At 45.3% G+C, this 55289-nt stretch carries 63 protein-coding genes, 1 tRNA gene and 1 rRNA gene (1 of these 65 running past the window's edge); 28 read left to right on the top strand and 37 right to left on the bottom strand.

What is annotated here, in order from left to right; all coding sequences use genetic code 11:
• Window positions 1-868, bottom strand: partial view of a type I DNA topoisomerase gene (topA, locus tag AZI85_RS07005; RefSeq protein ID WP_063243419.1) — the beginning only. The gene continues 1853 nt to the left of window position 1, outside the view; 868 of the gene's 2721 nt are visible here — the first part of the coding sequence; its start codon is at window positions 866-868; its stop codon lies off the left edge, out of view.
• 179 nt (window positions 869-1047) lie between these two features.
• On the opposite strand from topA, the gene AZI85_RS07000 reads away from it, so the two are divergent.
• The 3 genes from AZI85_RS07000 (at window position 1048) to AZI85_RS06990 (ending at window position 3507) form a co-directional block, all read left to right on the top strand.
• Complete coding sequence (locus AZI85_RS07000; protein ID WP_063243418.1) at window positions 1048-1824, top strand: HAD family hydrolase; 777 nt, start codon at window positions 1048-1050, stop codon at window positions 1822-1824.
• Between the two features lie 141 nt (window positions 1825-1965).
• Window positions 1966-2463, top strand: a complete 498-nt coding sequence (locus AZI85_RS06995) for a hypothetical protein (RefSeq protein WP_063243417.1) — start codon at window positions 1966-1968, stop codon at window positions 2461-2463.
• A gap of 12 nt (window positions 2464-2475) precedes the next feature.
• Window positions 2476-3507 carry an SDR family NAD(P)-dependent oxidoreductase gene (locus AZI85_RS06990; protein ID WP_063243416.1) on the top strand — a complete coding sequence of 344 codons (1032 nt, stop codon included), beginning with the start codon at window positions 2476-2478 and terminating at the stop codon, window positions 3505-3507.
• Window positions 3508-3536: 29 nt separating this feature from the next.
• Here AZI85_RS06990 and AZI85_RS06985 read toward each other — a convergent pair whose 3' ends face one another.
• Entirely contained in the window at window positions 3537-3770 is a 234-nt protein-coding gene (locus tag AZI85_RS06985) for a hypothetical protein (protein ID WP_063208737.1), read from the bottom strand.
• A gap of 134 nt (window positions 3771-3904) precedes the next feature.
• Here AZI85_RS06985 and AZI85_RS06980 point away from each other — a divergent pair, with 134 nt between their 5' ends.
• On the top strand, window positions 3905-4348 hold the full coding sequence (locus AZI85_RS06980; protein ID WP_063243415.1) for an LEA type 2 family protein: 444 nt from the start codon (window positions 3905-3907) through the stop codon (window positions 4346-4348).
• 5 nt (window positions 4349-4353) lie between these two features.
• Here the strand turns inward: AZI85_RS06980 and AZI85_RS06975 are convergent, their stop codons facing one another.
• From AZI85_RS06975 to AZI85_RS06955, 5 genes are all read right to left on the bottom strand, one after another.
• Complete coding sequence (locus AZI85_RS06975; RefSeq protein ID WP_063243414.1) at window positions 4354-5694, bottom strand: TldD/PmbA family protein; 1341 nt, start codon at window positions 5692-5694, stop codon at window positions 4354-4356.
• Entirely contained in the window at window positions 5694-7082 is a 1389-nt protein-coding gene (locus AZI85_RS06970) for a TldD/PmbA family protein (protein ID WP_063243413.1), read from the bottom strand. Before AZI85_RS06970 ends, AZI85_RS06975 begins: the two co-directional genes overlap by 1 nt.
• Before the next feature lie 398 nt (window positions 7083-7480).
• On the bottom strand, window positions 7481-9835 hold the full coding sequence (locus AZI85_RS06965; protein WP_063243412.1) for a helix-hairpin-helix domain-containing protein: 2355 nt from the start codon (window positions 9833-9835) through the stop codon (window positions 7481-7483).
• Between the two features lie 49 nt (window positions 9836-9884).
• Window positions 9885-10103 carry a translation initiation factor IF-1 gene (infA, locus tag AZI85_RS06960; protein ID WP_061836535.1) on the bottom strand — a complete coding sequence of 73 codons (219 nt, stop codon included), beginning with the start codon at window positions 10101-10103 and terminating at the stop codon, window positions 9885-9887.
• 62 nt (window positions 10104-10165) lie between these two features.
• Window positions 10166-10705 carry a hypothetical protein gene (locus tag AZI85_RS06955; RefSeq protein ID WP_063243411.1) on the bottom strand — a complete coding sequence of 180 codons (540 nt, stop codon included), beginning with the start codon at window positions 10703-10705 and terminating at the stop codon, window positions 10166-10168.
• A 124-nt stretch (window positions 10706-10829) separates the two neighbouring features.
• On the opposite strand from AZI85_RS06955, the gene lpxD reads away from it, so the two are divergent.
• Window positions 10830-11879: a UDP-3-O-(3-hydroxymyristoyl)glucosamine N-acyltransferase gene (gene lpxD, locus AZI85_RS06950; protein ID WP_063243410.1), complete on the top strand. Its 1050-nt coding sequence runs from the start codon at window positions 10830-10832 to the stop codon at window positions 11877-11879.
• Between the two features lie 12 nt (window positions 11880-11891).
• Complete coding sequence (locus AZI85_RS06945; protein ID WP_063243409.1) at window positions 11892-12257, top strand: hypothetical protein; 366 nt, start codon at window positions 11892-11894, stop codon at window positions 12255-12257.
• 67 nt (window positions 12258-12324) lie between these two features.
• On the opposite strand, the gene AZI85_RS06940 is transcribed toward AZI85_RS06945, so the two are convergent.
• From AZI85_RS06940 to rpmB, 9 genes are all read right to left on the bottom strand, one after another.
• On the bottom strand, window positions 12325-12807 hold the full coding sequence (locus AZI85_RS06940; RefSeq protein ID WP_063243408.1) for a Mut7-C RNAse domain-containing protein: 483 nt from the start codon (window positions 12805-12807) through the stop codon (window positions 12325-12327).
• Entirely contained in the window at window positions 12804-13181 is a 378-nt protein-coding gene (locus AZI85_RS06935) for a hypothetical protein (RefSeq protein ID WP_063243407.1), read from the bottom strand. The genes AZI85_RS06940 and AZI85_RS06935 overlap by 4 nt, the downstream gene beginning before the upstream one ends.
• A 32-nt stretch (window positions 13182-13213) precedes the next feature.
• Window positions 13214-14338 (bottom strand): THUMP domain-containing class I SAM-dependent RNA methyltransferase, encoded by a 1125-nt coding sequence (locus tag AZI85_RS06930; protein ID WP_063243406.1) that lies wholly within the window; start codon window positions 14336-14338, stop codon window positions 13214-13216.
• Window positions 14339-14455: 117 nt separating this feature from the next.
• Window positions 14456-16192, bottom strand: a complete 1737-nt coding sequence (locus AZI85_RS06925) for an electron transfer flavoprotein-ubiquinone oxidoreductase (RefSeq protein ID WP_063243405.1) — start codon at window positions 16190-16192, stop codon at window positions 14456-14458.
• 139 nt (window positions 16193-16331) lie between these two features.
• Entirely contained in the window at window positions 16332-16580 is a 249-nt protein-coding gene (locus tag AZI85_RS06920; protein ID WP_063208716.1) for a hypothetical protein, read from the bottom strand.
• A 96-nt stretch (window positions 16581-16676) separates the two neighbouring features.
• Window positions 16677-17513, bottom strand: coding sequence for a carbon-nitrogen hydrolase family protein (locus AZI85_RS06915; protein WP_063243404.1), 837 nt, complete (start codon window positions 17511-17513; stop codon window positions 16677-16679).
• Window positions 17514-17516: 3 nt separating this feature from the next.
• Window positions 17517-17867, bottom strand: a complete 351-nt coding sequence (locus AZI85_RS06910) for a hypothetical protein (RefSeq protein ID WP_063208712.1) — start codon at window positions 17865-17867, stop codon at window positions 17517-17519.
• Between the two features lie 189 nt (window positions 17868-18056).
• Window positions 18057-18317 (bottom strand): KOW motif domain-containing protein, encoded by a 261-nt coding sequence (locus tag AZI85_RS06905; RefSeq protein WP_063208710.1) that lies wholly within the window; start codon window positions 18315-18317, stop codon window positions 18057-18059.
• A gap of 14 nt (window positions 18318-18331) precedes the next feature.
• On the bottom strand, window positions 18332-18619 hold the full coding sequence (gene rpmB / locus AZI85_RS06900; protein ID WP_041875865.1) for a 50S ribosomal protein L28: 288 nt from the start codon (window positions 18617-18619) through the stop codon (window positions 18332-18334).
• A 179-nt stretch (window positions 18620-18798) separates the two neighbouring features.
• Here rpmB and rpsR point away from each other — a divergent pair, with 179 nt between their 5' ends.
• A complete protein-coding gene (gene rpsR, locus AZI85_RS06895; RefSeq protein WP_063208708.1) occupies window positions 18799-19068 on the top strand; it encodes a 30S ribosomal protein S18 in 270 nt (89 codons plus the stop codon).
• Between the two features lie 191 nt (window positions 19069-19259).
• Here the strand turns inward: rpsR and AZI85_RS06890 are convergent, their stop codons facing one another.
• A complete protein-coding gene (locus tag AZI85_RS06890; protein ID WP_253720890.1) occupies window positions 19260-19649 on the bottom strand; it encodes a hypothetical protein in 390 nt (129 codons plus the stop codon).
• Between the two features lie 148 nt (window positions 19650-19797).
• On the opposite strand from AZI85_RS06890, the gene AZI85_RS06885 reads away from it, so the two are divergent.
• The gene (locus tag AZI85_RS06885) at window positions 19798-20001 is read left to right on the top strand and encodes a hypothetical protein (protein WP_063243402.1); all 204 of its coding nucleotides are present in this window, start codon (window positions 19798-19800) and stop codon (window positions 19999-20001) included.
• Here the strand turns inward: AZI85_RS06885 and AZI85_RS06880 are convergent.
• Complete coding sequence (locus tag AZI85_RS06880; RefSeq protein ID WP_253720889.1) at window positions 19998-20585, bottom strand: hypothetical protein; 588 nt, start codon at window positions 20583-20585, stop codon at window positions 19998-20000. The two genes, AZI85_RS06885 and AZI85_RS06880, sit on opposite strands and share 4 nt — an antisense overlap.
• A 157-nt stretch (window positions 20586-20742) precedes the next feature.
• Here AZI85_RS06880 and AZI85_RS06875 point away from each other — a divergent pair.
• Both AZI85_RS06875 and AZI85_RS06870 read left to right on the top strand, forming a co-directional pair.
• Window positions 20743-20819 (top strand) — tRNA-Pro (locus AZI85_RS06875).
• Window positions 20820-21096: 277 nt separating this feature from the next.
• Window positions 21097-22587 carry a MerR family transcriptional regulator gene (locus tag AZI85_RS06870; RefSeq protein WP_081110942.1) on the top strand — a complete coding sequence of 497 codons (1491 nt, stop codon included), beginning with the start codon at window positions 21097-21099 and terminating at the stop codon, window positions 22585-22587.
• A 122-nt stretch (window positions 22588-22709) separates the two neighbouring features.
• On the opposite strand, the gene AZI85_RS17795 is transcribed toward AZI85_RS06870, so the two are convergent.
• The 3 genes from AZI85_RS17795 to AZI85_RS06860 all read right to left on the bottom strand — a co-directional run bounded on the left by AZI85_RS17795 (window position 22710) and on the right by AZI85_RS06860 (window position 24894).
• The gene (locus tag AZI85_RS17795; protein ID WP_216635859.1) at window positions 22710-22913 is read right to left on the bottom strand and encodes a hypothetical protein; all 204 of its coding nucleotides are present in this window, start codon (window positions 22911-22913) and stop codon (window positions 22710-22712) included.
• 15 nt (window positions 22914-22928) lie between these two features.
• Complete coding sequence (locus AZI85_RS06865; RefSeq protein ID WP_216635858.1) at window positions 22929-23507, bottom strand: nucleotidyltransferase domain-containing protein; 579 nt, start codon at window positions 23505-23507, stop codon at window positions 22929-22931.
• A 190-nt stretch (window positions 23508-23697) separates the two neighbouring features.
• Window positions 23698-24894, bottom strand: coding sequence for a DEAD/DEAH box helicase (locus tag AZI85_RS06860; protein ID WP_081110954.1), 1197 nt, complete (start codon window positions 24892-24894; stop codon window positions 23698-23700).
• Window positions 24895-25151: 257 nt separating this feature from the next.
• Here AZI85_RS06860 and AZI85_RS06855 point away from each other — a divergent pair, with 257 nt between their 5' ends.
• Window positions 25152-25403 carry a zf-TFIIB domain-containing protein gene (locus AZI85_RS06855; protein WP_063243399.1) on the top strand — a complete coding sequence of 84 codons (252 nt, stop codon included), beginning with the start codon at window positions 25152-25154 and terminating at the stop codon, window positions 25401-25403.
• Between the two features lie 87 nt (window positions 25404-25490).
• Here AZI85_RS06855 and AZI85_RS06850 read toward each other — a convergent pair whose 3' ends face one another.
• Together AZI85_RS06850 and AZI85_RS06845 are read right to left on the bottom strand one after the other, a co-directional pair.
• Window positions 25491-26225, bottom strand: coding sequence for a transporter substrate-binding domain-containing protein (locus tag AZI85_RS06850; RefSeq protein WP_155723957.1), 735 nt, complete (start codon window positions 26223-26225; stop codon window positions 25491-25493).
• A 147-nt stretch (window positions 26226-26372) separates the two neighbouring features.
• Window positions 26373-26753 (bottom strand): hypothetical protein, encoded by a 381-nt coding sequence (locus AZI85_RS06845; protein WP_063243397.1) that lies wholly within the window; start codon window positions 26751-26753, stop codon window positions 26373-26375.
• A gap of 246 nt (window positions 26754-26999) precedes the next feature.
• Here AZI85_RS06845 and AZI85_RS06840 point away from each other — a divergent pair, with 246 nt between their 5' ends.
• Entirely contained in the window at window positions 27000-27467 is a 468-nt protein-coding gene (locus AZI85_RS06840; protein ID WP_063243396.1) for a hypothetical protein, read from the top strand.
• An 87-nt stretch (window positions 27468-27554) separates the two neighbouring features.
• On the opposite strand, the gene AZI85_RS06835 is transcribed toward AZI85_RS06840, so the two are convergent.
• Both AZI85_RS06835 and AZI85_RS06830 read right to left on the bottom strand, forming a co-directional pair.
• Window positions 27555-28430, bottom strand: coding sequence for a S8 family peptidase (locus AZI85_RS06835; protein WP_063243395.1), 876 nt, complete (start codon window positions 28428-28430; stop codon window positions 27555-27557).
• A gap of 82 nt (window positions 28431-28512) precedes the next feature.
• Window positions 28513-29412 (bottom strand): YihY/virulence factor BrkB family protein, encoded by a 900-nt coding sequence (locus AZI85_RS06830; protein WP_063243394.1) that lies wholly within the window; start codon window positions 29410-29412, stop codon window positions 28513-28515.
• 132 nt (window positions 29413-29544) lie between these two features.
• Here AZI85_RS06830 and AZI85_RS06825 point away from each other — a divergent pair, with 132 nt between their 5' ends.
• Window positions 29545-30201, top strand: a complete 657-nt coding sequence (locus tag AZI85_RS06825; RefSeq protein WP_063243393.1) for a hypothetical protein — start codon at window positions 29545-29547, stop codon at window positions 30199-30201.
• Window positions 30202-30304: 103 nt separating this feature from the next.
• Entirely contained in the window at window positions 30305-31924 is a 1620-nt protein-coding gene (locus AZI85_RS06820) for a S8 family serine peptidase (protein ID WP_063243392.1), read from the top strand.
• Between the two features lie 12 nt (window positions 31925-31936).
• On the opposite strand, the gene AZI85_RS06815 is transcribed toward AZI85_RS06820, so the two are convergent.
• A complete protein-coding gene (locus AZI85_RS06815; RefSeq protein WP_063243391.1) occupies window positions 31937-32677 on the bottom strand; it encodes a hypothetical protein in 741 nt (246 codons plus the stop codon).
• 213 nt (window positions 32678-32890) lie between these two features.
• Here AZI85_RS06815 and AZI85_RS06810 point away from each other — a divergent pair, with 213 nt between their 5' ends.
• The 9 genes from AZI85_RS06810 to AZI85_RS06770 all read left to right on the top strand — a co-directional run bounded on the left by AZI85_RS06810 (window position 32891) and on the right by AZI85_RS06770 (window position 42841).
• Entirely contained in the window at window positions 32891-33160 is a 270-nt protein-coding gene (locus tag AZI85_RS06810) for a hypothetical protein (RefSeq protein ID WP_063243390.1), read from the top strand.
• A gap of 385 nt (window positions 33161-33545) precedes the next feature.
• The gene (locus AZI85_RS06805) at window positions 33546-34136 is read left to right on the top strand and encodes a DUF4423 domain-containing protein (RefSeq protein ID WP_172795314.1); all 591 of its coding nucleotides are present in this window, start codon (window positions 33546-33548) and stop codon (window positions 34134-34136) included.
• Between the two features lie 4 nt (window positions 34137-34140).
• Window positions 34141-34449 (top strand): hypothetical protein, encoded by a 309-nt coding sequence (locus AZI85_RS06800; RefSeq protein WP_063243388.1) that lies wholly within the window; start codon window positions 34141-34143, stop codon window positions 34447-34449.
• Window positions 34450-34541: 92 nt separating this feature from the next.
• Window positions 34542-34877 (top strand): hypothetical protein, encoded by a 336-nt coding sequence (locus AZI85_RS06795; RefSeq protein ID WP_063243387.1) that lies wholly within the window; start codon window positions 34542-34544, stop codon window positions 34875-34877.
• 209 nt (window positions 34878-35086) lie between these two features.
• Window positions 35087-37096 carry a DUF3943 domain-containing protein gene (locus tag AZI85_RS06790; RefSeq protein ID WP_063243386.1) on the top strand — a complete coding sequence of 670 codons (2010 nt, stop codon included), beginning with the start codon at window positions 35087-35089 and terminating at the stop codon, window positions 37094-37096.
• Between the two features lie 55 nt (window positions 37097-37151).
• Window positions 37152-37568 carry a VOC family protein gene (locus AZI85_RS06785; RefSeq protein ID WP_063243385.1) on the top strand — a complete coding sequence of 139 codons (417 nt, stop codon included), beginning with the start codon at window positions 37152-37154 and terminating at the stop codon, window positions 37566-37568.
• Window positions 37569-37577: 9 nt separating this feature from the next.
• On the top strand, window positions 37578-38132 hold the full coding sequence (locus tag AZI85_RS06780; protein ID WP_063243384.1) for a flavin reductase family protein: 555 nt from the start codon (window positions 37578-37580) through the stop codon (window positions 38130-38132).
• Window positions 38133-38236: 104 nt separating this feature from the next.
• Window positions 38237-41713, top strand: coding sequence for a hypothetical protein (locus tag AZI85_RS06775; RefSeq protein WP_063243383.1), 3477 nt, complete (start codon window positions 38237-38239; stop codon window positions 41711-41713).
• Window positions 41714-41749: 36 nt separating this feature from the next.
• On the top strand, window positions 41750-42841 hold the full coding sequence (locus tag AZI85_RS06770) for a M24 family metallopeptidase (protein WP_172795313.1): 1092 nt from the start codon (window positions 41750-41752) through the stop codon (window positions 42839-42841).
• On the opposite strand, the gene AZI85_RS06765 is transcribed toward AZI85_RS06770, so the two are convergent.
• A complete protein-coding gene (locus AZI85_RS06765) occupies window positions 42838-43167 on the bottom strand; it encodes a DUF1904 domain-containing protein (protein WP_301335687.1) in 330 nt (109 codons plus the stop codon). The genes AZI85_RS06770 and AZI85_RS06765 overlap by 4 nt on opposite strands.
• A gap of 34 nt (window positions 43168-43201) precedes the next feature.
• Between AZI85_RS06765 and AZI85_RS06760 the strand changes: the two genes are divergently transcribed.
• Complete coding sequence (locus tag AZI85_RS06760) at window positions 43202-43984, top strand: methyltransferase domain-containing protein (RefSeq protein WP_063243381.1); 783 nt, start codon at window positions 43202-43204, stop codon at window positions 43982-43984.
• A 69-nt stretch (window positions 43985-44053) separates the two neighbouring features.
• Here the strand turns inward: AZI85_RS06760 and AZI85_RS06755 are convergent, their stop codons facing one another.
• Complete coding sequence (locus tag AZI85_RS06755; RefSeq protein ID WP_063243380.1) at window positions 44054-44623, bottom strand: hypothetical protein; 570 nt, start codon at window positions 44621-44623, stop codon at window positions 44054-44056.
• A gap of 247 nt (window positions 44624-44870) precedes the next feature.
• Between AZI85_RS06755 and AZI85_RS06750 the strand changes: the two genes are divergently transcribed.
• Window positions 44871-45971, top strand: a complete 1101-nt coding sequence (locus AZI85_RS06750; RefSeq protein WP_063243379.1) for an OmpA family protein — start codon at window positions 44871-44873, stop codon at window positions 45969-45971.
• Between the two features lie 52 nt (window positions 45972-46023).
• Here AZI85_RS06750 and AZI85_RS06745 read toward each other — a convergent pair whose 3' ends face one another.
• The 7 genes from AZI85_RS06745 to AZI85_RS06715 all read right to left on the bottom strand — a co-directional run bounded on the left by AZI85_RS06745 (window position 46024) and on the right by AZI85_RS06715 (window position 52116).
• A complete protein-coding gene (locus tag AZI85_RS06745) occupies window positions 46024-46323 on the bottom strand; it encodes a hypothetical protein (RefSeq protein ID WP_063243378.1) in 300 nt (99 codons plus the stop codon).
• Window positions 46320-46808 (bottom strand): RNA polymerase sigma factor, encoded by a 489-nt coding sequence (locus AZI85_RS06740; protein ID WP_063243377.1) that lies wholly within the window; start codon window positions 46806-46808, stop codon window positions 46320-46322. The genes AZI85_RS06745 and AZI85_RS06740 overlap by 4 nt, the downstream gene beginning before the upstream one ends.
• Before the next feature lie 6 nt (window positions 46809-46814).
• Window positions 46815-47240 carry a Spy/CpxP family protein refolding chaperone gene (locus tag AZI85_RS06735; protein WP_063243376.1) on the bottom strand — a complete coding sequence of 142 codons (426 nt, stop codon included), beginning with the start codon at window positions 47238-47240 and terminating at the stop codon, window positions 46815-46817.
• Window positions 47241-47301: 61 nt separating this feature from the next.
• Window positions 47302-47916 (bottom strand): pyroglutamyl-peptidase I, encoded by a 615-nt coding sequence (locus AZI85_RS06730; protein WP_063243375.1) that lies wholly within the window; start codon window positions 47914-47916, stop codon window positions 47302-47304.
• On the bottom strand, window positions 47913-49640 hold the full coding sequence (locus tag AZI85_RS06725) for an alpha/beta hydrolase family protein (protein ID WP_063243374.1): 1728 nt from the start codon (window positions 49638-49640) through the stop codon (window positions 47913-47915). The genes AZI85_RS06730 and AZI85_RS06725 overlap by 4 nt, the downstream gene beginning before the upstream one ends.
• Before the next feature lie 426 nt (window positions 49641-50066).
• The gene (locus AZI85_RS06720) at window positions 50067-50741 is read right to left on the bottom strand and encodes a FliG C-terminal domain-containing protein (protein ID WP_253720887.1); all 675 of its coding nucleotides are present in this window, start codon (window positions 50739-50741) and stop codon (window positions 50067-50069) included.
• 241 nt (window positions 50742-50982) lie between these two features.
• Window positions 50983-52116: a hypothetical protein gene (locus AZI85_RS06715; RefSeq protein WP_253720886.1), complete on the bottom strand. Its 1134-nt coding sequence runs from the start codon at window positions 52114-52116 to the stop codon at window positions 50983-50985.
• Between the two features lie 283 nt (window positions 52117-52399).
• On the opposite strand from AZI85_RS06715, the gene AZI85_RS06710 reads away from it, so the two are divergent.
• Window positions 52400-53065, top strand: coding sequence for a hypothetical protein (locus AZI85_RS06710; protein WP_155723955.1), 666 nt, complete (start codon window positions 52400-52402; stop codon window positions 53063-53065).
• A 9-nt stretch (window positions 53066-53074) separates the two neighbouring features.
• Window positions 53075-54088: an alpha/beta fold hydrolase gene (locus tag AZI85_RS06705; protein WP_063243371.1), complete on the top strand. Its 1014-nt coding sequence runs from the start codon at window positions 53075-53077 to the stop codon at window positions 54086-54088.
• A gap of 140 nt (window positions 54089-54228) precedes the next feature.
• On the opposite strand, the gene AZI85_RS06700 is transcribed toward AZI85_RS06705, so the two are convergent.
• Window positions 54229-54507 (bottom strand): hypothetical protein, encoded by a 279-nt coding sequence (locus AZI85_RS06700; RefSeq protein ID WP_063243370.1) that lies wholly within the window; start codon window positions 54505-54507, stop codon window positions 54229-54231.
• A 357-nt stretch (window positions 54508-54864) separates the two neighbouring features.
• Between AZI85_RS06700 and AZI85_RS17640 the strand changes: the two genes are divergently transcribed.
• The gene (locus AZI85_RS17640) at window positions 54865-55014 is read left to right on the top strand and encodes a hypothetical protein (protein ID WP_155723953.1); all 150 of its coding nucleotides are present in this window, start codon (window positions 54865-54867) and stop codon (window positions 55012-55014) included.
• Between the two features lie 79 nt (window positions 55015-55093).
• Here the strand turns inward: AZI85_RS17640 and rrf are convergent.
• A 5S ribosomal RNA gene (gene rrf / locus AZI85_RS06695) occupies window positions 55094-55210 on the bottom strand.
• Between the last annotated feature and the right edge of the window lie 79 nt (window positions 55211-55289).

Raw genomic sequence — 55289 nt, 5'->3', positions numbered from 1 at the left:
GTTTTCTGAAAGTTGGTTTTTCTTCAACTTCAGTAACTGTCCAGTTCCCTGCTTTCAAATCGGCCGCAAGTTTTGCTGCTAATTTTTCATCAAGGACTAAAACATCTTTTCCCGCCGTCAACTGACCCGTAAGACCATCGAAGTCTTTACCGGTTGCGATTCTTTGATTTTTGTACTGTTGCAGACGAGATTCAAAGTTCACACCGTCTTTAGAAAGTTCAGCAAGAACTCCCCAATAAGCGGATTTTTTAAAGCGAATGCGCTCAAGTTCTCTTTCAACAATCAAACGCACAGCCACGGATTGCACGCGACCTGCGGAAAGACCGTAAGCCACTTTCTTCCACAAAAGTGGAGAAATCGTGTAACCCACCAAACGATCCAAAATACGACGCGCTTCTTGCGCACGCACTAGGTTCAAATCGATTTCACGCGTGTCCTTCAAAGCTTTTTGAATCGCATCTTTCGTGATCTCGTGAAACACCATTCGTTTTGTTGGAACTTTAGGCTTTAAAACTTCAAGCAAGTGCCAGCTGATAGATTCCCCTTCGCGGTCTTCATCGGTCGCGAGATACAGCTCTGTGGCTTCTTCAAGTTTGTCTTTTAAATTCTTTACGACTTTAGTCTTGTCCTTCGGGACGCAGTACAAAGGCTCAAAGTTTTTATCAACGTTGACCCCAAGTTGGGCCCATTTTTCTTTTTTTACTTTTTCAGGAATGTCTTTCGCAGATTGTGGCAAATCACGAATATGTCCCATGCAGGACTCAACCACATAATCTTTCCCGAGGAATTTACGAATGGTCTTAGCCTTCGTTGGGGACTCCACAACGACCAGCTTGATACCATCAGATGCTTCACTTTTTTTGGCCATGCTCTAATTCCTAAGGGCTCATCCAAAGTCGAGGGATAACGACTCTTGCAGCCCGACCTATATATATAGACAAAAAATGAAGGCGATTGCTTTCAGGTGCAAGTCTAATTTTTGACAAGCCATACCAAAGGTACCTGCTTCCCTTTGTTTAAAAAAGGAACCAGGTTGATAATTTAAGCATGCAAAATGTTTCTCACTTCTCCGAACAGCTGCAGTTTCTTCTGACTGATATCGACGACACTTTGACCGACGAAGGGCTTTTAGGTCCTGAGGCTTACACGGCTTTGTGGAAACTTCATGAAGCAGGAATCCACGTGATTCCGGTAACGGGTCGACCCGCAGGATGGTGTGAAATGATCGCCCGAGTCTGGCCCGTCAGCGGCATCGTTGGAGAAAACGGCGGATTTTATTTTCGTTACCACGGAAAAAAAATGCACCGTCACTTTTTCTTTGATGAGAAAACTCAAAGCGAAAATCGCAAAAAACTGAACGCGCTAGAAAAAGAAATTCTTCAAAAAGTTCCAGGCTGTGATTTAGCAAGTGATCAATTTTGTCGTTTGATGGATTTAGCGATTGATTTCTGCGAGGACGTCCCCGCCTTACCACGCACCGAAGTTCAAAAAATTGTGGATATCTTTCATTCACACGGCGCTCAGGCCAAGGTCAGCTCCATTCACGTCAATGGCTGGTTTGGTGCTTACGACAAACTCACAATGTCGCTCAAATTTTTGCAAAAAGAATTTTCTGTGACTGCTGACGAGGCGAAGAAAGTTTGCGGATTCAGTGGAGATTCTCCAAACGATGAACCGATGTTTGCGTACTTCCCCCACAGTTTTGCAGTAGCAAACATTCAAAACTTCATCGATCAAATTAAAAACAAACCCACCTATGTGACTCAACAAAGAGGCGGCTTGGGCTTCACAGAAATTGCCAACGCCATTCTTAAACAGAAATAAATTTCTTTTGGGGCATTTCGTCAAATCCGTTCACGGAGATGTGCCCCTAAAACTCTTTCAATTTTAACTCCGACTTTTTAGAAGTGGTTCTTCTTTTGCAACTCTTCCCAAGGAATGACGTGTATGCACAAGGAGGAGCACATGCCACATCGCAGATCACCGCAGGACAATTATTCTCGACAACAAGGATCTCACGGCAGTGAAAGATATCACGGGACTCACCGCTTGCAGAGAGAAGAAAGCCCCCGACATCGATCTCGTCCAGTTTCAAACTACAGTGAGGGCAACCACGGCGCTGGTTATCGCGACGAAGAGGATGAACGCGAGTCTCGTCGTGAGCGCGAACGCAATTACGACAATGCCGACGAAAGCATGAATCGCGATTACAACCGCGGTCGCCGTCGTCAGGCTCAAAGAGGTGAATACTTAAACGAGCCGCAAAACATTTCCGATTGGGCTCCGCAGGATCGCTACAACGAGATCTGTCAGGATCGCTTCCGCGAATGCCACTCAGATCATCACTACCCCCACATGGGTGGAAATCACCAAAAAAATTTCGAGTATCATCATAACGAAAACAATACGGAAGAACGCTTTCAGGAAGACCTTCGCCGCGGCCGTCACTACAAAGAATATTAAAGGGACAAAAACATGAAAAAGAAATCATCCAACAAATTTGCCAAATACGTGGGTTTGGGACTTTTGGGGTATCTCGCTTATGACATCGTCAAAGGGGCGCTTCGTCGCTTCAGTCTTCAAGGCAAGGTGGTGCTCATTTCAGGCGGCTCCCGCGGCCTGGGATTCGTCTTAGCGAATCAGTTGGTCGAAGAAGGAGCTTCGGTCTGCTTGCTTGCTCGCGATGAAGCTGAATTGAAAAAGGCGCAAAACCTTATTCAGTTCAATCATCCGAACTCACAAGTGATTTACGAGATCTGTGACTCTACGAAACCCGAACACGCAAAACACGCCGTACGCAAATGCGTGGATCACTTTAAACGCCTGGATGTTGTCATCAACAACGCGGGTATTATTTCAGTCATGCCCTATGTGAATGCGACAGAGCAGGAATTTCGCGACTCGCTAGATGTTCACTTTTGGGCTCCGTTTAACATCATCGAAGCGGCAAGACCGTATTTGATGAAAGATGGCGGTCGCATTGTCAATATCAGCTCCATTGGCGGGCGTATGGCCGTTCCCCATCTTGCGCCTTACTGTGCAGGCAAGTTCGCGCTGGCAGGCTATTCAAAAACTTTGCGCGCGGAACTTATGAAGGACAATATCTATGTCACGACGGTTTTCCCTGGGCTGATGCGCACCGGTTCGCAAGGACATGCCGAGTTCGGAGGCCAGCACGAAAATGAGTTCGCCTGGTTCTCTATCTCGGGATCAATGCCGCTTCTGACGGTCAGTGCGGAATCCGCGGCTCGCCAAATCATTCGCGCACTGAAATATGGAAAAGCAGAGCTAACAATTTCACTTCCCGCAAAACTTGCGATTGGATTTCAGAATCTGTTTCCAGAAATTCACGCCGACATTTTGTCTTTGGCAAATACGTTGTTGCCGACACCGACGGCTAACCACACCAAAAAGTTGGGAATGGACTCGCACTCCGCTATTTCGCCATCCGCTGCGACAAGAATATCTGAGGATGCAGCTCGCAGAAACAATGAACAAAGGTTCTAGGGGTTCCCCTAGAACCTCTTTTTTCAGACTTAAATTCGATCTTTTAATTCTTTAACATTGTCGGCATGAGAGCAGTGAGCGCAACAATAGATTTTCCCCTGCGCTTCAAGCCCATGCCCGATAATGCGTGTACGACAATGCTCGCAACGAGGTGCCAGTTGATTGATAGCGCATTCAAAACTATCAAACACGTGCTCTTGATCACCGATTGTCACTCGAAAAGCTTTGTCATAGACGTTGCCACAATTTTCACAAGTTCCCATCGTGAACCTCCTTCCTGCCATTCTCAAAATTTATCATGGGTCCAAAGCAGTATGGAGCTGTATTTGACCAATAGACTTTCCGCTTGCGACGAAGGGTTCGAGCGATTAAGTTTGAGTCTTAAAAGGATACAAGAATGAAATTTTGGACTTTGGCTTTTATTTTTCTCTCTATTCTGACGGCCTGTTCGGGTAAAGGCCTTTTGGGTTTTGCTGAAAAACCCGAGGCGAAGCTAGAAAACGTCTATGCGAAAGATACAAATCTTTCTGGCACCACGTTGGTCTTTGTCGTGAATGTGCAAAATCCCAATCGCTTTGATATCGAAGTGGAAGAAGTGGCCTACAAAGTTTTCGTCGGTGATAAGCAGCTCACCACTTCCAAAACGGATAAAGCCATCAAGGTTCCCGCATCCAAAGACGCCAATATAGAACTACCATTGCCAGTAAAGTACGGAGATCTTATGGGACATGTGGCTTCTATTTTAACATCCGGCGAATTGCCGTATAAGATTGAAGGGGATGCGAAATTTTCGTTTGCAACCATCCCCTTCACTAAAGAAGGAAAAGTAGAGCTTCGCTAGGCGCCTTAGGCGCCAGCGAAACTAAGACTTTTAATAAGAACGTCTGGACAAATACGAGAGCTGCCGGGTTTGTTGTATTCATTCCCCAGCTCTTCAATATCACGCAAAAGCTCAAGCACATTGCCTGACATCACGAACTGATCGATCGCTCCTACAAGCTTCCCGTTTTCGTACAAGAAACCTTCGGCCGGCATTGAAAAATCACCGGTAGATTCTTTAAAGCCCGCGTGCAAGCCGCCTGAAAACTCTTTCAAGTGAACGACTTTGTCGTAAGAACTTAGAAGTTCCTGCAAAGATTTCGTCCCTTTACCAACGATTAAGTTCGTCGGTGCAATCGACGACTGCGAAGCCGGACTGCGACTGGCGTGAGCCGTGTGAGGCAAAGACATCTTCTTAGAGTATTCTAAATTCGTTAGGAAGTTTTTCAAAACGCCATTTTCGAAAAGAACCGTCTTTTGTGACGAAGATCCTTCATCATCAAAGGGTCTCACCGCCGAACCGCGAAGTTCAAACGGATCATCTAGCAGTTGGAATTTTTCGCTCGCAATCTTCTGACCTAACTTGCCGTCGAACAAAGACTTTCCTTCATGCACTTCTTTGGCAGAAAAATAATCGTTGATCATCGCAAGAATCATAGGGAATTGCGTGCGATCAATCACGACGGCATATTTCCCGGTCGTCAGTTTCTGTGCCCCAAGTCTTGATACGGCGTTGTTCACACCTTCATCGACAACTTGATCGATATTGATATCAGAAAATTTACGGGCAAAGAAACCTTCGCCACCCATTTTCGATGATTCGCCTTCTTTGGCCAAAGGATACGCGTAACCAGAGTAATAAGTTTGCTTAAACTCTTGGTCCAACCCTTCTGAATTCAAGATGCGCTTAAAGCTGACAGAAGAATCGAAATTAGAATAGGGAACAGACTGAATACGCGCGTCTTTGCTTAAACACTTTTCTTCAAGCAAGCGTGCGATTTCCATCTTCTTATCCATCTCAATATTTTCCGGATTAAAAAGATTCATCGTCTGATGAGTGACCGGTTTTGCTAACGGCACTTCAAAGCCTTCACCTTTTTGCACCGTCTTCGCGTTATTCAAAGCCTCGCGGTAAGTTCTTAATAAAGATTCTTCCGAAAGATTTTCTGTGTAAGCGTAACCTTGGTTCCCACCCAGGATCACTCGGAAACCGGCCATCTGAGATTGCGTTGACTCAAAGGCATCCAGTTTCTTTTTTTGATAACCAATGCTAAGACTTTCGCCGCCGGATAAAAGCATTTCGACTTTTGCTCCGTCTTGACGAGCTTGATGAGCGATTTTTTCGAAATTAGATTTAATAGCATCCATTATTTCGCTCTCCCCCCAACCATCAGGCTGGAAACAAGAATTTGCGGCTGACCTACGGCTGCCGGGATAGAACCGCTGACAGAGCCGCACATACCACGCGCCAATTTCAAATCATCAGAAACTTTTGTGATCTTCCCAAGAGTGTCGATTCCGCGACCGATCAAGCAAGCGCCTTTCACGGCTTCTTCAATACGGCCATTGCGAATGATATACGCTTCGCCCACTTGGAAGTTATAATCACCTGTACCCGGGTTGACCGAACCGCCACCCATCTTCTTTGCATACAAACCGTAATCCACGTCACGAATCATATCTTCAAACTTGTCTTTTCCTGCCGCGATATAGGTGTTTCTCATACGGGAAGCCGGAGCATATTTGTAAGATTGACGACGACCACTGCCTGTCGCTTCATAGCCCGTTTGGCGCGCACCCATCTCGTCAACGATATAAGATTTCAAAACACCGTTTTCGATCAGAGTTGTTTTTTTAGTTTTATTTCCTTCGTCATCAAGATTCAAAGAACCCCAACCGTTTTCAATCGTTCCGTCGTCAATCGCCGTCACACTTTCGTGAGCGATTTTTTGTCCAAGCTTACCGCAGAAGACCGAAGCATCTTTAGCGACGCTGGTTGTTTCTAATCCATGCCCACAAGCTTCGTGGAAGATCACGCCACCAAAAGCATTGTCAATCACCACGGGCATTTCACCCGCTGGAGCATAATCCGCTTTTGTCAGCATCATCGCACGGTCCACAGCCATCTCAGCCAAAGACCTAAGATCGATTTGATCGTAGATTTCGGAAGTCCCCATGTGACCTTCGTCTTCAGAGGCACTTTCTTTTACTCCGTTGTGTTCAACAAAACTTTCCATACGAATACGGCTGTAAGCACGCTCGTCATAAGCCATCAAACCGCGAGAGTTGGCGATTTGCACTTTCTGGAATTTTTCATTCAAACCCGCTTCGACTTGAGTCACCGCCGAATTGCGCGCGCGCGAGTATTGATCCACGGAATTCAACCAGTGAAGTTTTTTAGCGCGATCCATCTCCCAAGGTTTTTCACCATAAGTGTGGATGGAATCAAAAGGCACTTGCATCAAAGGCATGGATTTTTTTGCATCCCCTTGACCACGGCTTTTTGCCGCATTCAATGCCGCTTTCACCAAACCATCTTCAGAAAGGTCGTTTGTGGTTACGTAAACAATCTCATGTCCGAAAAACAAACGAATGCCTGCGCCGTAAAGCTGGCCCACGATAGCTTGTTCCGGTTTTGAATTTAAAATGGAAAGTTGAGAAGAATAAGTGTCCTCGAGAAAAATATCCGCGAAGTCAGCACCGGTGCTCAAAGCAGCATCCAGAGCCTTAGTTAGGATATGAGGTTGAACGATCATAGGACCTCCTTGATCTGACAAGGATAGCCCGAAAGAAAGCCCTCACTAAAGAGAATTCGAATAAGCTGCAAGCGAAACAATGGTAGGTATCACTAATTGATACTTCAAACAAAGGTGTCAGCGTGTCAAAGGTCGAGCCGAAAGCCCTCTGGCCCCTTTTGAAAAAGAAAAAGCCCGCACCTTTAAGGGAAGCGGGCTTTGATCTTTCAAATTTCAAAAATCTTACTTACGGATTTTTGCTTTGATCATGCGTTTTTTAGTCGCAATTCTTTTTTTCTTATGACGGATGCCTTTTCTAGATTTGCCTTTAGCTGCCATGTTAATTCTCCTTTAAATTTTTCCGGGAAAGCTGCTTCAGCCTACGCGCCCGAAGGCGCTTCGGCACTGCGACCTGCCGGTCATTTTTTATTCGTTGGAACGTTCATCAATGCTGCAAATGGGTTGTTGAACGGATTTGCAGGTTTTGGTGGAGGACCGGAAGGACGTTGATCACGACCACCGCCTTGAGGACGGCCGCCACCTGCCGGTCTTGGACCGCCAGAGCGTTGATCAGGACGTCTTTCACCACGAGGCGCTGAAGCCTCTGGAGCGTCATCCATTTTCATTGTCAAAGAGATCTGGTTTTTCACCTGGTCTACTTTAAGAACTTTAACAGTCACATGATCGCCTGGATTCACGACTTTACGAGGATCATCCACGAACTTGTGAGAAAGCGCAGAAATATGCACCAAACCATCTTGGTGAACACCGATATCCACAAACGCACCGAAGTTCGTTACGTTCGTCACAATACCTGGGCAGATCATGCCTTCTTGAAGGTCTTTCACTTCCATGATGTCGTCACGGAATTGGAAAACCTTGAACGGATCACGAGGATCGCGGCCTGGTTTTTCAAGCTCTTTCACGATGTCATCAAAAGTAAACTCACCCACTAGCTGAGCCCATTTTGTTCTTTGCGCAAGCAACTTCTTAGCGCCTTCACCGATGATCTCAGTCAAAGAAACACCAAGATCCTTCGCCATGTCCGTCACCGCTTGGTAACGCTCTGGATGGATACCTGTTGAATCCAAAACTTGCTTTCCAGAAGGGATTCTTAGGAAACCCGCCGCTTGTTCGAAAACTTTTGCAGAGAATTTTGGTACTTTCAAAAGCTCAGAACGGTCAGTGAAAAGAGTTTTCTTACGAGCTTCAACGATCCCTTTTGCCAACGCCGGACCGATGCCCGCAACGTGAGACAATAAAGCCGCTGATGCCGTGTTCACATCAACGCCGACAGCATTCACGCAAGACTCAACCACGGCTTCCAATGATTTTTTCAATTGAGATTGGCTGACGTCGTGTTGGTATTGACCGACACCGATAGACTTAGGATCTACCTTCACAAGCTCCGCCAAAGGATCTTGCAAACGACGCGCGATCGAGATCGCACCTTTCACTGTCACATCCAGATCCGGGAACTCTTCACGAGCGGCTTCCGAAGCCGAGTACACAGAGGCACCTGATTCAGAAACCATCACCACTGGAATGTTCTTACCAAGATCTTTTAGAACTTTTCTTAGGAAAGATTCCGTCTCGCGACCCGCAGTCCCGTTACCAACAGCAATCGCTTCGATTTGGATTTGTTTTAATACGTCACCGAAAAGAGCTTTCGCTTTTCTGTCGGCATCGTCACCCAAAGTGTAAAGAACTGTGTGAGAAATGAAAGCGCCCGATTTATCAATCAAAGCCACTTTACAACCCGTTCTTAAACCCGGGTCGACACCCAATACACATTTCGGTCCATAAGGAGAAGCCAACAAAAGCTTACGCACGTTTTCAGCAAAAACGTTGATAGCATCTGTGTCTGCTTTTTCTTTAAGAACACGGTGAACTTCATTCACTACCGAAGGAAGAACGTAAACGTTCAATGCCAAACGAGCGCACTGTTTCAAGTAGTCGCCAATCGCATTGTCTGGAGTCGATGTCGCGAATTTTTCGTAAGACTTCAAGATGTCTTCGTCATCGCCTTTCACATCAACAGAAAGTTCTTCTTCTTGCCAGCCACGTCTCATCGCCAAGTAGCGGTGATTGTTTTTAGCATCCATCAAGTTCTTAACGGGCTCTTCAAATTCTTTGTACATGTCGTACTTAGAGTTTGGTTTAAAGCCTTTAGCCGCCTTAGAAACAATACGGCCTTTTTCGTTGTAGTTTTTCGCAACCATCGCACGAAGATCTGCATCATTGGCGATTTTTTCGACGATGATGTCTTGAGCACCTTTAAGCGCTTCTTCGTATGTTTGGATTTTTGCGGCTGGATTGAGGAAGTTTTTCGCCTTCATTTCCATTGTTTGATCGTCTTTGATCAAACCGTGGCCCATTTCCCAGATCCAGTTTGCCAAAGGTTCCAAGCCAGCTTCGCGGGCAATAGTCGCTTTGGTTTTTTTCTTTTTCTTGAATGGTTTGTAAATCTCTTCAAGTTCGCCCAAATCCCAAGAAAGCTCGATGCGCTTTTGGATTTCAGCGGTAAGGTTGTTTTGTTCTCCGATTTCTTTAATCAAGAACGCCTTACGCTTGACGATTTCGTTGTAAGTTTCGTGACCTTCGATCACCGCGCGAATTTGAACTTCGTCCAAGTTGCCAGTTTTTTCTTTACGGTAACGAGCGATGAAAGGGACAGTAGCGCCCTCTGCCGCAAGCTCAATAACAGCCTGTGCTGATTTTGCGGGAACAGTTGGGACAATACGAGCCAAATAACTCTGAAGAGCCTGATCCATAGAACCTCTAGATTTAATTGGGAATTTAAGGTTGAGTTAATTAAATCAATTATTTGTGACGGAACATGATCAGACCATGTGTTGGATCGTAAGGAGAAACTCCCACGCTAACACGGTCACCGACCACGACACGAATGTTAAAGCGTCTCATTTTTCCGCAAAGTTTCGCGTTAATGATCGCCTTGTTATCAAGTTCAATTTTGTAAAGGCCACCCGCAAGGGCGTCGATTACTTTTCCGTCAATTTGTACTAAATCGTCTTTTGCCATGCAGATAAATTAGTAGGTCAGAAAGGGGCTGCTTGCAATACCTTTTTTAGAAGAGCTCTCCCTTAAGAGAGCTTTCTGTTGCTGATCAGCATTCGCTTTCCGTCCTCGAAAAGCACCTCTAAACGGTCATATTCATTCGATAGAACATATCCCCAGCCAAAGATCTTATGTTGCAGCGGAGTTTTTGCTTCAAACTGCCCAGAAATGCTGTAGGCAGGGGCTTTGACGGCTTTGTATTTCTCATGAAGTTCGTGCCACTTCACTTGATCTTCAGACAGTCCGCTTTTATCAATCTTAGCTTTCTTCTCTTTTTTCGGAGCTTTTTCAGCGACTTCAACAACGGGTTCTGCTTTCGCCTTTTTCTCTGCCTTTTCCGTTTTCACTGGAGCTTCAACGGGAGCTGATTTTTTTTCTGGCTTTTCAGCCTTCGCTTCCTTCGCTGGCTTAGCGGGTTTTGCCGCCACTGATTTCGCAGCCGGTTTAGCTGCTGCCTTCGCCGCAGGTTTTGCCGCCGCTTTTTGTTGCGGTTTTGCTACTGGTTTTGCTGCTGCCTTTTTTGCTTTTGCCGCAGGTGCTTCCTTTTTCGCAGCCTTTTTCGCCATCTCAGTTCCTCTCTAAAATTAAAGGTGAGAAAGAATCAAAAGTGTTTAATTAGCTGGTTTATACTATCACCCAGTGACTTGACATCAAAAAAATAATTGTTAAGTGTTAGCGCGAGGCATCACTATGATTACAGCTGAAGTTATCAAAGATCTAAATTCTTCCGATCTCTCTTTCGTATCTGGTTCGCTGCAAGCAGTGGCTCAGAAGGTTCTTCCACCCGAAAAAGCAGACGCACAAAGTTTGATTTTCGTATCGAAGAAAGAGCAACTTGAATCCGCATTGCAAGCGCAAGCTCCCATCATCGTGGCGCACAAAGCTTTGCAACTTCCTGCGGACTCTAAGACCACCTTCTTCCAAGCCGCGAACGTTCAATTGGCGATGGCAGCCATCCTTCCCCTTTTTGACGGAAAGATGAATCGCTTCAACCAAGAAACAAAAATCCACCCCACAGCCTTCGTTCACCCGACAGCTCATTTAGGAAAAAATGTGGGAGTCGGCCCGTTCGCGGTGATCGGTGAACAAGTTAAGATTGGCGACGGCTGCACTATCGGTGCTCACACTGTCGTTGAATATTTCGCCGAAATTGGCGACCACACGATCTTGCATCCCCAAGTCTTTATCGGAGCCTCTTGCATGCTGGGTTCTTATTGCGAGATCCACCCACATACTACGATTGGCGCTGATGGTTTTTCTTTTGCGATGACCAAAGAAGGCACTCACAAAAAAATCCCACAGATCGGTCGCGTAGTTATTGGAAACCATGTGGAAATCGGTGCAAACTGCGCCATTGACCGTGCGGCACTAACAGAAACACGCATTGGCAATGGAACAAAAATGGATAACTTCTGTCACGTTGCTCATAACGTCGTTATCGGTGACAACTGCGTGATGGCCGCGGGCTTTAAGGTCGCAGGCTCTAGCACCGTCGGCAATAACTGCATGATCGGCGGAGACGCCGCAATCTCAGATCACGTCCATGTTGGCGACAAAGTCATTCTTGCGGGACGCGCTGGCGTCACAAATGACGTTACGAAGCCGGGAGCTTACGGTGGTTACCCACTAGAGCCTTTGCGCGATTCCCTAAAAACCTTGGCCAACAAGGTTCATCTAACCCGAATCAGAAAAGACCTGTCCCGCGTGATGAAACACCTGGGCCTCAACGAAGAAGAATAAGGAGACACATCAATGTCCTATCAGTTTTATAAAGTCCTTCACATGCTGGGCTTCATGATCATGTTTTTTGGTTTCGGAGGACTTCTCATTCCGGCTTTCGCAAAACTCACTTTGACGAAAGGCGCACGTATCATGGCTTATGCAACTCATGGTATTGGTCTTCTTTTGATTCTTGTGAGTGGGTTCGGGATGGCCGCGCGTTTGGGCATGGTTCAAGGCTTGCCAACTTGGGTGCAAGCTAAGATCGGTATCTGGCTTGTTTTGGGTGTGGCTATTTCTTTGGTGAAAAGAAAAGGCTACTTCGGTTGGCCGATCGCGATCCTGCTTTGGATCCTGGGTGGCTCTGCCGCTTACATCGCGATCAACAAACCGTTCTAATTTTAAAATTTAGAAAAATGAAAAAAGGCCCTGGGATTCCGGGGCTTTTTATTTTCAGAGAACATAATCACTCATCAAGCTTACAAGCCTTGCGCACTTCTTCCACTTTGTTTTGCATTTTTGTAAAATGCGATCCTTCCCAGTAAACTTTCTGGCAGTGGGGACACCAAAAGAAGGTTTGATAAATAGAAAAGGTTTTTGCATCGACTTTATCTTTTACTTTGTCGCGATCAATTTCTTCGATCGGCGTATTGCACTTAAAACAACGAGACAAAGCATTTTCATCGGGCATGATTCGGTAGTGCTTAAGAACTTCAACAAGCTGATCTTCGGGTTCTTCGCTTTGAACAAGGTATCCCAAATTTTCAGGCATGCGGGCAAAAAAAAGGCGGTCCTTAGTTAAAAGAATCCGCTTTTGATGATAGGCAATTTTTAAGAGTTCATCGTCGGAAAGAGCTTTGAAACTCGCGGTATCAAAGCCCATCATGCGCAACCAGCGCACCAAACCCAATAAATTTTCGTCGACTAAAAATGTGTGTTTTTCATTCATGGTTTCAAATCGCAGCGGACACTGTGTGTGCCCTGTGCGATACGAACCCAGCTTACTTCTTTTCCCGAAAGCTCAGAAGAACTTTCCAGTTTATCGACCATGAGATTTTGCAGAATCACGACGCTGTCTTTTGTCTTTAGATCGTCTTCAATCAGAATTTGATATTGAATCTTTTTAGCGTCGTCGCCGAACTGAATTTGCGCAAAACGACCCAAACTGTCTTCAATGACAAGGGTCATAAGCGCTACCGACTGCTCCTTAACAAGCTTGTCGTTTTCCGTGTAACGGCATTCAACGTTTTTATAGGAAAGAACAGGCATTGCGGCTTGCGCGATGCCTGGAACTGCTAAAAGAAAAAGGACAAGCGATTTCATAAGGACTCTTTCGCGAGTGGCGCTCTCGCGCCTTAGAACATGCTGTATTTTAAGAAACGGCATTCGATATTGCCGTTAAATACAAAGTGCTTCTTCGTCGATTTCAATTTCAGATCAGCGATCAACTCTTTGTTTCCAGAAAGAATCCAAGCGTCCCAACCTTTGAAACGATGTTTAAGCGTAAAGCTTAAATCACGGTAGACGTCACGAAGATTGTCTTCGTCACCGATACGCGCACCGTACGGAGGGTTCACGATGATCAAACCTTTTTCTACAGGAGGCTCTACTGTCGCTACCGATTCTTTTTTGAACTCGATCACTTGATCAACGCCCGCACGTTTTGCATTGTCTTTGGCATTTTTAATCACGCGGTTGTCGATATCAAAACCATAGAATTTGAAATCAAGTACTTCTTTTTCCGCATCCATAGCTTCTTGAACAACTTGCTCCCAAAGGCCTTTGTCATAGTTCAACCAGTTTTGGAAGCCAAAGCGCGTGCGGTTCAAACCCGGAGCAATATTCAAAGCCATCATTGCGGCTTCAATCAAGAAAGTTCCAGACCCACACATGAAGTCGACGATCGGAGATTTTTGATCCCATTCAGAAACTTTGATCAGACCGGCTGCCAAGTTCTCTTTCAAAGGAGCGTCGCCCACTTCTTTACGATAGCCACGTTTAAACAAGCTATCACCCGAAGTGTCGATCGCGACGTTGAATTGATTTTTAATCGCGCGCACATGAATTCTTAATGATGGATTTTCGTTGTCCACGTCAGGGCGCACGCCGAATTTTTCACGGAATTGATCGACGATCGCGTCTTTCACTTTCATCGCAACGAAACGTTGGTCACGCATTTTAGAATCAGACACACTCGCATCGATAGAGATTGTCTGTGTTGGCTTGATATACTTCGTGAAATCGTGACGAAGAATTTGGCTGTAAAGCTCTTCCGGCTGATAAGCCGTGAAATCCAAAACCGGTTTTAAGATACGGCTGGCAAGACGAGACTGAAGATTCGCTTTGTAGCAGCCTTCCCAATTGCTTTCGAAGAAAACGCCACCGATGTACTTTCCGGTAACTTGAAGACCGAGGTCTTTTAATTCTTGTTCAAGAGGTTCTACAAGGCCACGAGCTGTGGAGGCAAAAAACTGAGGCATAAAACGGTTCCTTTCCGTCTGTTAAAGAAGCCTGATCCCTCGCCAAGCTTCCCATCTAAAAATACCGCTTGCTTCGGTTTCAGGCCCCCTAAGGCCTTCAGCGAAGCGACTTTACGATTAAGTTTCGCGATATTGTGGTCCACCGCCACCTTCTGGGACGGTCCACTCGATGTTTTCGAATGGGCACTTAATATCACAAGTTTTACAGTGAATACAGTTGGTATAGTTGATTTGTAAGTCCTTCTTACCTGCTTCAACTGTAGACGGTACCATTTCGTATACAGAGGCCGGGCAGAAATGATTACACGGTGATTTGTACTGAGGCTCACACACAGAACGGCAGATGTCTCCGTCCTTAAGGATCAAGTGATTTGGAGAATCCTCATCATGCATGGTCCCCGTCAAATACACGCTAGAAAGCTTATCAAAGAAAAGCTCTCCGTCGGGCTTAGGCAGCTTATTATCTTCGTGATCTAGACCATATGGTCCCCAAACATCGACGACCTTTTCCGTCGTATCCGCGTCGATATGATCGATCTTCATGAAGTCATGAAGTCCACGACCGCCCGAGATCTCTTGCAATGCCAAAAGCGGCATAGAAGCAAACATCCCTTTGCTTAAAGTTTGGTGGAAGTTACGAACACGGTAAAGATCGTCTTTCACATAAGAAGACTCAATACGCTTTTCATAACCTTGAGTCACGGCTTCAGAGAAATCCGCACCCTTAGCCAAACCTTCGATGATGGTGTCAGCTGCTTGCATCCCTGACTTCATGGCCAAGTGAATACCTTTAAGCTTTTGCACGTCCACCATGCTTGCAGAGTCTCCGCAAACCATGAAGCCATCACCGTAAAGCTTCGGCATAGAATACCAACCACCAGCTGGCAAAGTCTTACCACCGTAAGCCACCACTTTACCGCCCTTAAGCATGCTTTGTAGGAACGGATGAGTTTTAAGTTTTTGCAGTTCACGATGTGGATCCAAAAGAGGATCTTCAGAATCCAGGTAAGCCACAAGACCTACGATGATCTTATCCCCTGGAAGAGTGTAAATGAAAGTACCGCCGATAGATTTAGACAAAGGGAAACCCAAAGTGTGAATCACTTGGCCGGCTTCCACGGTGCCCGCAGGCATTTGGATAACTTCCTTAACGCCTTCTTCGTACACATCTGGATTTTTACCAGCGCGAAGGTTCAATTTCTTTTCAACTTGTTTGAACAAAGATCCACGAGTTCCTTCAGCGAAGATCGTGACTTTGGACTTCAAGATCAAACCTGGCTCGAAGTTCGCTTTAGGTTTGCCATTTTTATCACGACCCTTATCACCAGTGCGAACACCGACAATTTTATTTCCTTCGTAAAGAGCTTCCACCGCAGCAAAGCCTGGGAAAATATTGATGCCCTTCTCTTCACACTTCGTCGCCAACCAACGGTTGAACTTACTCAAAGAGATGATGTAGTTGCCTTCATTGTGGAATGGAGGCGGAGTGATCGGAAGCTTGAAAGAGAAATCAGATCCTAGATAATAAACCGCGTCCTTCTTCACTTCAGAGTCGATAGGACAACCTTCGTCTTTGAAGTTCGGAATAAGTTCGCTCAACGCTTTTGGATTCAAAACGGCGCCCGAAAAACTGTGCGCACCGATTTCAGACGCTTTTTCCAAAACCACGATCATCTGATCAGGAATTTGTTCGCCTTGTTTGCGACCTGCGGAAACGTCTTCGTTGTGTTTTTGAATTTGATTTTGCAAGTGAAGCGCGCATGAAAGTCCCGCAGCTCCGCCGCCGACGATCAAAACGTCAACTTCCATAGTCTCGCGAGTTACGCCTTCTGGTAGTTCAGTATAGATTGACATAGGTACTCCAAAATATTCTCAAAACAAAATTTCTTATGCTGCTTCAGCTTCGGGCCCAGGCCCTGCGCTCTGCCGGCTGCCGCCGGTGCTGCTTCAGCTTACGCGCCTGCCGGCGCTTCAGCTCTGCGGCCGTCCGGCCCTACTCCTCAGTAGCTTCTTCTTTTACTTCAGCTTGAGGGGCTAGTTTACGCACAGGGGTTGTTAGCTGGCTTTGGACTTTGAGGTCTTCTTCGTCACGGCCGCCAGGATAAATGCGTTTTTTTGCCTTCTGAGCGAGTTCAGCTTCACGGGCTTCGTCGTACTGAGGCTCTGCCGATGCTTCTTGAGCAAGGGCTTTAAAACCCACTAAAGACGATAGCAGAAATAAAACTAAGAAAACTCGGATCATAATCCAGCTCCCTGTTAGCGCTTTGAGCGCATATTAAAAGCTAATTGAGAAAATTGTCATTGAAATAGTGCAGGATTTCTAGACTTTAGGCAACCCTTAGCCCACTGGCAATCGACGATGAAACTTCATCGGGATTTGCGCGCGCACTTTTTCGATGCGCTCTTTTGTGAACTTCGCAAATGTGATGCCTGGAGCTCTTTTTTCGATTTGTCCGACCACGGTGCCCCAAGGATCAATCAACAAAGAATGCCCGTAAGTTTCACGAGTGCCACCATGAGAACTTGTATGCGTGCCACCCTGTGCTGCGGCGACGACATAAGACTGATTCTCAATCGCTCTTGCTCGCAGAAGGATTTCCCAATGGGCTTCTCCTGTTTTCACTAGGAAAGCTGCGGGCAACAAAATGACATCCACTTCCTTGCGCGCGTACTGCGAAAACAACTCAGCAAAACGCACGTCGTAGCAAATCGCCTCACCGATTTTCCAGCCATCAATATCCAAAGTATTAGGGCGCTGGCCATGACGGAAAACATCGGACTCGCGAATCGGTTTTTGTCCTTCAAGTTGGATATCGAAAAGATGCAGTTTTTGATAAGTGGGGCGAACTTCTCCAAGAGGAGTGATCAACACCGAAGAATTGTACAAATGCCCCTCTACAAAAAGAGGAACAGAGCCTAAGTGCAAAAATGTATTATATTTTTTCGCGGCCTCAGAAAGTGATTTGAAGGCGGAGTGATCCAAGGCGAAACCTTGGATCTTTTCCCCTTCTTTCAGTCGCAAATACAGGCAGTTTTCAGGAAAGCAGACTAGACGAGGTTGAGCTTGTCGGAAGGTTTCTTCAAGAAGAGCTTCCATCTGCATAAGGTTGGCGTCGACATCGTCAATCGATGTCATTTGCACGGCTGCGACCACCAACTCAGAGGAAGAACTCATTTTTTACTCCGCAGAATCTATAAGAACATTGGAAGTGCGTGCTTCTTTAACTTCGCGGCAATTCCATTTTGCTTCTTCTAGATTTTTGCGAACATTCGATACGAATTCAACGCAAGAGTTTGGATTGAGGCCTGAGCCAATGGTTTCATCCACACCTTGTTTCGTGTAAATCGCGCGGCATTTTGAGTCAGCGCCCATTTCGACACGCAAGGTACGAACGGTCTTATTGTTCTTGCACAACACCAAAGAGTCACCAAGATCCGCGGCTGCTAACGACGCGAAAAAAAACACCGTCGTCGTTGCCGAGAACAGTGCTACTTTGCTTTTTAGTGCTGAGATTTGGTCCCTGTTCAAGCTGCTCTCCTCTATTTCAAAGTTCAGTTGAAATACAAACTTCTAAACCCAACTTTGATTTTACGCAGCTATACAGGAGACTAAAACGAAGAGATCGCCGTAAGGACCAAATTTAGACTTTGTCTTAGGAAAACTTTGCCGCCAGGCAAAGCCAGGGTGCTGTCAGGACGACAGCACCTTCAGAGATGACTAAGCTGATTTAGACTTAGTAGCTTTTTTAGAAGTCTTTTTCTCTTTAGTAGCAGCTTCTACCAACTTCACATTTGAGTAGTCGATGAAGCCTTCTTTTTTCAAAAGACCGTCTTTTTTGTCATAGTGTGTTTGTACTTTCACACCTTGAACTTGGATTTTCATGTTTTTAACGTCAACAGCCATTACTGAACCCTTCTTACCTTTGTCAGATCCAGTGATAACTTGTACAGTTGCGCCTTTTTTGATTTTCAATTTCATCTGCGGCCTCTTAATTACTTCTTAGTAGAGATTTTCTTTTTGATTCTCAATTTAACAGCCATAGCTCTTTTAGAAAGCTTAGCGTCGTCAGAATTAAGAATAAAGTTGTCGAAACCGCCCATGTGCTCCATGTCACGGATCGCGCTAGTTGCGATTTGCAATCTCACCATTTGGTTCAAAACACGGCTAAAGATGCGTTTTTTTTGAACATTTGGTTGAGCTGTTGATTTAGTTTTAATGTTGGAGTGAGACACCAAGTTTTTTACAACAGGGCCTTTTCCAGTAATTTCACATTTGCTCATACGAAGCTCCTCTAATACAGTCTGGCTACAAGTCTGGGTCAACGCCATCCTTCAAATTAAATAGGGGCGCCGCAAACAAGAAGTAACCATATAAAGTAAAAAGACACTTGATGGCAACTCTTTTTTCTTGTACACACATTAACTCGCTAACCAATAGGAAATCTAAAAAGAGGATAGTAATGAAAAAGACAACTCGTAGCAAATACCGTCAAGAATTCTCCGGCGACCACGTATTCGATTATAAAGATCCAGCATCTTTGACTCGTTTCATCGGTGACGGTGGTAAAATCACTCCATCTCGCATCTCTAAACTATCAGTAGCTCAACAAAAGAAAGTTGCTGCTGCAGTTAAAAAAGCTCGTAACCTAGCTCTATTGCCTTCTGGTTCAGACGCTTACGATACTTTCCACAGAGCTGAAGCAATCTCTCCAGTTCCTTTCGAGATCTAATCCCGAATAAACTGCTGAAATACTAGGTTTCCTGTTGGGAAAAACAAAAAAAAGCCGGTCCAAGACCGGCTTTTTTTATGCCCAAAACCCAACTTTTCCCCTCTTTTCCACTTCGCTCCCACCCCCGCAAAACCCGAAACGTTCCCAGAAGGGTTCAGCCGAGGCGCGACCGAGGAAGGCGCAGAGGCGGATCAACCCTTCTGGGGACGTTTCCAGGATATTAAGAGCGTCACTATCATCATCACCATGTAACTTTTACTTGAGAACTGATGCAACACCGGTCCCGGCACTCCAAAAGCCGACAACTGGTCAAATGGGACTCCCCAATTTAGAAGGCGAATTCCTAAAATCGGTAAGGCAAAAAGGATCCAGAACTGCAAAACCGCCGCAAACCAGATGGGATGCGCGAACTTGGCCCGACGATATTCAAGAATCATCAAGACCAGTGGCAATAGAACGAACAGAACCCCCGCGACTGTAGCCGCCACCTGACGGTCCGCTATCACTTTAAAGATAATCATCACTAAAGCGATCACGATCGCTTGCGCTAATAAGTATTTGGAAAAAACATTTCGTCTCATGTCCAAGAAGTTAGTCCACGACGCTAGACAACTCAAGACAAGGAGCAGCTCAGCTCAAATATACCGCAGCTATAGGCTGCATCTATCCGGCTTTCGCCTTGCACAAAGGGTTTCTCGAACAACAACACACTTTAAAAAGGAACCTTTTATGAAAAACGAAATGACATTAGAACTTCTTCGCAACCAACTTAAAAACTTCGGTTTGAATCCTGCGGAATGGAGCATCTCTCGCCTGCAAGCACTGAACTTTTTAGTTCAAAATCGCAATGACGAAACATTCGCTTTGTATGGACGGCTTGAGTATCGCAACCGCAAGCCGCAGTGGAAATCTTTGGAGGTGTATTCTCTCTAGAAAGCTTCGCAGCGAACCGAGAACAAACTTCGATTGAAGATATCCTGTTCGTTCAACATCATGGTCGCCTTACGAGGCTCAACCGCTACTTGAGTCGGATCTGTCGGCGGAGGTACTTCCTCCCCCGGCAACTTTCCATAAATATTTTTTCGCAAATTCACCCACGCTTCTTCGCCGTTAGCGCGAATGTAGATATTCTTTAGACGGCAGAAGATCGCGATGTCGGCTTCCTGCATCCAACCAAATCTTTCAATCCCTGGCTCAGGCGGTTTAATCCCCCAGGCCAAACGCGCCATCAACTCAATGCCGTCATTCATCGCCGAACGCACTTCGGTCACATTAAAGAGCTGACCGGTGCATTCGCTGGACGCCTTGCCGATACCATCTGCCACATTTTTCAGCACCATAAAGTATTCATAGCAGGAACCGGCACTATTGCCGAGCTGACAAGCCTCTTTCGCGCGAACAATTGTAGGAGGAATTTTGTTCTTCTTAATCTCTGTCGGGAAGATATTCCCCTTCTGCAACTCTTGGAAAGTCGTCTGCTGGGAATCACAAACCGTGTGCGGCGGGCTGATCAGCATAAAGACGCCGATGCCTATTAATATGGCTAAAAATGCGAGAACCGGTTTGGGAAGCGAGTTTATGAATTTTTCCATGAAAAAAAGAATAGCAATGTCGTGCGTTACTATCTAGTGATTTGACAACAGGGCCAATAATTATTTATTGTCCACTCCTCGTCGGGGAGTAGCGCAGTCTGGTAGCGCATCTGGTTTGGGACCAGAGGGTCGTAGGTTCGAATCCTATCTCCCCGACCATTTTTTTAAACAGCGCGGCTGTTCGTTCGATTCTCTCATCTCACCATAATTTAAAAAAATGTTGCTGAACCCCATCGCTATGGCGCTGGGGCCCATTTGGTTTTGTCCTTTTGATGGTCCTAGTTGGTTCGATCGCCCTAGCAGGACGCTAGCGCGAGGGTGCCGAAGGCAGTCCGAAGGACCGAGCGACACGCGCGGTGCGTTCAGCGACGGGATCTGCTTTTTTTCTACTTTACTCTGCCCTTGGGGCGGACTTGAGCCTTAGTATCAGAGGTTCATGATGAAGAACTGGCTTACTATCAGCGAATTTGGCGAACTCACGGGGCTTTCGGTTAAAGCTCTGCGCCTCTATGAAGAGAAGGGGATTTTATCTCCGCATACTCGGAGTGAAAGCCGTTACCGCGTTTACACGATCGAGCAAGCCTCGGTGGCGAAACGCATTGTGCACTACAAACACCTTGGTTTTACGCTTGAGCAAATCAATACATTGTTGCGCGAAACAAACGAGCAATCGCTGCAAGAACTCTTAGAAGCGCGTCTTTATGAGAGTCGCAAAAGTGCCGCCCAAATGCAGCAACAGATAAAAAGCCTGGAATCCATTTTGACCTCTTTAAACCAAGACAAAGAATTGTCAGAGACAGAGAGGACTCAAGTTATGGAGAACATCCTAGAAATCAGCGAGAACAATCTAAAAAGAAAAGGCGTTGTAGATGAGCGTGCTTTTTTGCAAGTGCGTGAAGAGATCTCGCTTTATTCCCATGAGAAAAAGCAAGTTATCACCGGCATTCGCGAGATTATCGAATACGCGAAAAAAGAAAATATTCTTTTAGGCCCTGGGCGCGGAAATTCGGCAGGCAGTTTAGTTCTATTTGGCGAAGGTTATTCAAAAAGAAATCCCATGGACTATGGATTATTGCCCGAGCTTTTCAGCGCCACTAAATTTATTTGGCTGGATGTCGAGTATTCTCGTCATCAAGAAATTGGTCGGATGTGTGATGAACTCACGCAAAAAACTGGCGTCGAGGTCATCGCCTTTCGAAGTCCCCTTTTAGATATTTTTAAATCCCTCGAAAAACAAATCGGCAAAGTAGAGTTCAATTCTTTTTCTGACTATGACCCGATGATTTTACAAGCCCCTAAAAATGGGACGCGAGGTCTTTTCTGGCTCGACTGGAATCCTAACTTCCACGCGCATCAGAATAGTTCTATTGAATGGCGCGAAAAATCTCGATGGAAGAATGAGGAGCTTGAAGAGTTCTTCAAAGTAAACAGCTTCCAAAGTCCTATGGATTATATGGTTCAAGACTGTTTAATGTCGCTAGGAATGCGCGAGGAGTTCTTTGCTTACCCACAGCGAATGGCGGCTGATTGTCCAAGCTCTTTACCGGAACTGAAGGACACGAAGGGCTTGTTAATATTCCGTGAGGACTGGCTTAAAATTCTTGCAAGAACGACGGGAGTTTCAATTCTTGAAGCGAACACGATTCAAAGAGCGATCGCTAAAAATGAAAATGCGCCTGAGGTTTCGGCTCTTGAAAAGATCGATGATCCTGAGCTTAGAAAATTATTACTTTCAAGTTGCAAGAGCGTCTACTCAAAGGCTCATTCGGTGAATGGCTGGCTTCAATACAAGCAAACAGCGATTCTAAAAGGACTTTGGCCAAAAGAGTACCTCGCAACACTTGAAGCTTGGGAAAAAGAACATGGCCTGGTTTGGTTTGAGTTTGGATACAAGCCAAACCCTCACGAATTCTATTTAAAAGCTTAGAAAGTTTTGCACTTACTCAGAACTTAGGAAGCCTTTCGTTACCGATCACAACGGTAGTTAGTTATAGGGCATCGGGCCAGCTAAGCATTACTGAAGTGTCTGACGACTTGGAAGCTCTCTGCTTAGCTCTGCCGAGCCGCCACTTTTTCGAAGTACTCAACTGCAGCTCGTTCCGCTTCGTTCCTGAAAGTTATTTGCGAGTCGGAATGAAGAGCGCGCAGTTTGCGATAAAACGCTATGCTCGCACGAACCGACTCAACACAGGAATTTCTATCATGAGTGGCAACGGTTTCTTTAAGTTCCATCGACTCCTTAGGAGCAAACATCTCTAACCGTCTCACTCAACGCGGGAGTTGACCATGAGTCACAAGCGACAACGGGCCTAACGCAATTGCGCGGATGAATGTAAGACAATCAATGACTTCGAACAGCTCACCTCGTCCTAATTTGACGGCCATGTAATGAATCCATACCCAAAATCGGTCTTCAATCCACTGTAGATCCGGCATCGGATGTATCGGCGAGGACTTCTTGAATTCGTCTGAAATAACACTTTCTCGTTCCCAAAGGATAACAGGGTCTTCGATGCGCTTTTGGAAATCACTTCGCGTAACAAACTTCAGATCGACGTGCAAAAGAGGATGATCGTAAAGACAGATCAGAAGCCTCGGTTCGCCAACATGTTCGCCAGTAAAGGCTACCAGAAGATTTCCCAGTGCACTGGCGATTTGCTTGCGCTCTAGCATGACCTGTTCATAGTGAGCTTCGCTTACCACCACAACAAAATCTAAATCGGAGAATTCATCCATTGTGTTAGTGATGCATGAGCCCGCTACAGCAAGGCCGAGCATGCGGGCATCGTTCTTGATATAGTCAAGCGTTCGATCTAGAAACCTGCTATGTTCATACGGTAAATCCATGACTGACTCCTAAGCCTCAAAAAGGCATTAGGATAGGCTGCCGCAGGTGAACCTACCCAGGCAAGCTTTTTTCCTTCCGAACAAAACTCAATCCTATGGCTGACGCCAGCTCAAATTTAAATGGACCTATGGAGCCCAATGCGGCTTCGGCACGCAAAGACAAACCTAAGCGGGGGCTCGATTCCGCCCTCTATTTCTTTTTCACGGCTTTCTCATCGCGCTTCACGTGCAGGCGTTTGCCGTCTTTGTCTTTAAAGCGAGATTTCAATTCTTTCGCCGTTTGGCCTTTGCCTTCGATTTTTGCGATCAATGGAAGATCGCGTTCAGTCACGAGGTTAACGACTAAACCTTCACGCCCGGCGCGCGCTGTTCGCCCCGCTCTGTGAAGATAGTTATCTAGTTGTTGCGGAAGGTGATAGTTAATAACTCGTCCAACGTGTTGCAAATCTAAACCGCGTGCAGCTAAGTCTGTTGAAATCATAAGATCGGCTTCGCCGCTGCGAAATTTTTTAAGATTTGTGCGACGTTCGTTCTTATCCATTTCACCGCGATAAAGAAGGCACTTATAGCCTTTATCCGTCATTTCTTTGGCAATCTTGTCACATTGTTCGCGTGTATTGGCGAAGACAATAGTTCCACCTTCGATTTTCTTCTTTAAAAGCTTTTCAAAGATCGGCCAACGAAGGCCATCAATCACCGTTTCGTTCTTAGTCGTCAAAGTTTTTACAGTCTTACCGCTGCCACCACTGCGAATGACTTCCGCTTTTGCAAAAAGCGAGTTCATCATCTCTTCCACATTCTTCGAAACTGTCGCAGAAAAAAGTGCTAAAGGAATATCCTGCGGGCAGGTATCCACTATATAGTTTGAATCGGTCAAAAATCCTTTATCCAACATCTGATCTGCTTCATCAAAAACCAAAACGTGCACGTCTGATAAATCAATCAGCTCTTTACTCAGCAGTTGAACCAAGCGTCCCGGTGTCGCCAACAAAATCTCAAAGGAACCACTAATATTACGCATTGTTTGATCCATGCTCATCCCACCTAAAGCAGGACGCACACGCAGACGGGTGTCATGAGTAAAAGTCTTAAAGACCTTCGCCACCTGTTCACCCAGATCACGAGTCGGCACCATCACCACCGCGCGCGGAGCTGCCTCGGCTTTCACAGGCTCTCCGTCCTCTTCCAATTTTTTTAGCATGTTTAAAAGTGGCAAGGCATAGGTCAATGTCTTACCACTCCCCGTTTCCGAAACACCGACAACCGATTGGCCCGACATCAGCAAAGGAATAGCCATGCGCTGAATTTCTGTCGGCGTAAAAATACGCTGCGCTTTAAGAGTTTTTAAAAGAGAAGGTAAAAGACCGAATTCTGTGAAATTATTCATCCCCGCAATGTACATAGGAATACCAAGAAAGGCGCGTCTTTTCGTCGAGCAGATAAAAATGGTACGCAAATACTAAGTGCGGTGTCTAAACTATGAACATTCCTATATTCCTTGCACCCTCTTACGTCACTTAGTGAAGTCACCTTACGACAATCACGACCAGCTTATTCATTTAAACGAAGATTTTCTTAGCAATTATCTATTATCTGAATGAAGTGCCCTTTGATAAATTGGTCTCATAGAAAAGGAGGCCTGTTATGAAATGCCCTCACTGTAAAGACAAAGACCTAGTCATGAGTGAAAGAAAAGGTGTGGAAATCGATTACTGTCATGAATGCCGTGGCATTTGGTTAGACAAAGGCGAGCTTGATAAAATTCTTGATAGATCCCAAGAAGAAGAAAAGCGTGCGCAGCCTGTACAAGATGCTTTCATGCCGAATGCGAATACTGGCTATGGTCATAAACCTTACAAACGAAGAAAATCTTTCTTTGAAGAACTCTTTGATTAATAAAAAGAGGACGTCGTTGGGCGTCCTTGCTTTATGCGCCACACTGTTGCCGTTTTCGGACGATTTGTCACCGGGTGGCGTCCAAACCTATTTCTTTTCCAGCTTCACGTTTAAAGAATGGCGCACGAAGGGGTACTTCGATAAATCGCCTTTTAAGGATTTGCGAAGGCCTTCTTCAATCTTCACCATGAGATCTTTGTGCTTTTTGTGCATTGAAAAATAAAGAGGCGTGCGCACAAAAACGTTCTCGCTGACCTGCACACCTTCCGCGAGCTTAGGACTTGCCACCTTCAGACTTTCAATAATCTCTTCGGGCATGATGACGTAATCAACTCTTTTAGATTTCAAGAGCTTTAAGAGTTCAGCGTATCCTACATTCACCTCAGTGACCTTGATTCCCACTTGTTTTATTTGTGTTTGAAGAGTGGCATTGTTTAACACGACTGCCCCCGAATATTTATGAATCTCTGATTCGTTCACGTCTTTGTCTTTGAGCCACATCATGCGAAAGTTAGTGAAAGCAACGGGAATGGTAGAGGTGATGACGTTGGGAAAATCTTGCGCGTCCTCCAACCCACGAATGGGTAAAGCGTCAAAGGTTCCGTTATTCACCTCTGCGGCGTTACGCTTGCGAGGAAGCTCTACAATCTTGACGTTGATCCCGACACTTTGGATGGTATCAGCGACAAACTCGACAGCCTCTTTATATGCCTCGATATCTCTATAACCTGTCGTCGCGACTAAAGAGATGGACTCAGCATTTGAAACCACAGACCAAACCAGCCCCAAGAGACACAAAGAAATAGAACGTACATACCGCATAAAGAAGAGATACAGCCAAGTGATAAAGAATGCATCACAAACTAATGAAGTCTAGTCAGAGTTGTTTAGAAAGATTAAATGCTGTCACGAAAAACAGTTATAAAGAAATACAGGGGCTTTTAGAAGTCCCTGTAACGTGGAAAAATTTTAAAGGGTCGAGATGCATTCCATGTTGTAGTGCTGTCCTTGCACTTTCAACGAAGCGGTCGCTCTTTTTAGTCCATGCTCCACTTCGAGATAAATAGACTCTTCTGGGCTGTGATGGAAGTTCATCATCGTTTTTTGTAAGGGCTCAGAGCAAAGTAAAATCGTCCGAACTGGAGACCAGGTGACGGCGTCTCCCAGATTAAGAGAATATGAAATCGCAGGATTCGGATGAGATTCATTACGGCAGGCCCTGTGTATGATCTCGGCATCAAAGCTAATTTGTGCAAGATGCTCGCGGTTTTTACAAAGCAGATCCAATGACTTTGCATTGGCGAAGTTAGCGGACAACAACAGGGCACAAGCGAACAAAATAGTTTTCACGAAGCCTCCTTAAACAGATCTCTTAAGATTGCGATTTGCACCCACTTTGGGTCAACGCTTATCACGCATTCATTCGCGGGATGCCCCGGAACGCACTTTTATCAAGAGGCTTTTCGTTTCAATTCCTTCATCTTCGATGATTGTGCGTACCAATGCTCCGCAGAGAGTTTTCAGCAAAGTGTTTTTATCTTTATGACACACCAAAAGGTGTTTTAAGAGAACCTATCCATTTTTAGGAGGATTAAAATGCGTTACATCTTATCTCTTGTTCTTTTATTGGGTGTTAGTGTGAGTGAAGCACGTTCCGTTACCTTGGATGCGCCCCCGGCAGTGAAACACTACTGCTCTCAAGGTGATCGTAAAGAAGTGATTTTACCGACGGTTGAAGCTGTTATCCGTAACGCTCAAGTTACAAAAGTCATCGTATCGATTGTTGAAGCAGACTGCATCAACGGAAAAGGTGTCGCTAAGGATTACAACACATTCTATGCGCCAAGCCTGACACAGTTAAGCGAGGGATATGCAATCGCTTCTGAGCCAAAACTTTGGAAGTTGAATGCCTTCACTTACAGAGCTCAATTGCAATTTGATACACAAGCTCTTGCAGAAGCAGAGCAAACTTTCTTGCTCACGATTCCAGTAAGCACGGGCCAATATGACGTCCTTATCTTGACGACGCCAGACGGCGCTCAGCCGCAATTGCAACTGAAGTAATTTTCTTTTAACGGTCCTTCACCAATCGGAATCCGACGTGAGGGGGCCTTAAGGATCGCCCAAGAGTTGGCTTCACGCTAAGATAAATCAAAGCGCGGGACAGATTTCAGAAAATCCAAGAAGGCGTCCCGCATTGATCAATCCTTTGCAGGTGGAACCGACAATCGCACGCTTGATGGCCGCGGGTGAAGCGGCAGGGTTTTGCTCTTTATACAAAACTGCAAGCGCTGCCACGACGGGAGCTGCTCCGGAGGTTCCATTGAATGTTCGGTAGTCGCCTTGGGGAGTCCAGGTCGTTAGACCGTCCCCAGGGTCACCGGCGGGTGCTAAGACATCAACGATAGATCCGGTGTTAGAGTAAAATACGCGAGAGATAGGTGATGTCAAATTCGTGGCACCAACAACAATCACATTGGGCCAAGACTCTTCAAAATCAGGAAGCTGCGATGACTGATTGCCTGAAGCCCAAATCAACAGAGTTTTATTAAAGCGGTCACGTCCCACCGCCTCACGCATCTCTCGCAAGATATCTTCGTTGAGGGAAAAAGAGCAGTTCACAACAGAAGCTCCATGATCCACAGCAAATTTAAATCCATCGATAGCTGCTGCGATGTAGCCCATTCCTTGATCGAATGCTCGCAGAGGTATAATTTGCGCCTTGGGAGCTAAAGACAGAATTATTCCCGCGACGGCAGTTCCATGCCCATCGGAATCTTCGGGAGTCGTATCGTTGTCAAAGGCATCCCAGCCAGGAAGTATTTGCGCATCGTAGGAGTCAGGTAAAGAGACGCCCGAATCAATGACGGCCACTTTGATATTTTTGCCGGTGAGAGAGTTCGCCCCACCGTAAGAAATTATTTTTTTGAGTCGAAGATTTTGTGGATCAATGAAAGCGCTTGAAGCGCGAGCCCCTAAAGATAGGAAAAACAGAAATAGGAAAAAGCTCCAAGGCCGCCAAATCATTGCTGTGGTTTTAGCAAATTTATGACTTGATTCACATGGCGGCCGGAACCTGATGTAGAAAATGCAGAACTGTCTAAGAAGCTTACATGCTGAGATCAGGACTGCGAGGACGTGTACGAGGTGGTGGTGGCGTCTTTTCTTTTTTAGGCGCTTCCTGATCTTTAGCTAAGACCGGCGTCGCACCTAAAATCACCCAATTGGCGAACTCGTAGCTGATCAGCAAAGTTAAGCCTGTGTAGTAAACCCAAGCTAAAAAGACGACGATGGAACCTGCGGCCCCATAAGACTTTTCAAGACCCGCTGTTCCTAGATAAAGGCCAATCAGCGTTTTTCCGATGACAAAGAAGATGGCGCTGGTGACTCCGGCGATCGCACATCTTTTCCAGACCATTCGATCGGAAGGAACAAATCGATAGATCGCCGTGAATAGAAAGCTGAAAACGACAAAGCTGACAACAAAGGCCACGGTTTGCCAGATCCACCCCTGCTGCTCTGGGAAGACGACGGTTAACACCGTTGTTAGTAGCATAGAGGCTATAGCTAAGAAGACGAACCCCAGCAACAAGCCCATTGAAAAAAAGCGATCCTTCACAAAGCCCATGATGCCCTGTTCTTTTTCACTCGCTTTATGTTCGTTGATTTTATCCAAAGCATAGCGAAGCTGTGAAAAAATAGCGGACGCTGAAATCAATAAGACCACAAAACCGATGATGCCTGAGATTCCTGTTCCCTTTGGGTTGCGTTCGGCATTTTCAACAATCATTTGAATCGAACCGCTAGCTTGTTTGCCGACAACATCAGAAAATCCCGTAAAGATTTTTTCACGGGTTTGATCGCCAAAAAGGGCTGCCAGCGATAAAAGGATCAGCACGAAAGGAGCTAAAGCCAGACCGGTCGTATAAGCGATCGACGCTGACAGAATAAAGACCTCGTGTTTTCCCATTTGATCAACAAAATTTGAGAATCGTTGTTTTAAGTTCACGTTGAAATTCTCCTCTGAACCTAAAATTAACCTTGAAACCTCAGGAAGATGAGCTGTGTTTTCACACCCCTGCCGAATAAGACTCTTTGGCTTTTAGTCCGAGTAAAGCTAGGATGAGAAAGAGAGGTGACTATGACCCAAAGAATTCTGTGCAGCTGCATATCTTTCTTATTCTGCTTCTTGATGCAAACGAACTTTGCCTTCGCGGCAAGTTTTGATAGTGACGCAGGTATCTCTCGGGAACAGCTCACAGAGTCTTTGGCGAAGAACACGGATTTAAATCCGGAGCAAATCCATGCTCTAATACAGACTTTGCAACAGCAACTGGGTGTGAAACCCGAACAAAAGATTCCGATTCAAGGTTATCTTTATTCATCAGGCATGAATTGGGCCTTTTTGCTAGATCACGATACTTGGTATTTCGATGCGACAATTCGGGACCCGCAAACGAACGAACTGATAGATATGAAAGAACTCTTTCTTTGCGACTTTCATAACGGTGGTTTTAAGTTCGAAGTCGCTTATAAGTGGATGTTCACTTTCATCCCCAGCGGCGTGAATGTTGATGAATTGCACGGAGGAATTTACGGCCGCGGCGTGGGTCTTGTCGCCGACGCGCTTTTGGGATTGGAAGGCTCTTGGCTTCCGGCAAAAAACAGAAAGCACGATATCTTTCATGTCGCGATCAAAGTAGGTCTTGGCGGAGGATTGGTCTTTCCGAAGATGGAATTCAAATTGCGACAAATCAACGAGAACACAAGAACGGCCTTGCTGCGCTTTAGAAAGTAAAACTGTTTCTTAGCAGAAAGCTTGTTGAGATTTAACGGGATCGGTCTTTTCTTTATCCACCTTGTTTTTATAAGAGCTACTATTCTTGAAAAAGGAAGCTCTTATGAAATACATCCTCTGGCTAGTCTTACTCTGGCCTTCGTTTTTATTCGCCCGCGATATTGAATCAGCGCCGGGGGAATTTGTCGTCAGACTCAAAAAAAATATTTCGGTTCAAACATCTTCTTTGCACAGTCTTTCACAGGCTTTAGGTTCGTCCATCAAAGACACCATTCCCGAACAAAACATTGTGGTTCTAAAAAGAGCAAGTTTTGAAAATCGCGACGTGGCTTTGAAAATCCTCATGCAAAATAGTTTGGTCGATATTGCGGAACCGAACTACGTTTATCGCGCCCATAGAACCCCCAACGATCCCATGTTCCCACAGCAATGGGGATTTTATAACTACGGACAAACTGACGCAGATCTTACTCCCGGCATTCGCGGGATGGATATCGGAGCTTTGAAGGCATGGGACCTAACAACGGGGTCTAAGAACATCATAGTTGCCGTTATTGATTCTGGCGTTGACTATTATCATCCCGATTTACAAGGCAATCTGTGGACGAATCAGGCAGAGCAAAATGGAAAGACTGGGGTTGATGACGATGGGAACGGAGTCATTGATGATATTTTCGGCGCCAACTTTGTTGATGGCGCAAAACCCACCGGCGATCCTGCCGATGACTATGGCCACGGCACCCATGTATCAGGAACGATCGGAGCACAATCGTTCAATGGCCAAGGTGTTGCCGGCACAGCCTGGCATGTTCGTATACTCCCCGTTAAATTCTTAAATGAAAACGGAAATGGTTATTTGGATAGCGCGATCAAAGCCATTAACTATGCTCGAAAAATGGGAGCAAAAATTTATTCGAACTCTTGGGGTGGCGGCGGTTATTCGGAAAACTTAAAGCAAGCTATTAAAATGACCCACGATGAGGGCGGAGTGTTCGTGGCTTCAGCCGGTAACGACTCAACGAACAATGATGAAACTCCAGAATATCCGGCGAGCTATGCCGTTCCAAACATCATCGCGGTGGGTTCTATGAACAATCGAGGAAGACTGTCGGATTTTTCAAATTATGGACGCTATTCCGTCGATGTCGCCGCTCCCGGAGAAAATATTCTTTCAACAGACCTCTACGGCGGTTACACCATCTTGTCAGGGACATCGATGGCCGTTCCGCATGTGTCTGGAATTGCCGTCCTATTGTGGAGTAAAAATCCGGAACTTAAAAACACCACCATTCGCAATCGAATCATGAGTACTACGAAAAATCTTTTAGGTGGTTCACGTATTCGCAGAGGTTTGGTTTACGCTCCGGCGGCTTTGCAGAACTCCATCATGAATCCAGATCCCGATGACCCAAGAGCATGGAATAATCAACCGCTGCACATATCCAGTGCCCATCCCTATTTGAACAACACGCATCAGGAGTTTGAGGTCACGATCCCTGGAGCAAAACGGATCGCGCTCTATTTTTCAAAGTTTAAAACTGAAGTGGATTTGGACAAAGTAGAACTCTTTAATCGCGCAGGGACGAAAGTCACCGAGATATTTGGAAGAAATGATGCCGAATACTCTCTTCCCATAGATGGCGACTATGTGAAGATCATATTCACTTCAGACGGCAACGTAACAGATTATGGATTTGATATCACAAAAGCAGCGTGGGAATAACCCACGCTTTTATTATCTTAGCGAACTGCACTGGAGCAGTTCATCCGTTTTTAGGCGAGCTAGTTTCTCAGTCAGTTCAGCCATGGCTACCGAGTTTTCGTACATACGGTAAGTCCACTTACGATCCAAAGCGCCCAAACTTAAACCATCAAGCATTGAATTCGGGGCCTCACTGAGGATCTGCGCCTGTCTTTCACGACGTTCATTCAATGAAGACAGTAAAAGATTCTCTGTGTATTCACGAATCTGCTGTTTTCGGATCTCTTGGTTTTCTGATAGCTCGGGAACTTGCGAAGAAATCACCATGCTCGCCCCCAGACTTGCAAGATGAGGTGAGGTTACAACCGCCGAAGCCATCACCGGAAAGGCCGAAAGAAACTCGCTAGTCACCATGGCTCCAGCTTTTTCGGCAATAGCTTCAGAAACCACGGCCCGTCGATACGCAATTTTTCCGATCACACCACGAGTGGAGGTCACCACTGCAGCTCCCTCAGATACCAGCGTAAATTCAGCAATAAACAAAAGGCCGGCACTCATTGCCAATATCGTCGTGGATCTTTGGTTATCGCGGGTCGCACTTAGATGCATATCTTTATAGTCTTCAGAAAGTGCTTGAAGATCCAGCGCTTGCTGTCGGTACAGTTTGGCTTGCAACGAAAGCCTGCGTGTATCGCAGGAACTTTCCTGCGCCGCGAACGCGATGTTTTGTATAGACATTACAGCTACCAGTACAGACAGAATCGTTTTTTTCATAGTGACTCCAGACGGGAGCAAATAATCCAAGTCCTATGCCGCTTTTTAAGCAAACCTATTTGCGCTCGCCCGACCAAACTCTTTTCAGTGCCGTAAAGAGTCGGCTCTGCTAATGCACACTTCGGAATTTCGCGGAGCTATTTCACATTTTACATATTGTGGTTGGTAACTGGTTTTTCAAGAATAATACGAAATATTCAAGGAGGAACTCGCATGAAAATGCTTTTCGCAAGTAGTCTATTGTTCGTATCCATGATCGCCAGCGCGGAAGAGCGCTACGACGTGAATCTGCCCATCGTAGTGCAGCCATCGGCCGTATCTTCACAAGCTACGACACCCGAAACGGATGTTCAGTCCACTTCACGTTATTGCTGCATTCGTCGTGGCGGAACTTACTGTGACATGGGCTACTATGACCGGTTCGGTCAACCGTGCAGCTGCTTCCTTGGAAATAATGAATATGAAGGCCATGTTTGCCGCTAAGGAATTTTTTTCTAAGTCTCAACTTCGCTAAATTACAATTAGCGAAAGTCCCATTTAGGTAGAGGGCTTCATCTCAAATCAGAAGCTCTCGCCTGCTCACAAAGACTGAATTACCGGTAATTATTGTGGCAAAAAATGCCACACTCTGTTGCAAAATAATGGAGGTTTCAATTATTGAGTGGTAAGGCTTCGCGCTATGGAAACCTTGAAAGTAAGACGCAAAAAAATAGTTGCCACCAACTTTCGTCAACTTCTGCAGGCAGAACTGACTGAAAGATGTCGTCTCAATCCCAGTTATTCCCTAAGATCCTTTGCGCGGTCCCTGAAGGTTGAACCCTCGTCGCTGTCACAGATGATCAATGGTAAACGTCCTATCACTCAGAAAATGAAACTTCGACTTGGCACTGCTCTAGGTCTATCTACAGATCAAATACGTCGACTGACTAGCGCAGAACTTCCCTTACCGCATGAGCCTCAATGTCTGACTTTGGACACATTTGCTGCCATCGCCGACTGGTATCACTACGCGATACTGGAGCTAACTCGCGTGGAGGGTTTTCAATCGAATGTCGCTTGGATAGCACAACGTTTGGGAATCACGCGAACTGAAGCCAATATTGCGATCGAAAGACTTTTTAAACTGCAACTTCTTAAAGAAACCTCTTACGGGCAATGGATCGACACATCTGAAAACGGGGAATTAACTCATCTGACGCCAAGTCAAACCTCGGAGGCCGCCCGCGCCTACCAATGTCAACTTTTAGAGCTGTCAAAAAAAACCGTTCAAGAAATTCCTCTTTCAAAAAGAAATCACACCTCCGCCGCCTTCTGTTTTGATCCCGAAGATCTGCCGCAGGCGATAGAAAGAATCACCGAGTTCCGTCGCGCTTTCGCTCGAGAATTCAAGCCCCGAACCAGCAAAGAAGTGTTCCAGATTCAAATCAGTTTTTTTCCACTTACTAAAATGAAAGGTTGAATTTATGATCTTACGCTCCCTCGTTATAGCCTCTCTTCTTATTGCTGCATCTTCATCAGCTTCGGCACGTCTTCATCGCTTCAAAGAAGGTGGTGGTGATCAGTCTTTCCTTTTTAAATGCACGGATACCAATAAATCCCTGACCGTATTAGGTTTGCGAGATTCTTCCGAAGAAATTGAAATCTTAATCTTCTGGCAAGATCAACTCGTTCATCACGGAACAGGACAAATGAGTGAAGATAGAAAGGCGCTCTTTGCAGACGGCCTTGTCTTGGATCTTTCATTTCTAAATTGTACACGTGGCAGTCGCTGACACAGTTTGTGTCAAGATTTCTGGCTCCCGCGAAGAAGCGAGCGTATGAAGGGCTCAAGACAAAACAACAACCCTTCATGAAAGGATAAAACATGAAACTAAAAACAATGATCTCCTCAGTCTTAATGCTTCTTCTAGGACAAGCCGCTGTCGCCGACAGCGCTACGTTGTTCACTTGCAGATCTCTTCCTACCGCGGACTCTGCCCTCCTGATCTACGGAGTTCCTCAGGAAAACACCGACATTATCGATCTGGTAATATTCGTTAATGGCGAGATCAAAGCGACAGACCAGGGTATCTTGGTTGACTCGTACACTCGCTATGTTGGTCAAAGCTTTGATATCAACTTTGTAGAAACAGCAATCACTGCCAAAGCTCGAAATCCGGTTTTGAGTGTTCGTCAGTCTGAATCATTGATTTGTGAATAAATCGCGCGGGCCCTGTTCGATAACGGGGCCTCTTCGCAGCACTGTCTCATCTTGAGACTAAAAAATGAAGATCCCGATCGCTGTAAATCAATTTGCGGCTCTTTCGCTCAGCGATCCCTTGAAAGCCCCCTAATTTTTAAAAGACAAACATCTTCTGTGGCAAACCTGTTGCAATAAAAATTCACGTTGGAATGTGCCGGGAGGAAGCTATGGGAATCAGAAAATGGAACTGGATGCTATTGGCGTTTTTCAGTTTATGTTTCGTAGGTCTGGAAGCTCAAGCTTACCAAGTGCCAAAAAAAATCCTGGTCTCTGTCGGCGACCTGAAAGAAAACCATAAACTTTCTTGGAGAAAAGAAACATGCGCCTTGATCCATACACTGGCTAACCAAATCAGTGATGTGGCTGTCAACGTGACTTGTCGCAGTTTCGATGTTAGTAATTTTGCAGATAAAGAACTTATCGAGCTTCGTCGTCACCATAACTATCATTTACGTCTGACTCGCACCCGAGAAGGCGAAGTCAAGATGGACGTTTCTAACTGGAGCCGTAATTTCGAAACGGATTTCGAAAATCTGCAATGGAAGTTTAAGGCTTCCCCGACGGACAATACGCAAAACGAAGCTATTGCCAAAGCCGCTTCTAACTTCTTTATCTATGCCGCCAATGAAAAAACTTTTCGCGCAGGATTGTTAGTCAACGGTGCCGCGGAATCTAATGAAATTATCTATGATCAGAAAAAAGGGCTTTTCCTGGACAAATATACAAACGAGCCCTTAACTATTGATCAAGCTTATGCTCGCTTTGAAAAAGAAAGTCCTCGCAAAAAGAACTACCTAAGAACGGGAATAGAAATCGGCGTCATGCTTTCGGCCGCTTTAGGGATCTACTATAAAAATTTGGCTTATAATCGTCAGGATTTTGATTACGCTCTTGGGGAAGGTATTCGTAAAAAGTTGACCGGTGAAGCCATTCTCTTTGATGACAATGATAAATTCGCCAACGTCGGACATATCTTCGCTGGGGTCTTGTATTATCAAACGGCTCGCGCCAATGGTTTTAATTCCTTAGAGTCTTTTTTGGTGAGCTTCGCGTCTTCCGCCGCGTGGGAATTTTTAGAGTATCATGAAGTGTTTTCTTTGAACGATCAAATCATGACTCCTATCGGAGGTTACGTGATTGGCGAAGCTTCCTATCAGATTTCCTGCGCGCTTTTAGCAAAAGGCACCACGGCAGGGAAAGTCCTCGCTTACAGCATCAATCCGGGGTTGGGTTTAAACCACGCTATTGATAAAATTCAAACTGGTGACAAGTATGCTTCTCAACCAGATTGCAAAAAGCCACGCTGGTCTGATATTTCCGTTTATGTCGGTCTTGAAAAAAATCAGAAGCCCTTTAAACCCACAGCCGAAAATACTTACGTTCTGGGGATGAGTGCGGATGTTGTGAATATCGAAAACTACGCCAAACCCGGCCACGAAGCTAAGATGGTTTATGATACAGCCATGGTCAAAGCCCTTCTTGAAAATAATGGTGGCGATGGAATGGGTGATCTCAAGCTGATTGCGCAAGTCACAATGGCGGCGTACTACAAAAAGAATGTTGAACAGGACGCTCACGGACAGCTCCGCGGTTACGATCTTATCTTGGGAGTCGGCTCTGGAACAACTTTCCATGATCGCGGCGGTGACAAACAATCCGGGCATGAAGACTTTTACGGTACGATTAATATTTTAGGTGCTACGGCTCGAGCCAATATCTATTACAAGGGCATGAACATCCAAGCCGAGTTTGGTTTCTACGGTGACTTCGCGATGGTCAAGTCTTGGGCCTTAAATGACTTCGAAGCTCGCAACGGAGGATCTTTGGCCGGTCAACCTAGCGTTGTCCAGAAACGCGGATATTACTGGGGCCTGGGCACAACGACGCTCGCCGCTCTGTCTGCGGAACAAGGTCGTTTCAAGGTTGGCTATGAACTGCAATCTTCACGAGCGTCAGATATTCAGTCACGTCACCGAAACCAAAGCGATGTTCAAGACCCCGCCGACTTTCAAGACAGCTATATGTCTCACCGTATCTATGTGAGATTCCGTCTTACAAAGAACCTGAGCTTTCAATTATCACGCGAAGCCATTGTTCGTGCTGGCTCAGCCAATGGGCAAGCTACGGCAAAAGGCAAAGAAACACGCACGATGGGCACTTTGGTTTATCTTTTCTAAGTAGTAACTTGGGGCCGTCCTCTTCACTCCCTAGAATAATCGTCAGGAGTGAAGAGTGCTTCAAGGTGTCTTAATAAATATCGACGTCGATAACACAGAAAAAGCTATCAACTTTTACACGCAGGCTTTAGGTCTTAAAGTCGGGCGTCGCTCTGATTCTAAGTTTGTTGAGCTTGTTGGCGGCTCTTCCCCTATTTATCTTTTAGAAAACGAAACCGCGACTCTTCCCTTCCCCAAGGCTCGCCAAGGAAGAACATACTCCCGCCACTGGAGCCCTATTCATTTAGATTTCGTCGTTTCATCTATTGTTAAAAGCAAAGAACAGGTTCTTGCTGCCGGCGCCATTTTAGAAATCGACATTCGCCATGAACCCTATGGTAAACTCGCGACCTTTTCAGACCCTTTCGGCCATGGTTTTTGCCTGATTGAATTTACCGGAAGAGGATACGATGAAATCGCAACGACATCTTAAGGATCAGATATGAAGTACGCAAAAAAAGATTTTCCAGTTTCTAAAATTCGTCGTTTTTTAGAGCCCGGTCCCATTGTGTTGGTGTCGTCGTTTTATAAAGGCGAAACGGACATTATGACGATGGGTTGGCACACGGTGCTTGAGTTTTCGCCTTCTCTTATCGGGTGCATGATCACAAACGCCAATCACAGCTTTGAACTAATTAGGAAAAGCAAAGAGTGTGTGATCAACATTCCCGAGGTCGCTCTTTTGGATAAGGCCGTTAAAATTGGAAACTGTTCCGGAGAAAACGTCGATAAGTTCGAAGAATTCAACCTAACGGCAAAGAAAGCCTCCATCGTCAAAGCACCCCTGATCGAGGAGTGTTTCGCAAACCTTGAGTGTCGTCTGTACGACGCCAAGCTTGTTCAGAAGTACAATTTCTTTATATTTGAAGTAGTTAAGGCCCACGTGGCGAAATCAGCCAAGTACCCAAAAACTTTTCACTATACCGGTGATGGAGTTTTCACCCTTTCTGGACGCAACGTCACCCGACGCAAACTATTTAAGCCCGAGTATCTTTAGGATCACTATTTCGTTCTAGTAACAAACCTGATCTTTTCGCAACTGGCATTCTACATAAACTAACACTAAGACGTCGTCTTTCACTTTTCCACAAGGTAATTGATATGACGCTCGTAAAATTGGTTCTGGTTGCTCTGGCTGCATTGACTCTCTCTCCTGCATTTGCAGCGAGCCCCTACTCCCCTTCCGAAGGTATTATTGAGCAGGGGCATGATCCGGTCTTAAACAAATACCGTCGCAAATACTTTTACGAAAACGGAAAAATCAGTTCTGCCAAACTAACAAACCTTTTGCAGTTCTTGGAATTTCAAAAATCGTTTCTGATGGATTCCGCGAAAATGAATCGCAAAGCCAATCTGATCTTGGTACACGGGTATGAGAACGACAAGGCAGAAAAAGAAGGACTAGAGGCACAAGCGGAAGAAGCTGAAACGATCGCGCCTCTTATTTTCGCTATCGAGCACGCTCAAGATCTAAAAAATCGTTATCGCCAAATGACTCCCCTGCAAATTCATGAAAAGGTCGAACTTATTCTTCTCTTTATTGGAGCAGGATACACCCCTTACCCAAAGACGCTCTTTACTGATCCCATAGACCGAGCAAAAAACTTTATTGAAAACTTTTTTGAATTTTCCGTGAGTGAACAGGGTCAAACTCAAGCCAGCAATTTACTGCTTAACGGTCAATTTGCCTCGCAGGCCGCTTTAGCGAAATTCAAGGCTGCTGGCGGGGATGTGAGTTCTTTAAATCCTCCATCTTCTCCAATCTGGACAGACAATGATATCGAAGCCTATGACCCTTACGCCGAAGTATACTGGAATAAAAAATTCTTCCCCCCTCGCGAAAATGAATTTCCACTTTTTCACTATGAAAGAATGGGAAACGGCACCATCAAATTCAAAACCCATTGGTTTGATGAAAGTGAACTCAACAAAAAAGGCAAACCGAAAAAGAAAGATGTCACTTTGCGTGTCGGTTTTGAGGCCTACAACGCTTCGGTCGTGAACCATCTTGCGCGCATCATTGGCTATCCGGCAAACCCCACAACCTTCCGTCGCCATATTAAGTTGGACTTAGGCGAGGTGAGCTTTGAAGAGTTCGTGACCCAATGGAAGCTAGTGCACGGAACAGAAATGGGCAGTGCCATCACCCACGTCGAGCGCATTCCCGGCGAAAACGCCGTCATTCTAAAAAACGTGACGTTAGAGGCTTATCCTGACAAAGAGGAATATCGTAGAATGGGCCCGTTCCGTATGGGTGACAACGGCCTTCGCAATCGCCGCGAATATCGAGCCATGGTTCTTTATAATGCACTCATTTCTTTGCAGGACCAGTTTGAATATCAGGCTCGGGTTGATGCCGTGAAAGATGAAGCCCGAGGCTGGCTTCCTATTTTCTTTCTTTCAGACACGAGTTCTGCCTTAGGACTTCCTGCCATGCTTGGAAATGTAGGGGCCGTGAACGAATTCACTTGGGAATTCACGAAAAGAAGCCATGGCCAAGTTCGTTTGTTCTGGTTTTCCGTCTTTAACTCCCGCGCTTGGAAAGACACCACTTATAGCGACGTGAAATGGTTAGCTCGCCGCATGGCGCGCATAAAAACCGCGCAGATTGATGCCATCATGGCGACGTCAGGATTTCCTGAACCGGCAGCCAAGCTGTATGCAGAAAAATTTAAATCACGTTTGAATAAAATGATGATTGATTTTAATTTAGATCAAGAAGGTTATTCACTTCATCCTGTTCTTTCTAAAGAAACTCTCGCCGCCACTTATCCCGAATATATAAGCGAAAACGGTTTTCTTAAAGAAGGAGCTCAAGAATATCCGGAAAACACGCTTCCTATTTTAGGCAATCGCTTTACGCCTCTTCAAGCAGGAATCGTCTATACGATTAACTATCTTCAGAACCGCTTTCTGCAACTTTTTAATCCCGCGACTTATGAAAACGCCGGTAATTTCACTATCGACTTGGGCCATGCGACCATTCAAGGGGACATTGGCTATGATGCTTCTCGCAGTGTCACTGTGAATCCTGAATTGGGTCCTGGGCAAAAGCGCTATCTTCTGAAAGATAAACTCAGCATCAGCGTGCCCATCGGCTTAGTCTCTGACCGTATAACAACGCCCGTGGGTTTATACTACACCTACACTTTCGAATACATGCACAGTGTTTCTACCATGAAAGAGGTGGGAACAAGCCGATTCTTTGCGCTCTTAAATCCGTTTAGTATTTTAGATATTCGTCGTTCCTTGGGAATTGGAGAACAGCTTCAAGTAACCCATTCCATTGGAGCTTCCGTAGGTAAAACAAAACTCAAAGTCATCGAAGACATACAAATTGAAGCGGCCCTGCTCGGCTTAAGCTACGCCTCGGTCAAAACTTTGTACTTCGCAAAACCTCATCCCACTTTGTTCGAAATTTCTACGGACTATGTCGACGTTGCCTCTTTCCAAACCGGTTTGGATGTGCGCACCTATGTTCGTCTGGCAGCGAATTTCCGCGCAGAAAAAGTGCAGCGTACTTACAAAATCTATAGAGTCGATACGCTCAATGAAGATCCTTTGAGACAAACCCAGCTCCAAGAATCCTTCGATTCTGCGTTAATAGACAATGACTTTAGCTCGCTGGCACGAATGGTAAAGCCGCACGAATGGACTGAATCCTCTAGGAACAAAAATTCCCATTTCGCTTTCTTTGTCTGGAATCGCGGCCGAAATTCAGGCGTCAGTGAGTTGACAGTGAATGGCCAAAAACTTTATGTCGCCCATAAAACGGACACCTATGACCGCTCTTTAAGTCGCATTTGGAACGACAAGGTCAAAGGCGGAGTCGCCGAACCCGTCGTAAATTTCGTCGGCGAATTTTGGGGAGAAGGGAAATACGTCAATCTCGCTTTTGAAGGTGTTGTCGATGCGAATAAGAAAATCTTCTCGGAGATGGAAGTGATGATCACACTTTCTATGTTCGATAATTATTGCACACGCAAAGAATTCGAAAATGATTTTAAAAAGTTTTTCAATTCTCGTTCAGGTTCAAACAAATACATTCGTTTTTCTATGCCTGATGAACTAGGCGCTTATCCCGAGATCGAAGGGACCATGCGCTGGCAAATTTCTAAGGACGCTCTGTATGATATTCTGAAGGCGGCGTCCGACATAAATAATCTTGAGTATCTTTTACCCGGAGGAGGCCGCTTTCACGATCGTTACGAAAACACGGTCTCTGACGCCCGCTCACAGGTCAAAGATCGCGCCTATAAACTGTCTTATGGAATTAAAAGAGGCATCACACCTTATGGAAAGCCTTACTCTCTAAGTGACCAAGCTAAAGATCTGATTTTTGTTTTAGATCATTTGGTCGGACGAAAAGCAGAACATATTGGTCAGCTTCGCCGACTGACAAAGGATGATAAAATTTGGGTGACGACAAACATCTCAAACATGCTGGAGCTCAGCCACCCGACTTTTAGACATCAGAAACAAAGTGAATTTTGGGCGCCGGAGATTGGAAAGTATCAAGGTCATAGCTACTTAGATCGCTTCCGTCGAACTGTGTTATTGCAGCCCGTCTTTCAATAGCTTGTTTGTGCGGACATGCTGGCCGATCCTAAATTTATGAGTGAGGCGGTCCGAAAAATCGAAATTGTGCGCGAGCTCATGAAAGCTCATGACTTAGAAGCTGTCTTACTAAAAGGTGTAGACTGGTTTAGCTGGGTCACGGGCGGCGGCAATAGCGTCGTCATTTACACTTCTGAAGTGGGCGTGGCCGAAGTTCTTATCACGCAAGAAAAAGCCTGGGTTTTAACGGATGCTATCGAACGCGAAAGACTTTTAAACGAGGAAGTCCCGCCCGTATTCGCGTTGTTGGCTTTCCCTTGGGAAAATATAAACTCATCCCAAGACTTTGTTCACCGTCATTTAAAAATTTCACGATGTGCTTCGGATCGACCTTCAATTCAAGAACTGCCATTGCACTTTGATTTTCACAAAGCGAAAATGACCTTGGCAGACGACGAATTAGAGCGCTATCGAAGACTCGGAAAAGATGCCGCCGAAGCGATGACAGAAGCACTTTCCTTTGCAACACCTGATTGGACGGAATTTGAAGTGGCCTCGGAAGGGGCGCGTTCTTTACTTCGTCGCGGAATTGATCCCACACTAGTCATGGTAGGCAGTCATCGTCGTATCCAAATATACCGACACCCGATTGCGACTGATGAAAAAATCGGCGACGCCGCAATGATGGTGTTCTGTGCCCGTCAAGGGGGCCTTTACGCCAATCTCACTCGCTTCGTTTACTTTCGCAAAATGAAAGAAGAAGAAAAGCGCTCTCATCAACATGTCCTGGAAGTCGAAAGCGCTGTCCTGAAAGCCTGTCTAAAAAAGCAAAGCATGAGTTCACTTTATCAAGTTTTGAAGAATAGTTACATGCAACGCGGATATCCAGAAGAAATCCACCGTCATCATCAAGGTGGTCTGACAGGATATCTTTCGCGCGAACATGTGGCGCGGCCTGAATCGCCTGAAGATTATCGTATATATGATTCCTGTGCGGTGGCGTGGAATCCCACGCTTCCCGGTGCGAAAATTGAAGATACGATTTTAGTCAATGAGCATGGTCTGGAAGTGCTTACCGTTGATGAGCGTTGGCCGACACAAGAGTACGAAGGTTTGCGTCGTCCTCTTCCTTGGATCAAAGAACCTTAAAAATGCGTTCCGTTTTCGTAGTAGGCTGTTTTTTCTAGAACTTGAAAAACGACGACGACATCATCGCATTTCATTGCTTCTTTTACTTTTGCCGTAATGATTTCCGCGCAGCGATTCTGCACTTCCTGCGACCGCGCAAACCAAAGCACTTCAATAAAAGGATAAGAGGCGTCGGGTTTTCCTTTGGCAAAGAATTGAGTCGAAACTGCTTCGAAGGTGAAGTTATCTTCAGATGTATTCATTTCGTCCGCCAAAATCTTTGGCAACTCTGAACTCATTTGACTTACAACTTCGGTTTTGATTGCGCGCATGCGGATATGAGGCATGATGGAAGTATCACTGAAACCAAGGACATTGTCTATGAGTAAAGATACTTGGAATCCGCAGCAATATCATAAATTTCTTAACGAGCGCTCTCAGCCTTTCTTTGATCTGATGGATATGGTCGACGGTAAATCTTCCTTACGGCGCATCGTCGATCTTGGTTGCGGTGCGGGAGACCTTACCGAAGTTTTACACCAAAAGATGCATGCACAAGAAACCTGGGGGTTCGATACTTCTGATGCCATGTTAGAAAAAGCAAAAAGCATTTCTGTGGAAGGACTGCACTTTAAAAAAGAATCCATCGAAAACATCCGTCAACATGGCAAGTTTGATTTGATTTTTTCGAATGCGGCGATTCAGTGGTGTGACAATCATCCCGCTTTGTATAAAGATCTTAAAGACTCCTTGCAGCCGCAGGGCCAGCTTGCGGTCCAAATGCCTATGAATCACGACTATCCGACACATGTTTTAGCCGTGCGTATGAGCGAAGAAGAAAAGTGGTTGAAGCTTTTAAATGGCGAATCCTACAAACAACATCTGACGATGCTAACACCAGAGACTTATGCCTCTTTGCTTTTCAAATTAGGTTTTAAAGAGCAAAAAGTTCTGCAACGGGTTTACGCACATGTTATGAACTCCCGTGAAGATGTTATTAGTTGGGTTCAAGGAAGTCTTCTTACCTATTTCCAAAGCAGATTGTCTGCGCAGGATTTTGCTGATTTCACGAAAGAGTATCGTGAGCGGTTGTTTCAAGAGCTTCCCGACGACAAGCCTTTTTTCTATCCGTTCAAACGCATCTTGATGTGGGCGCGTATATAGAAATCCGTCTTTGGGGGCAGGAATTTTTCCCAAGGAGCTTCCTCCCTGGGAAAAAATATTTTTGAACAATTATTCGTTGTTCGCTGCAGAGGCTTTGCCTTTTTTCTTCTGCGCCGCTAATTCCAACTCACAAACTTTCACTTTTGTTTCATATTCGTCTTGGCGTTTTTCTAAGGTATTTTTGTAATCCTTAAAGCGCGCTAAGCGATCTTTTAAGTATTCTTCAGAAACTCCGACGATGCGTTTTTTGTCTTCCACTCCGATGGATGAAAAATCATCATCTGGCGTCACGTACTGTCTAGACTCAGTCCAACGTACTTTGCCATCCCCACTGTTTTCCACACTTCCCAACGAAACTCTGCAATCGCGCAAAACTCCGTAAAGCCCACGGTTGTCCAAATAACGAGGGCCACCCAGGACCTTCGCTTCCAAATCGTAAACATCCAATTCAAGACGGCGAAGCTCTTCGCTCATCACGACTTTGCGTTGGTACACCATATCTCCGTCTTTCACTCCAACGACGGAATCACTACGCACGGGTGCTGACATATCTACGGTGGTATCAATGTCTTTTGCTTTGTGTTTTGATGAACAAGCTGCAACAGCGAACACTGCACATACTAGAAGTAACTTACGCATACATCCTCCACGAGTTCTGCTTCTTCACTGTAGCAGGGCAACCGACAAGGTCAAATTCTATGCGCTATGACGATCTTTAGACGTTTCAGATTAAGACCAGGATCGTATTACGTGGTGGTAACTCCGTTTTGGGACAGATGCCTAGTCTGCGTCATTTATCTCGACAAACCTACATTCTTTAGGCCTGTGAAAATTTGATTCTGTGCATGAGAGGTAAATACTAAAGCTGACAAAAAAGGAGACTACCATGAAAACACTGATCCTCACTGCAATACTATGCGTTGGTTCCTTTTCTTACGCGAATCAAGCAGACCAAGAGTCAACATCCAGTACGATGGAGTTCACTCGAGAAGAAGCTGAAACAGCTCCCCGAGGCCTCTTACCCTTCATTGGGCTAGGTGGTGGTTACACTGGATATGACGAAGATGGTTCCGCGGAAGGAACGCCCGCAACACTGAAACTATTAGGTTCCTGGTACCTACAGGCCCCCGTGGTCTTTGACCTCGGTTACGGGGTGAACAACCAACAGTTCTCGCAAGCTGGTAACAATGAAGACACAGCCATGACAGGTGGTGCGTTGGAATTTGCGGCCCGCTATCGTTGGGATAGTACACGTTGGCAAGCCGGTGTCGTAGGTAACCAATTTTATGAACAAGGTCAGGACTTAGGCGCCGATCAAGGGGACGCGCACTTCGTCGGTTTGCAAGCCTTGAAAGAATTCAATCTTTCTGCAAGTTGGCTTGCCCGTCTGGGAGCTCGTGCAATGGCGATGACAAATACAGTAGATAATAACGTCTACATGTATCTGATCGACTTGCAAATTGGTTGGAACCCGTCAGCGTACAGAACTTCAGTAAGAACGACAGAAAATCCTGTAGAAACTGAAGAAACTATCGTTGAAGAGGTTGTCGAACCAGCTCGTCCCGTCGCGGATGTTGAACCCGCTGCCGCCCTGGGAGCCGTGGGCTTAACAGCCTTGGTTGAAGATGAATCCAATATCGAGTTCCCTACAGCAAAAGCCACGGTCTCTCCCGAAGATAAAGAAAAACTGGCAAGTATCGCCGGTGTCCTCGAGGAAAATAAAGACCTCTATGATCGAGTTGAAATCCACGGATACGCCGATTCTACAGGTAGTGAACAATTCAACCAACAACTGTCTGAACAACGCGCCGAACAGGTTCGTTCTATCTTACAACAAAATGGTTTAGATGATGTCGATGTCGCTGCGGTCGGTAAAGGAACTGCCGATTCTACCGGCATGCAAGATTCGGATCGTCGCGCTGAATTGATCTTTATTGGGGTCAAAGATGAGGCGAAACTTCGTGAAGCCTTATCAACGATTGAATAATCTTTGATAGCTTACGATAAAAAAGATCTGGCTTAATAAAGTCAGATCTTTTTTATTTTTCAAATACCGTGACAAATTCTTGATCTATTTCCGCATCGACTTCACTCTGCATCTCGGCCCATTCTTGCTGAAGATAGACTTCTTCTTCATTCATTTGTGGAGGCGCTTTTTCAAATCGCAGAAACACCACCGCTACTAAAGATGTCACCAAAGTAGGAAATAAGATCCAAGCAATACGTCGCGGTCTTTCTGCCTGAATATGAGCCCAGATGCGGGATGATTCCGCATAATCCGCTTCAGGAGCTTTGCTGGCGTGAGCCTTTAAAAAGTCTTTTAAAGATTTGTCATTCATACTTGCACTCCTTTTCTGGCCATGAGTTCAGTCATCTTCGTGCGCGCCTGATTCAAACGCGACTTTACCGTGCCTTCCGGGATACTGAGCGCTTCCGATATTTCTTTAATGCTCTGATCTTCCAGATAAAACAAAACGACTACCGCACGATTCTCAATGCTCAAAGAGGAAAGCATAAGATCCACCAGTTGACGGTTAGAAAGATCAGACTCTAAAGAGTTTTCCGTCTGGATGACAGGAAGCTCTTCTAATTTTTTATTCTTACGAAGATAATCAACGGCGCAGTTATAGGCGATCCGAAAGATCCAGGTAGAGGCTTCACTTTCGCCACGAAACTTATCACGATACTCCCAGGCTTTCATAAACGTCTCTTGCGTCAGATCCTTCAAAGGACCTTCCCCCGCCAAACGAAAAAGAAGCCCACGCACCTTCGTGGCATGGACTTCATAAAGTTTATGAAATGACTCTGCAGTTTTAGCGCTCACGTCGATTTATTTTCCCTGGCTAAAAAGTTTCGCCTTCTGTTCATCGGTTAAGACGTCACGAGCATCTAAAATACTTTCTAAACGGAGCTTCCCCAGCTGTTCTTTTTTATCAATCATAGCTTGAAACGCTTGTCGAATTTCTTCGCGAGAAGCGTTGGAACGAATCGATTGTTTAAACTTATGGCGCGCTTCTCGAGCTTCTGCACGGAGCTTCTCAGACTCCGCCTGTTTAGCTTCACGGATGGCTTTGAGCTTTGCCGATTGCTCTTCACTCAGTCCCAGCTCTTTCATCTTCTCTGGATTAAAGTGCTTTTCCATTGGGACAATTTCATCCTTGTGGCGGCCCCCGTCGCGTCCAGGACCACGGGCCAAGGCCGTGCTGGAAATAACAGATAGGACCACGATGGATGCAAGAAATTGATTCAATTTCATTGTTCCTCCTCTTTGTTTCCTTAGACGAAACAAGCGTTCAGAAGGTTCATTTTTATTTTTCTCATTTTGGAATTGCGGCCACTTGCGAAAGGATTTCAGTTAGAACCTCTTTCATCGTTTCTAACTCCATATAAGGCGTTCCCGGCGTCTTGTCAGCCACCTGCTCTTTGAGATACGGCACATGAATAAAACACGCTGCAGAGGCTTTTCCATTCGTTTTAAGCCACTGCAGAACTTGGTAGTACGTGTAGTTGCAAACATAGCCGCCAGCGCTTAAGGAAATCTCTACGGGAAGATCCTTTTGAATCAAAGCCTCTTTCCAAGTAGTCACGGGGGCTGACGTAAATAGAGCGCTTGCAGCACCCTCTTCAATCACTCCCCGTGATGGCTTATATCCCTCTTCGTCAGGATGTTCGGTCTCGATCCAGTTTAAAGCCACTCGTTCTAAGGAGACTTTATTTCGGCCCCCGGCTTGCCCGAGCATAAGAATGACGTCATAGGAATTATGCTGCAGATTACTTTTGATGTGCTTATGTGCTTCCGTGAAAGACACCGGCAATAACAGCGTTTCTGCTTGATGAGCAAAATCCCTCTTGAGCCAATCAAGAAGGATTTTGCTGGGATTTATCTTTTCATTTAAAAAGGGCTCAAACCCTGTTACGAGGATCTTCCTCATTCGAAATGGCTTCTCCAAGTCATATAAAAGTCACTGCTACTAGTACCACTTAATGGATGACCTTTGATACGGAATTCCACTTTCGTATTAAATTCACGAGTCATCGCTTGCGCTTCAGCATCCGTGCGTGGAACACGAGCCCCTAAGGCTTTCAGACTTGAAATCGGAATCCAGTATTCGCGCTTTTGCACGCAAGCGCCTGAAGCATTCCACGGACCGGCCGTAGAACAACTGTCAGCACCATTCCAGTTGAACAAGCGGAAGGTCACTTTCACCTCTTCTGATTGAGAATAGAATGTGAAGCTTTGTCCCACGTGTTCTTGAGTCGTACCGATTTTCTTAAAACCAAATGTCCAAGGAAGTTCTTGTTTTTGGTTGTAAGACTCTACGAATTCAGGGCTGTGATTCAGAACGAAAGTTCTCAATACAGCCGCAGAAGCCGCCATGCCGTACGCTGAAGAAAAGCCGCAGTGATTTCCGTAATTCAAATTCAAAGTACCTACGATCGGAGAGTTTTCATATTGATCGCTGTGCTCGACAACTTCGGTGTTGATTTTGTTACTCACGACCATATCATCGCGAGAAGCCCATAACATCAGTGGCGTCTTCACTTCTTCTTTCCAATTCCAGAAGTTATTACTTTTGAAGTAGGATTCAGGAGTACTTGCAATACCACGGCGTTTTAAAGATTCAGAGGCTAACAAACCGATATAATCCGGCATGTTTCTGCGACTTCCCGGAATATTTTCGTCGGTGATAAGATCTGGGACGTCTTTCACGTATTCGCGCGCTTCTCTGAAGTGATCTTTCGTCATCTTCGTGAAGATGCGACCGACGATTTGACCGCTATAAAGTTTGTCTAAAGTGGGACGAAGACTCACAACGCCACAAATAGATGTGACAGAGTTAAAAACTTTTTTCCCATTCGGTAAAGGATATTTGTCGTTGAACGCAGCACCTAGGACTGCCGCATTTCCACCCAAGCTGATACCCATTAAGTGAACACTCGAGATGCGGTCTTTGTGCTCCCACTTTTCCAACATCCACTTACCTACTTCCAAGGACTCGTAACCTTCGGACCATCCACCCAAAGTCACACGCTTGTTACTGTAGATATAATCCATACCCGTCTGATTCGCTAAGAACAGAAGGTTGAACGGGCTTTGGTCAAACAACATCATTGTATAAGCCTTGATTGACGCTGATTGCACCGCTGAACAGAAGACACCACAACGCACGATCACCAATGGGCGAGGGCGTGGATCATTCTTCATCGCCAGAATCGCTGGCACCTTGGTGCCATCCGCAAGTTTGATCACCACTTGTTTGATTTGGGGATGCGTGAACATCGGATAGATATAGCTTGAGTACTTCAAAAGACCCAAGATACCTAACGTCGAACGACGAGTGAGCTCCGAGGAGCAGTTCTTAAAATATTTATTTACTGTAGCGTAGTATTGGGCCGTTGTTAGTTTCTTACCAACGACACTATCTTCAAAGCGACGGGGATCACACCCAGGGCTGATATCTTTTGTACTAAGTCCATCTGGGACTTCATCCATAAGACCTTGAACCTTGGGAACATCCTCACCTGATTCTTTGGCTAGTTCTTGATAAAAAAGAGTTTCAGAATCGACTCCCGCTTTCCCTAAAGATTGCGCTTGAGCGATCGCAGTTACTGACAAAAACGTTCCAACACACATGCTGAAAATCTTAGCTGACATTTTTTACCTCACGTACTTCATGAGGCCTATCGACTAGGGTTTCGTCGGGGTTTAGAGAAAACTAATTTCGTCAAAACTCTTTACAAAATTAGGGACTTTTCGCTGGAAACTCGCCGAACTTCGTTTCGTTGCGATACATTTCTCGCGTCTTTTCTAAGAACTATATATGTCCGAACTAAGAGGCTGAGATCGCGACGACTCACATTCCAGAACGACTTCTCCGGACTAGCCATCAAGACAGAATAATGGTGGCCCATATAGAAAATCGCGATTGAAGAAGATGGATTCACGAAACCAGTCGTCCCGGTTCGTGACTTTCAGTTTGTGATGATGACGAATCAATGGAAATCTGGCGCGATGGATAGAAACAAAAAAAGTGAAGTATTAAACTCCACCTTTTTTATTTTTTTCTTTTAACTCTGCAAACTAAGCGATCTTCTTAATCTGCGCGAGTTTGTCTTTAAGAACAGAATTCTCATGCTTCAAAGCATTCACTTCTGAAGCTAGCTGATTCATCTTACGTTTTAAGAAATCCACCTCTTGTGAGGCAGGTTCTGAAGACTCGCCAACAATATTAGGCTTGGCATCTTTCTTCGCCACATCCACTTCGTAAGTGGGAACTGCAAAAGCATTCACACTCAACATCTCTTCAATGTTCTCTGGGATATGCAGCTCAGGATCGACCTTCTCAAGACGAATAATACCTTGAGAAACAAATCCACGCACATCAGACAGCATTTTTGAAATACACGTCGATTTTTCTGCAGGAGTTGGGTTTGACTCGGCCATAAGATCCGTGATCTTGCGTTTTGAAATCGGCGGCAAACAACCTAAAAGCTGTTCGACTTGCTCGGGAGGATTTCCATGCATCGCATTTGCCAATGTCAATGGCTGCACACGAGAAAAAATCTCTACCAAGTATTGACCGTCCCAAGAATAGACACGCGTGATAGTAAGAATGCGCTTACGAAGCGCCTCTTCCCACGCAGGACTTTCCCCCGCAATCAACGTTAGAAACTGCTCCCGCTTTGTCGCCGGTGATGTTTCCAACAACTGTAGCAATTGATAAAAGCCGCCCTTTTTTTTGTATCTGTCTAACATGCCCATATGTTTAGATGTATCGGAAACACAATCCGGGACTAAAGCATTAGCGAAAATAAATCTGATTCAGCCGCACAATTACCGCACGGCCGATTTCCACCGTTCTAGTTTGCAACACATATATAGTTGATCACTTGGAATCGCCGTCTCATCACGGGACTGCAGATAAGCTCTTACCAATAAAAAAAGGACTCCATTACAGAATCCTTTTTTTAAAATTACTTATAGATTAAATGGAATCCTACTGCAAAGACTCACACTTATAAGACAAGCTCACGCTTGTACCTGGAGTCAGATATTGATTGAACTTCAAAGTCTTTCCATCCATGTAGTGAGAGACTGGAGAACCAGACACTGTCACTACAAGATCCGTAGGATTGGAACAGTTCAACACGATATCCTTGATTCGCTCTGTGATCTTCGTACGAATTTGACCCAATTGAGTCGTGTAATCCGAAGAACAGATGTCAGCTGCGTTACCCCAGCCTTGATTTGTGAAAGCCAAGTAAACGTTACCAATGCTGCCTGTCACCATACCTGTTGTTACCGAGTAACCGTCCAAAGTCTGACTGTTTTGTTGATTCAAGCAGGCGCTGTCTTTAACGACAATCGCGTGCACGCTCAAAGAGTTGTACTTGTCGTCACCCAATTTGCTTTTTACATTCGAAATCAAGTAAGCCGGCTGATCCATTTGGTCCAAGTAGTAACCTTGGTTCCCATAAAGACCACTTCTTTCATCTTCATCGGCCAAGAAAATCACCGCCAAGTGAGCGTCTGAACGGATAAAGCTAGAAGGATTGTTATTCACAACCAAGTTCGCTGCATAAACGCCACGCTCATCGCCTGATGGACAGTTCTGCGCATAAGCCGAAGAATAAGCTGAAGAGTTGATAGACTCTCTGTTACCACCGTTATTACGGATCCAATTTGCGATAAACTTCTCACAGGCCAAAGTTTCTGGTCTTTGAATCGTCGAGTAGAATAATGTGTAGCGATCGCTCATTTGATTAGTGATGTAATTCACACCTGACTTAAATGGAATCAGAGAACCGGCTCCTGAGCCAGCAACATCTGTTGTTGTCATTGCGATACGGTAGTCGATTTTTTTGCTATCAAGATCCGCGATAAAGTTTTGAAAGCGAGGTGCAAGACGAGCTTGTTCAAACGACATTGAAGCAGAGTTATCGTTCACAATTAGAATGTCGACTTTTCCATAGCCTGCCGTTGCCGAGTATTCGAAAGAATACTTTCCATCAACGACCACACAGCCGCTATCTTTACATTTACTGTCGTCCAACGAGAACTTCACTGGGGAACATCCCACATAAAGTCCTACCAAAAAGGACAATGCTGCCATTCTAGTGAGCGTATTCATAGACACCTCTCTCACCCAATTACTTCCAAGCCTGATGCCAGAAAAAGGAGTGCGTTCTAAGTATTTGATTTCACTATACTTATGCCTTTATCTCTTTTACACAGTGGCCCTTCCTGGTTGTCGAAGTCTTAGACAAGAGCCCGCGAAGGACACTTTTTTGCCGTGAAATTTCACGGACTTATACCTTTAAATGACCTGGTCCGAAGAAGCGATTTTGGTCTCTGAGCCGAAAGGCTTTGAGGCTGCCTCAAAACTTTCCAATAATATTCAAGCGAGGTGTTTAATGGTTTATAAAATTTTGGGCGTTTTGATTATCGCTGCAGCAGGAGTTCTAGCTTACATCACCCTTCAACAAGATGACGGTGGTCTTCTTGGAGTCGGCAAAAAGGAAAAGAAAGAGCAAGCTTGCGTTCAACTGACTCCCGCACAACAACTGGCTCAAATGATCAACGATGATTTTCATGCCCTCGCGCAAGCTCAACAGCTTCCTGCGCAGTGGAACTCAATTGCGACCGTTGAAATTCGCATGAATTCAGAACTAGCTAAGGCCATTCTCGGCAAACAGCGTCCCAACATTCAAAGAGTGAAAGAGGGCACGGCATTTCTAGAAATGGAATTCATGGATCTACCCGATGAGGAAAATCCTGGAATCATTATTCAAGCGAGTCTTTTCGATATTAAATCAAAAAATAAAATTTTTGAGGTCGGTCGCACTTATACGATGGACAACCTAAACAACATTACTCCGCTGGAAGTTCCCACTCCTCCGCCTGCTGCTCCCGCACCGAGTGCGGCTCCGGCACAAACTGCGGCCCCCGATACAAATCCTGCGCAAGCACAGCAACAAAACGTCGCACCTGCGCAAGGTCAAAACACAAATACTCAACAAGCGCCAACTCCCGCTGTAAACTCCACTCCAACAGCAACTCCATCGGCACCTCAGAAATAGGAGAACGTGATGAAAAAGTGGACTGTCGCTTTAGGTTTGTTAGTACTCACTGCGTGCGCTGGAAAAACGGTAAAAGACAATGCGTCGGAAACGACAACGGCTAAGGGTTTCAACGCTGAACTTTCAACTTATCAATACCCGTTTCCGGTTCAGTACTACTCTTTTAAATCCCAAGAACAAGACTTGAAAATGGCTTACATGGATATTCCAGCTGGCCGTCCGAGTGATAAAGTGATCGTCCTTCTTCACGGAAAAAATTTTCCCGGAGCTTACTTTGAACAAGTGATCTTAGGCTTGAATCAAGAAGGTTATCGCGTGATCGTTCCTGACCAAATCGGTTTTGGAAAATCATCAAAGCCACAGAAGTACCAATACAGCTTTCAAACTCTGGCACAGAATACTTCCAACTTGCTAGCAAGCTTGAACGTTCAAAAGTTTCACTTGTTTGGTCACTCCATGGGAGGCATGGTCGCATCTCGCTTTGCCTTGATGTATCCCGAAAAAGTAACGAAGCTATTTTTAGTGAACCCGATTGGTTTAGAAGATTGGAAGACAATGACGTCGTATAGAAATATCGATGAGTCTTACAAATCTGAATTAGCGACAACACCAGAAAAGATTAAGCAATACCAGCTTGATAGCTATTACGACGGCAAATGGAAGCCAGAATACGATAAGTGGTTAGAAATCCCTACTGGATGGTTGCAAGGCCCAGACTATCCATTGATTGCTTGGAATGCCGCCTTAACTTCAGACATGGTTTTCACTCAACCGGTCTTCTATGAATTCAAAAACATCAAAGTCCCAACGATTCTAATCATCGGTGACCGCGATCGCACCGCCATCGGAAAAGCCTGGGCTTCTGAGGACATGAAAAAGAAAATGGGCAACTACCCCGTCATCAGCCGGCAAGTAACTAAGATGATCCCAAAAGCAAAACTGGTAGAACTCAAAGGCCTAGGTCACATGCCTTTCATCGAAGACTTCGAGGCTTTCTGGAAAGCATTAACAAAGAATTTATAGATTTAGGTCTTAGAGATTAGAGATTAGAGATTAGAGATTAGAGATTAGAGATTTAAATCTTTTGAATTAGTACGGGAAAGAAAATTCTTTCCCGTTTTTTTTAACGAAGCGCGATCACACTTTCAGTTGCAGATCTTCATTTAGGATAATGCGCGAGAAACAATATCTTGAGCGACAACATCAACTGAGTTCCCAGTCGACATACCCATCTGATTTTTAATCACCAAAGACATTCTTTTATTGGGACAAAAGCGCATACAAGAAGTGAATGAGACATTCCACTCCACATCGGGTCGAAGCTCTTTCAAACGAGCCACAAGCTCTTCCAAAAACTTTTTCTTTATAAGAAATGTACTTTCCTCTACTCCTTCAGCCGATCTAACAATACAGCCAGAGCAGATTTCCACGTTTTGCTTCATGCTTCTATCGTATCAAGATTGATGACTCTCATTAAGCAGAAAGAGGAAAGCCTACGTCATAGGAAAACTCGTTGTAAGATGACTGTTTACCGCCGGAAAGTGAGTGCTTAATCGCACCTTCAGTTTTATTAAAGGCAATTCCAGATTCACTTCCACGGCGGAAGTAACTTTGAGAAGAGGAACAACGGTAGAAATAACGCACCAGCTTACTGCCATCGTGGCAGTAAAAGATCCATCTGTCTTACTCCACCAACAATCCTTTAAACGAACCGCGTACCTATTTGGCACAAAGGGAAGCAGGTACCTTTAAAATATCAAGACGATCATTTTGGGGAACTACTCAGTGTTACTTCCATCGTGGAAGTAATTTTCGAGCAAGAACAACACCGGATTAACGCACTTTTTTACCGCCACGGTGGCGGTGAAAAGAACGAACTTTTATTTACTTCCACAGTGGAAGTGATGTGGTTTGGAGAGACAGTATTGATTATTGAAGGACTGATTTAGTAATGAAGAAACGAATTCAGCAGAAAAAAGGCGAAAAAAAACCCAGATTACTTTCGTAACCTGGGTTTAAGTAAAATAGAGCTGGCATCGTGCTACTCTCCCACACGGTCGCCCGTGCAATACCATCGCCGCAAGAGGACTTAACTTCTGAGTTCGGAATGGGATCAGGTGTGGCCCCTCTGCTATAAACACCAGCAAAGCGTTTATTAAGTCAAAGTGGAGTCGTTATAGACTCCGTTTCGTTTCTTTGCAACTTACTTCCAATCCAAATGGAG

Origin of the sequence: Bdellovibrio bacteriovorus, from assembly GCF_001592755.1 — a bacterium.
Lineage (GTDB): Bacteria > Bdellovibrionota > Bdellovibrionia > Bdellovibrionales > Bdellovibrionaceae > Bdellovibrio > Bdellovibrio bacteriovorus_E.
Note: the sequence above shows the minus strand (reverse complement) of the source record. Positions and strands in the feature narration are given on the sequence as shown.

Excerpts from the sequence above, each read along its gene's own strand:
- AZI85_RS07000 (WP_063243418.1), top strand. The coding sequence starts at position 1,048 with ATGCAAAATGTTTCTCACTTCTCCGAACAGCTGCAGTTTCTTCTGACT.
- AZI85_RS06995 (WP_063243417.1), top strand. The coding sequence starts at position 1,966 with ATGCCACATCGCAGATCACCGCAGGACAATTATTCTCGACAACAAGGA.
- AZI85_RS06990 (WP_063243416.1), top strand. The coding sequence starts at position 2,476 with ATGAAAAAGAAATCATCCAACAAATTTGCCAAATACGTGGGTTTGGGA.
- AZI85_RS06985 (WP_063208737.1), bottom strand. The coding sequence starts at position 3,770 with ATGGGAACTTGTGAAAATTGTGGCAACGTCTATGACAAAGCTTTTCGA.
- AZI85_RS06980 (WP_063243415.1), top strand. The coding sequence starts at position 3,905 with ATGAAATTTTGGACTTTGGCTTTTATTTTTCTCTCTATTCTGACGGCC.
- AZI85_RS06975 (WP_063243414.1), bottom strand. The coding sequence starts at position 5,694 with ATGGATGCTATTAAATCTAATTTCGAAAAAATCGCTCATCAAGCTCGT.
- AZI85_RS06970 (WP_063243413.1), bottom strand. The coding sequence starts at position 7,082 with ATGATCGTTCAACCTCATATCCTAACTAAGGCTCTGGATGCTGCTTTG.
- AZI85_RS06965 (WP_063243412.1), bottom strand. The coding sequence starts at position 9,835 with ATGGATCAGGCTCTTCAGAGTTATTTGGCTCGTATTGTCCCAACTGTT.
- infA (WP_061836535.1), bottom strand. The coding sequence starts at position 10,103 with ATGGCAAAAGACGATTTAGTACAAATTGACGGAAAAGTAATCGACGCC.
- AZI85_RS06955 (WP_063243411.1), bottom strand. The coding sequence starts at position 10,705 with ATGGCGAAAAAGGCTGCGAAAAAGGAAGCACCTGCGGCAAAAGCAAAA.
- lpxD (WP_063243410.1), top strand. The coding sequence starts at position 10,830 with ATGATTACAGCTGAAGTTATCAAAGATCTAAATTCTTCCGATCTCTCT.
- AZI85_RS06945 (WP_063243409.1), top strand. The coding sequence starts at position 11,892 with ATGTCCTATCAGTTTTATAAAGTCCTTCACATGCTGGGCTTCATGATC.
- AZI85_RS06940 (WP_063243408.1), bottom strand. The coding sequence starts at position 12,807 with ATGAATGAAAAACACACATTTTTAGTCGACGAAAATTTATTGGGTTTG.
- AZI85_RS06935 (WP_063243407.1), bottom strand. The coding sequence starts at position 13,181 with ATGAAATCGCTTGTCCTTTTTCTTTTAGCAGTTCCAGGCATCGCGCAA.
- AZI85_RS06930 (WP_063243406.1), bottom strand. The coding sequence starts at position 14,338 with ATGCCTCAGTTTTTTGCCTCCACAGCTCGTGGCCTTGTAGAACCTCTT.
- AZI85_RS06925 (WP_063243405.1), bottom strand. The coding sequence starts at position 16,192 with ATGTCAATCTATACTGAACTACCAGAAGGCGTAACTCGCGAGACTATG.
- AZI85_RS06920 (WP_063208716.1), bottom strand. The coding sequence starts at position 16,580 with ATGATCCGAGTTTTCTTAGTTTTATTTCTGCTATCGTCTTTAGTGGGT.
- AZI85_RS06915 (WP_063243404.1), bottom strand. The coding sequence starts at position 17,513 with ATGAGTTCTTCCTCTGAGTTGGTGGTCGCAGCCGTGCAAATGACATCG.
- AZI85_RS06905 (WP_063208710.1), bottom strand. The coding sequence starts at position 18,317 with ATGAAATTGAAAATCAAAAAAGGCGCAACTGTACAAGTTATCACTGGA.
- rpmB (WP_041875865.1), bottom strand. The coding sequence starts at position 18,619 with ATGAGCAAATGTGAAATTACTGGAAAAGGCCCTGTTGTAAAAAACTTG.
- rpsR (WP_063208708.1), top strand. The coding sequence starts at position 18,799 with ATGAAAAAGACAACTCGTAGCAAATACCGTCAAGAATTCTCCGGCGAC.
- AZI85_RS06890 (WP_253720890.1), bottom strand. The coding sequence starts at position 19,649 with ATGAGACGAAATGTTTTTTCCAAATACTTATTAGCGCAAGCGATCGTG.
- AZI85_RS06885 (WP_063243402.1), top strand. The coding sequence starts at position 19,798 with ATGAAAAACGAAATGACATTAGAACTTCTTCGCAACCAACTTAAAAAC.
- AZI85_RS06880 (WP_253720889.1), bottom strand. The coding sequence starts at position 20,585 with ATGCTGATCAGCCCGCCGCACACGGTTTGTGATTCCCAGCAGACGACT.
- AZI85_RS06870 (WP_081110942.1), top strand. The coding sequence starts at position 21,097 with ATGATGAAGAACTGGCTTACTATCAGCGAATTTGGCGAACTCACGGGG.
- AZI85_RS17795 (WP_216635859.1), bottom strand. The coding sequence starts at position 22,913 with ATGTTTGCTCCTAAGGAGTCGATGGAACTTAAAGAAACCGTTGCCACT.
- AZI85_RS06865 (WP_216635858.1), bottom strand. The coding sequence starts at position 23,507 with ATGGATTTACCGTATGAACATAGCAGGTTTCTAGATCGAACGCTTGAC.
- AZI85_RS06860 (WP_081110954.1), bottom strand. The coding sequence starts at position 24,894 with ATGAATAATTTCACAGAATTCGGTCTTTTACCTTCTCTTTTAAAAACT.
- AZI85_RS06855 (WP_063243399.1), top strand. The coding sequence starts at position 25,152 with ATGAAATGCCCTCACTGTAAAGACAAAGACCTAGTCATGAGTGAAAGA.
- AZI85_RS06850 (WP_155723957.1), bottom strand. The coding sequence starts at position 26,225 with ATGCGGTATGTACGTTCTATTTCTTTGTGTCTCTTGGGGCTGGTTTGG.
- AZI85_RS06840 (WP_063243396.1), top strand. The coding sequence starts at position 27,000 with ATGCGTTACATCTTATCTCTTGTTCTTTTATTGGGTGTTAGTGTGAGT.
- AZI85_RS06835 (WP_063243395.1), bottom strand. The coding sequence starts at position 28,430 with ATGATTTGGCGGCCTTGGAGCTTTTTCCTATTTCTGTTTTTCCTATCT.
- AZI85_RS06825 (WP_063243393.1), top strand. The coding sequence starts at position 29,545 with ATGACCCAAAGAATTCTGTGCAGCTGCATATCTTTCTTATTCTGCTTC.
- AZI85_RS06820 (WP_063243392.1), top strand. The coding sequence starts at position 30,305 with ATGAAATACATCCTCTGGCTAGTCTTACTCTGGCCTTCGTTTTTATTC.
- AZI85_RS06815 (WP_063243391.1), bottom strand. The coding sequence starts at position 32,677 with ATGAAAAAAACGATTCTGTCTGTACTGGTAGCTGTAATGTCTATACAA.
- AZI85_RS06810 (WP_063243390.1), top strand. The coding sequence starts at position 32,891 with ATGAAAATGCTTTTCGCAAGTAGTCTATTGTTCGTATCCATGATCGCC.
- AZI85_RS06805 (WP_172795314.1), top strand. The coding sequence starts at position 33,546 with ATGAAACTTCGACTTGGCACTGCTCTAGGTCTATCTACAGATCAAATA.
- AZI85_RS06800 (WP_063243388.1), top strand. The coding sequence starts at position 34,141 with ATGATCTTACGCTCCCTCGTTATAGCCTCTCTTCTTATTGCTGCATCT.
- AZI85_RS06795 (WP_063243387.1), top strand. The coding sequence starts at position 34,542 with ATGAAACTAAAAACAATGATCTCCTCAGTCTTAATGCTTCTTCTAGGA.
- AZI85_RS06790 (WP_063243386.1), top strand. The coding sequence starts at position 35,087 with ATGGGAATCAGAAAATGGAACTGGATGCTATTGGCGTTTTTCAGTTTA.
- AZI85_RS06780 (WP_063243384.1), top strand. The coding sequence starts at position 37,578 with ATGAAGTACGCAAAAAAAGATTTTCCAGTTTCTAAAATTCGTCGTTTT.
- AZI85_RS06775 (WP_063243383.1), top strand. The coding sequence starts at position 38,237 with ATGACGCTCGTAAAATTGGTTCTGGTTGCTCTGGCTGCATTGACTCTC.
- AZI85_RS06770 (WP_172795313.1), top strand. The coding sequence starts at position 41,750 with ATGAGTGAGGCGGTCCGAAAAATCGAAATTGTGCGCGAGCTCATGAAA.
- AZI85_RS06765 (WP_301335687.1), bottom strand. The coding sequence starts at position 43,167 with ATGCCTCATATCCGCATGCGCGCAATCAAAACCGAAGTTGTAAGTCAA.
- AZI85_RS06760 (WP_063243381.1), top strand. The coding sequence starts at position 43,202 with ATGAGTAAAGATACTTGGAATCCGCAGCAATATCATAAATTTCTTAAC.
- AZI85_RS06755 (WP_063243380.1), bottom strand. The coding sequence starts at position 44,623 with ATGCGTAAGTTACTTCTAGTATGTGCAGTGTTCGCTGTTGCAGCTTGT.
- AZI85_RS06750 (WP_063243379.1), top strand. The coding sequence starts at position 44,871 with ATGAAAACACTGATCCTCACTGCAATACTATGCGTTGGTTCCTTTTCT.
- AZI85_RS06745 (WP_063243378.1), bottom strand. The coding sequence starts at position 46,323 with ATGAATGACAAATCTTTAAAAGACTTTTTAAAGGCTCACGCCAGCAAA.
- AZI85_RS06735 (WP_063243376.1), bottom strand. The coding sequence starts at position 47,240 with ATGAAATTGAATCAATTTCTTGCATCCATCGTGGTCCTATCTGTTATT.
- AZI85_RS06730 (WP_063243375.1), bottom strand. The coding sequence starts at position 47,916 with ATGAGGAAGATCCTCGTAACAGGGTTTGAGCCCTTTTTAAATGAAAAG.
- AZI85_RS06725 (WP_063243374.1), bottom strand. The coding sequence starts at position 49,640 with ATGTCAGCTAAGATTTTCAGCATGTGTGTTGGAACGTTTTTGTCAGTA.
- AZI85_RS06720 (WP_253720887.1), bottom strand. The coding sequence starts at position 50,741 with ATGTTAGACAGATACAAAAAAAAGGGCGGCTTTTATCAATTGCTACAG.
- AZI85_RS06715 (WP_253720886.1), bottom strand. The coding sequence starts at position 52,116 with ATGAATACGCTCACTAGAATGGCAGCATTGTCCTTTTTGGTAGGACTT.
- AZI85_RS06710 (WP_155723955.1), top strand. The coding sequence starts at position 52,400 with ATGGTTTATAAAATTTTGGGCGTTTTGATTATCGCTGCAGCAGGAGTT.
- AZI85_RS06705 (WP_063243371.1), top strand. The coding sequence starts at position 53,075 with ATGAAAAAGTGGACTGTCGCTTTAGGTTTGTTAGTACTCACTGCGTGC.
- AZI85_RS06700 (WP_063243370.1), bottom strand. The coding sequence starts at position 54,507 with ATGAAGCAAAACGTGGAAATCTGCTCTGGCTGTATTGTTAGATCGGCT.